Genomic DNA, 55,663 nt, shown 5'->3' on the forward strand with positions numbered 1-55,663 from the left:
GCCAGACCGCTTCATCGTCAATCCGATCCACCAAATGCCGGGACTGAACACCTAGCTTCATCGCTACCAGCTCATTGGTGCGACAGAGCCTGTTTGGGCAGCGCCCGGCGCATAGGCAGGCGCTTCGCGGCGGATTCGGCGCGCATATTGGCGCTCGCGCCCATGGCAGATGCAATAGCCCACGAACGCGGCAAGGAGCGGCGCCATGAGCAGCATCACGATGTGAGCGACCACCAGTCCCGGCTCCATTTCATATCTCCTCCGCCCCGCATTTGTGGCTCGCTAGTGTGAACTACGCCATTCCCGCCTTAGGCGGGCGCGTGCACCTCCTGGCCCGGCTGGGCGATCAGTCCGTTGCCAGATCTTACGGTTACCTTCACCGTCATATCGATCAGATCCTCCAGAGCTCCGGTGTAGCGGCCCTCAAGCGGTGGAATCTGCGCAATGTTCCGCGCCACCGCGACCGGCACCAGGTTCGCCTCGCCCATTCGGGCATTGGTAGGATCGAAGGCGATCCAGCCCGCGCAAGGGAGGTAAACCTCCGCCCAGGCGTGCGTCGCGCCATGCTGCAGCGCTTGCCCGTCGCCCGGCGCGGGGGGATCGTAGAGATAGCCGGACACCGCTCTCGCGCCGAAGCCAAGATGGCGCGCCGCTTCGATGAACAGCGTCGCGAGGTCACGGCAAGCGCCGGATGCACGGTCGAGCGTCTCCAAGGGTGATTGTGTGCCTTCCTCCCGCCGCTCGCCATAGGCAATCCCGGCGCGAGCCGCGCTGTTCAGATCCTGGAGCAGGGCGAGCGTGTCGGTCCGCTCCGCGGCGACGATTGCGCGCGCCCATGCCAGCAAGCGTCCCTCGGGATCGGGATGCTCGGGCACCAGCAATCCGCCCAGATCCACGCGCTCGTCATGAGAATAGGCGAAGGGATAATGGTGCGCGTGCGGAGCGATCGGGAACACCGGCCAGGCGGCCGCGTCCTGCTCGACCACCACCTGGCCGGTGACGGTCAGCATGTCGGCCATTTCGGAGAATCTGGCGGTCGCGATCAGGTTGCCGAACACATCCTGTGTCCATTCGACATCGGCAGGGGGCGAGCAGCTGAGCAACGTCCTGATCGGCTTGAGATCATGGCTGCCCCTCGGGCTCAGCATCACCCGGTGCGGGAGCAGCGTCACTGCCCGCGCATAGCGGTAGATCGTCTCATGACAGATAGTGAGCTGCATCGCCTTCGGTGCCTCCCGGGCAACCCGTCCGTTCCGCGCGCGACATGCGTACGGAGCCAAGCAGCATGAAAGGGAGATGTCGGTCCTTGAAGACCTCAACTCCGTCGCAAACGACGATAGCCTCCCGAATATGGGGAGGAAGCACGTGACCGGCAATGGCCGCCCGCCCTTTCCTTGTCAGCCGCGCTTCGTCGGCAGAGGAGCCAGGCCTCCCTTCAGCGACGGTGCGGAAGCGTTCGACTTGGGCGCTCCCGCTTTCTTGGGCTTACGGATTTCCCGATTGCTCTTGCGCTGTCCCTTGGCCATCGGCTCGCTCCTTCTTGGCGTTCGAGCCTGGCGGCCAACGCTCTGACCCGGATTGGAGCAGCGGTCTCGTCCTAGGCGGTGGCGAGCGCAGGCGCCACCATAATCGCTCGGTCAGTCAGTACACCCACGCACCGTTGCCGCGCCGGCACCGCCGCGCAACGCCGCGACCGCCGACGCGCAAGCACGCTCACTGGCATAGCCGCTGCTGACGGCGATCGGCTGTCCGGATGCCGAACAGAACCGCCACCGCCAGTCACCCCCGGAGAACAGGATCGAAGTGAGGCTGACGCGTTCGGCACGGTAAATCTCGAAATAGGGCTCGCTGACAGGCTGAGGGCGAAGCCGTCCTTCGCCAGCGTGTGCGGCGCCCTGCGAATGGCCGATGCGGAACAAGGCCGGGGTGATATCCAGGGGCAGTTTCTCGGCACCGCGGCGCGGCGGTTCGAATTCGCTAAATGCCATGCTGTCAGGCACGTGATTTCTCCCATCGAACAAGCGGGAGCAATCCGTTTCTCTCTGGCGTCGCGTGCTTGTGAAAGAATCTGCGACGATGTTGCACATATAGCAGAGCGCGGGGTGTCTGACCATGCTACAAAGCTGTCGAGCCGGGGCTCGCAAGGAGCAACCTCGTGTCGATCCGCACCACATCCGGCACAGCCACCTTCGCGGCCCCTTTCCGGCTGAAAGGCGTCAACGAAACCCTTCCCCCCGGCACCTACCAGGTCGAGACCGACGAGGAAGTCGTGGAGGGGAACGCGCGCACCGTCTTCCGGCGAGTCGCCACGCTCTTCTATGTCCCTACCGCGTCGGGCATGCGCGTCTGCACCGTCGACGCCGACGATCTCGCCGCTGCGCTTGCCGCCGATGGCCGGTAGTTCCGGAGGGCCACTTGCCAGAGGGCACGGCAAGGCCCACATCTGCAGTCATGGGCGCGCGATCGTAGCGAGCCTGTTCGCATTGCGGCGGCGCTGGCTTCCGGTTGTGAGAGCGACATGCCGTCGCGGCCCAGCAACCTGATCGGCCCCTATCCATGGCAGCCAAGGATATACGATTTTCGCGCGATGCGCGGGAAAGCATCGCGCGCGGCGTCAACCTGATCGCCGATACGGTTCGCGTCACGCTGGGGCCGAAGGGGCGCAACGTGTTGATCGACAAGGGCTATGGCGCACCGCGGATCACCAAGGACGGCGTCACCGTCGCCAAGGAAATAGATCTCAAGGACCGTTTCGCGAACCTGGGGGCGCAGATGCTTCGCGCTGTCGCCACGCGCACGCAGGACCATGCCGGCGATGGCACCACCACCGCGACGGTGCTCGCCCAGGCGATCGTGCGCGAGGGGATGAAGTCGATATCGGCCAACGTCAGCTCGATCGACCTCAAACGCGGCATCGATATCGCCGTCGCGCGCGTGATCGAGGAGTTGAAGGCCCGTTCCCGCCCCGTCTCGAACAATGGCGAAATCGCCCAGGTCGGCACCGTCTCCGCCAATGGCGATGCCGAGATTGGCAACATGATCGCCGCGGCGATGGACAAGGTGGGCAAGGAAGGCGTGATCTCGATCGAGGATGCGCGCGGCACCGAGTTCGAGCTCGAAATCGTCGAAGGAATGGAGTTCGACCGCGGCTATCTCAGCCCCTATTTCATCACCGATGCGGGCAAGATGACTGTCGATCTGCACGAGCCGTACATCCTGCTCCATGAGCAGAAGCTGTCGGACCTGCATGCGCTGCTTCCTGTGCTGGAGGCGGTCGCGCAGTCGGGCCGTCCACTCGTCATCATCGCGGAGGACGTGGAGAGCCAGGCGCTCGCTACGTTGGTGGCCAACAAGATGCGCGGTAGTCTGCAAGTCGCCGCGGTCAAGGCACCCGGTTTCGGCGATCATCGCAAGGCGATGCTCGAGGATATCGCAATCCTGACCGGCGGCACGCTGATCGCACCGGATCTCGGCATGAAGCTAAGCGGCGTTGCGCTGGAGATGCTCGGCACCGCCCGGCGGGTGACGATGGACCGGAACGATACCACGATCATCGGCGGGGCGGGCTATCCCGCGGTGATCGCCGGCCGCATCGCCGCACTCAAGCAGCAGATCGAGATCGGCACGAGCGAATATGACGAGGGAAAGCTCCAGGAACGGATGGCGAAGCTGGGCGGCGGCGTCGCGATCATTCGGGTCGGCGCCTTGACCGAAGTCGAGATGCGCGAGCGCAAGGATCGGCTTGACGACGCGCTTCACGCAACGCGCGCGGCAGTAGAGGAAGGCATATTGCCCGGCGGCGGTGTGGCCCTCCTATATGCGTCGCTGACCCTTGACGGCATGAAAGGCGCAAATGACGACCAGACGCGTGGCATCGACATTGTCCGCAGGGCTCTGACAGCACCGCTCCGCCAGATCGTAGAGAATGCCGGTCACGACGGCGGTGTGATCGCCGGTCGACTGACCGACGGCAACAACCGCGATGTCGGCTTCAACGCCGAGAACGGCGGCTACGAGGATATGGTGGCGGCGGGGATCATCGATCCGACGCTTGTCGTCCGATCCGCATTGCAGGACGCCGCCTCGGTCGCCGGATTATTGCTCACCACCGAAGTGGCGATTGTCGGGACCTCGGAAAGCTCACCAGCGACCCAGGAGATGGCACCAGCCGGCTTCTGATCGGCCGGCCACGAAAAAACCTTGGAAGCATTTGTGCCCATTGCTTCTATCTCCTGCCCAAGGGGCAGCAAGGCATATTCCGCGTCACCGTGCCGACCAGCTTGTCTTAGCCGAGCTGGTTTGAGGACGCGTTCAACGCACAGACCGCAGCGAAGACGTTTTCGCGAGGCGTATTGTGCCGAAGCCGACGAGATCGCCGCCACATATCGGGTTACTTGCGCGCCTTGCGGGCAGCATAGCGCGCATCGCGCTGTGCTTTTCGCTCGGCATCGCTTTTCGTCGGTGCGATCTTCGTCGCAGAGCGAGCAGTGCTCTCGGCTGCTTGCGCGCGCGCATCCGACAACGCCTGCCTTTCGATTGCGCGCTCCGCACACCGGCTGGCTTGCACGGCCTCACGCTTGAGCGCGGCGGCCTTGCGCTCGGCCAGCCAGGCCTCGCTGTGTGCGGGCTTTGCACGGAGCTGTTCCAGCGCCTTCTGCTTGGCGGTGCGGGAAAGCACGGCGCGCTCGTTGAAGTCGGGTGCTCGATAGGCTGTCATCTTGGACTTTCTGCAGCGGATGCCGAAAGGCGGATCCAGCGCACGCCGGCCCCGTCCCTTTCATTCAGGAGACTTGATCAGGCTGTCTGGAGATTTACGGCGGACGACTTGCCGCGCTGGTCGTTCTCGATCTCGTACGACAGGCGCTGGTTCGCATTCAGCGCCACCATGCCGGCGCGCTCGACGGTGCTGATATGGACGAAGCTGTCATTGCCGCCGCATTCTGGCGAGATGAAACCATAGCCCTTGTCGATATTGAAGAATTTCACGGTGCCAATGGGCATGGGATGTTCCTTTCGCGAACAAGGCATTGTCCGTGCGCAGCTGCGCACGAAGCGAGATAAGGAACGGGACGGCCCGGAAGCGTCGATTTCCGTCGCAGGCGACGATCGCCCCAAAATATGGGGTCCCACGCGCAATATTCAAGCTAGGATCGAAATCTCCCCGTATCGGCGAAGCCGCGATCGGGATTCTCGCTGAAGCCGCGATCCCTGTTGCTGGTCAGATCGAGCGCCATCGCGGCCTTCTTCGCGCCCTGCTGCCGGAGCGCCATCCGCTTGTCGCGCTTGTCTGCGACCAGCGCTTCCTTGCCCCAGGCCGCGGCAGCGGTCGCCGCAATATCTCGCGCATTGGGCAGGACCGCATTTGCGGCAAGGATGAGCTGGTGCGCCTGCTGTGCGCGGCACATGATAGCGGTGGGTTTCATGATATTATCCTTTCGCGACGAAAGTCGTCGATTGTCGGTGCGGCTGCTCGGCGCGGCCGGCGCACCATGTCCTGCCCTCGGCTTGCAGGTATTCGTGAAGTGACCGCGGTCCCAATGGCTGCGCGCCGGATCGGAGAGATGGGTTCCGAACAGTCGATGGAGGAGGTCAAGGACCGGCGGCGTGTCCATCGGCCGTCGCCCGCTTCGCGGCCGCGATCGCGTCCTTGAGCGTAGTGTAGCGATAGCCGTTCCAGTGAAAGTACGCCACGGGCACGCACGCGATGCCGTGGGCTGCCATCAATTCTTCGGTGTCGCTGTGGTCCTGCTCGAGGACACAGGCAGTTGTCGGATTCATGGGAAATCCCTTGTTGCGGCCGGGGGTCGAGTGAAGAAGATCAGTCGACACGCCGCTGGGCCCAATGAGTGCGCGTAACCGCACCGGTAAGGATCTTCGAGCCATAGGCCCGGGCCACTGCCGCCGCATCGTCTGCATTTACGAAGACCACCCGCGTCCCGCTGGGGACAAGCGGCTCGATCGCGCTGATTACCGCCTTGAGCTTGGCTGAAGTGGCGATGACGTGATCGACCGCCGCGTCGACATTGACGGCGCGCGTCACGATGATTTGCCGGAGCTGGATGTCGGACCGGCATCCCGCGAAAAGAGCGTGAGCTTCGGTCGGATGACCCTCGGGTCGGGTTCGGGCGAACGGATGAAAGGTGGGGGTGAAATCTGGTGCATACACGGCTCCACGCAGAGCGGGAGCACGGAACATCTCTCAGTCGCATCCATGCTCGTGGCAAAGTGGAGCGATGTGCATCATATGGGGTGCCGCGCGTATATTACGAGTGCTGCGAACGTGGCACCCACCAATTTGCAATATCTTCTGGGACGGCTGGACCTTCCTTGCCGCCAGTGCGTTCCTATCCCGACTGGCCGGATCATCGGCGACAAGGGAATTCTCATTGGCAATCAAGGACACGCGCAGCGCCGGCAATGGCGGCGAAACCCATCAGCGCGCCGAAGGCGATGCGCCCGTCCTGACCACGAACCACGGCGTTCCGATCAGCGACAACCAGAACAGCCTGAAAGCCGGCACGCGCGGCCCGACCCTGCTTGAGGATTTCGTCCTTCGCGAGAAAATCTTCCATTTCGACCATGAGCGCATCCCGGAGCGGATCGTGCATGCGCGCGGCTCGGGTGCCCATGGCGTTTTCGAGGCGACAGACGACATTTCCGATCTGTCGATGGCGGCGGTATTCAAAAAGGGCGAAAAGACTGAGGTCTTCGTCCGGTTCTCGACCGTCGCGGGCGGTGCTGGCTCCGTGGATACGCCGCGCGACGTGCGCGGCTTCGCGGTAAAATTCTACACGCGCGATGGCAATTGGGACCTGGTCGGCAACAACATCCCAGTCTTCTTCATCCAGGACGCCATCAAGTTCCCTGACCTCGTCCATGCCGTGAAGATGGAGGCCGATCGTGGCTATCCACAGGCTGGCAGCGCGCACGACACTTTCTGGGATTGGGCGAGCCTCATGCCCGAGACCACCCATATGCTGATGTGGGCGATGTCGGATCGCACCTTGCCGCGGTCGCTGCGAATGATGGAAGGCTTCGGCGTTCACACCTTCAAACTGGTCAATGCCAAGGGCAAGGCGAGTTTCGTCAAGTTCCACTGGAAGCCGCGCCTTGGGCTTCAGTCAACGATCTGGGACGAAGCGCTGAAGCTTCAGGCCGCCGACAATGACTATCATCGGCGCGACCTGTTCGAGGCGATCGACACCGGCGCCTTTCCGCAATGGGATCTCGGCATTCAGGTGTTCGACCAGGCCTTCGCCGACGCGCAGCCCTATGACGTGCTCGACGCCACCAAGCTCATCCCCGAAGACGATGTTCCCGTCCGCTTGATCGGCACGCTGACTCTCAACCGTAACGTCGACAATTTCTTCGCGGAGACAGAACAGGTCGCCTTCCTCCCCAGCAACATCGTGCCCGGCATCGATTTCTCGAACGATCCGCTGCTCCAAGGACGGCTGTTCAGCTATCTCGACACGCAGAAGTCGCGCCTCGGCACAACCAATTTCCACCAGATCCCGATCAACACGCCGCGTTGCCCATTCGGCAATTTCCAGCGCGACGGGATGATGCAGACGATGGTCCCGAAGGGCCGCGCGAACTACGAGCCCAACAGTCTGGCCGACCATGGCGAGGAGGGCGGCCCGCGCGAGAGCCCCATCGCCGGGTTCACCACGACCGACGCGAGGTCGGGCCCGGACGAGCAGGGGGAGAAGCTCCGTGTTCGCGCGGACACGTTCGCCGATCACTACAGCCACGCCCGACTCTTCTACCAATCTCAAACCGAGAGCGAACAGGCGCATATCGCTTCGTCGTTCGTGTTCGAGCTCTCAAAGGTCGGCCTGCTCGATCAGGTGCCGCCCCGGATGGTGGCGAACCTGCGAAATGTCGACGAGGATCTGGCGAGGCGAGTCGCCGACGGCCTTGGTATCGCGCTGCCTAAAAGGGCGCCGGCCGCCCGGGAACCGGTCGACATGGCGCCTTCGGACGCGCTGTCGATCCACAAGAACATGAAGACGACGCTCCAGGGCCGCGCAGTCGGCATCCTGATCGCGGATGGAACCGACGCTGCGGAACTGGCTGCGTTGGTGGCGGCGGTGGACAAGGCCAAGGGAAAGCCCGTGATTGTCGCACCCAAGGTCGGCGGCGCGAAACTGTCCAATGGATCGCAGCAAGTGGCTGATGGTCAGCTCGCCGGATCGCCGAGCCAGATTTTCGACGCGGTTGCGGTGGTCCTGTCCGAGTCGGGCTGCGCAGCGTTGCTGAAGGAAGCAGCCGCGGTCGAGTTCGTGATGAACGCGTTCGGGCACCTCAAGGCGATCGGCGCCAGCGCGGCCGCCAAGTCGCTCCTCGACAAGGCCGGCGTCGTGCCGGACGAAGGCGTGACAGACCTTGGCGGCGCTTTCATCAAGGCTGCCGCCCAGCGCTTCTACGCGCGGGAGCCTTCGCTGCGTACCCTCGCATGATCGCCGCCATGGGAAATTACAGTGGTTGATCCCTTCACCGCCTGGTCGCGTGTCGCCGCGGCCGGCTTCGAGATGCAATCGACCTGGTGGCGGGGCGTCGAGACACTCCAGGCGTCCAGCGCCGTGATCAGCGCGCGAAGCGCATTGATGTGCAATGGCGCGGACACGCCGGCGCAGATCGATCTCTCCGAATATGCGCGAATGGTTCCCGAGAAGGTCGAGGCGTTCGGACGGAGCGGCGGCGCAGTGATGCGGAGCGCCGTGGAGATGCAGACCGCCTGGATCGCCCAAATGCAACGGGTTGGTCTGATTATGTTTTCAGGGAGGACGCCAACCATCGCCGAGGCAGCTACCTTGGCAAGCCAGAGTACCGGCTATGCGCTGGGCGCAGTCACCGCCACCGCCCATCTATACAAGGCAGCCCTTGCACCCATTCATCGCGCCGCAGCCGGCAATGCACGGCGGCTCGGCAATGCGCGACGTGAATGAGCATCGAAATACAGACCCGGCTCGGACTATGGTTCAAACGCCCAGCCGATGCCCGGGTCCCATCGCAGGGCTTTATCGGAGAGCGCATCTGGCTCATCGATGTACAAGTGCGGCAAGAGAAGCGCCCTGGACGATCGGCCCTTTCGGAACCGCAACGCACTTCGTCGGCGTATGAACATGCCTTGGCTAGAAATGCAGGCCGCTGCCGAACCACCAGCACCAGGCAGTCGCCCGGTTGTAGCTTATGCTGATCTTCTCGCAGAAAGGGCGCTGTCCGAATACCGTCCGGCGTAACTCTGTTGTCACTTTCGCCTGCGGAACACTGTCGGGAATGCCGCCGAACGACCTCAAGACCGTCGTCCGTCGCTATTCGGCGCCTAATCCAATCTGAGCGGCGTTTTAACCCGGCAAATGCGCCAACCGGCCCGGTGGCTGCGGTGCCCATGACGAGGAGCATGCCGACGGCAGGGTCAGGTTATCGCGCCTAAGCCGCCGTAACGGAGTCGGGACTCGAACTTAGCGTCCAAGTAGGTCCAGCCCTTTTCCACGAATGCAGAGTAAAGGTGGCTACGGCGATCAAAAAGTCGATGATTTTTACTGTCAGATCAATCACTTAGCTGGACTGAGGTCAAGCTCTTCTGGCACCATTTCCCGTTCGCTGCGATCGAGACCCGCGCCCTGTGGGGTCATTCGGCCACGCCGGTGGTCTCAAAACTCAAATATCCCCAGAAACTTCTTCCGCTGCTTCTTCTCGGCCTGCGGACTGCGCTTGCCGTCTTCTGACTTGGCCGTGGTGCCACGGCCAACATCGTCGCGTGGTTCGCCCTTGGTGGTGCGTTGCGCCGCCGCGGTGGCGCCCGCGAGCACCGGGCCACAGGCCGTCGCCTTGGCGTCGCCGATATCGACGAAGGCCAGCACTGATGCCAGCGGGCTCGCTACGATGCCCAGGCCGAGCCCCGCGCCGGCGCGGCCGACGAGTTGGGGGCTGATCGCGTCGATGCCGGGCTTCGCGAAATAGCCCTGGATGCCGACCGGCGACTGGCCGGCGAACAGGCTGAATTTCTTCGAATCGGCGCGGAAGGCGAGATCGAGAGATTCGTTGCGGAAGCTGAAGCCGCCGCGGCCGAGCATCACATTCTTACGCGTGTCGATCAGGATCGGATCCGCCGCTGCGATGCCGTCGCGCACGCTGAAGGCGATCAGCCCGCAATTGATCTGCACCGGTTCCTTCAGCTTGCCTTCGAACATCTTGGTGATGAAGGTGCCGATATCGAGTTCCGAAAGCTGGATATTGCGCGTCCAGAAACTGCCCTTTGGCAGGATCACCGCGATGCGGCCGTTCGACGTCGCCAGCGACTGGCGGATCGAATCGCCCGATCCGCTCATCTGCACGCGCGCCTTGATCGTGCCGGTGGTGCCCGCCTGTTCGGCGCCGAAGCGCGCCAGCAGCAAGCCCATCGGCGTCGGCGACAGGCGGATATCATATTCGGTGAAGACCGGGCTGCGGCGCGCGTTAATCGCAATGTCCGAAGACAGATGCCCCTGCGCCACGTCGAAGGTGAGCGGCGAGAGCTTGAGCAGGCTGCGATCGAGATCGAGCGTCATTTCGATGTTCGAAACCGGGAAACTCTCCGCCCGGACGGCCGCGACCTTGTAATTCAGATGCGCGTCAAAACGCCTGATCGCCTCCACCCGAAGCGGCGCATCGGGCAGCAGCCGCGGCGTGCCGCCGACCTGTTCGATCGCGCCCGATCGGCCCTGCGCCTCCAGCTTTTGCGGATTATAGCCAATGAACGGGCCGATATCGACGATGTCGAGCGTGCGCGTCGCCAGGTCCGCATCCAGTTTCAGCCGGTCGCGCGGTATCGAAATCGTCAGCCGCCCCGCGATGTCGCTGTCGCCGAACATGCCGCGCAGCCGGGTGAAGCGCCATTCGCCGCCCGCCTTGGTCAGATCTGAATCGATCCGATAGGCGCGGGTGTCGGGCACCGCCACGCCCAGGAAATCGAACAGCAGGCTGATATTGGGGCCGCGCACGCCCATGCGCAGATCGGCGCCCTCGATCTCGGTCGCGCCGGGCAGCGTGCCCGAGACCGCAAGCCGCGTTTCGCCCGCCGCCGCCGCGAACTGCAACTGGTTGCGCCCGCCGATCACGGTCTCGTTGGGCGACAACAGGCTGCCCGAAAGCGTGAAGGGCCGATCGCGCATCGTGCCGGTGCCCGAGAAACGAATCGCATTGGCGAAGCGCGTATCGCGCGCCTGGACGGTGTCGATCCTGATATCGGCGCCGAGCTGGAGTAGCGGATCGCGATAGCGCACCGCCGTGCCCTGTACGATCGCGGCGCGGATCAGCGGCAGGTCGAGCGGCTTGGCCGGCTTGTCTGGATCGCCGAAGGTCCAGGTGTTGCGGCGCGAGCGCGCATCCCATTCAAGATCGATATTGCCATCCAGCAGCTGCAGCCAGTTGATCCGGCGTTTGTCGCCGAAGATCAAGGTCCAGGTCGCGATCCGCGTGTCGATCAGCTTCGCTTCGAAGAAATTGGGCCGGCTCGCCCATTCCGGGTTCGAGATCGTCATCCCTTCGGCCAGGAACTTGACGTTGAAGGGATTGAGATAGAGCTGGAAATCGCCGGCGATCTTCACCTCGCGCTGCGTCGCCGCGCTGACGGTGCGTTCGAACGTACCCTTTAGGAAACGGCCCTTGGTGACGAACAGGATCAGCCAGGCGAGCAGGATCAGGCCGATGATGGTGGCAAGCACCGAGAGCGTAGCGGCCGCAGCGGCGCTGCTGGGGTGGCGCGGCGGTTTCGGCGGGGCCGGGGGCGAATCGGCCGGGCCGCCGGCCTTGACGGGGATATCGGTGTCGGTCACGCGATCGAGGGTTACCGCACTGTCCATTCCCGATAAAACCCCTGCCGTTGCGCTGCGGTTCCGATTCATGCCGAGGCACGTGTGCCTCGGTATCAAGCCCGCGCGGCGCTTGAGCGTTCCAAGGTGCGGATGCGCCATGCCATTACGCCCGGTCTTGCCAGAGTGCGGACTCTTCGCTAATGCGCCCGCTTTCCGCGATTCAGAGGAACTGTCCGGCCAATAGGGCTGCCGAGGCCGTTCGTAGTCGTCGAAGTACAAGGAGACGAAAATGCCCAAACTGAAGACCAAGAGCGGGGTCAAGAAGCGTTTCAAGATCACCGCCACCGGCAAGGTGAAGTGCGGCGTGGCCGGCAAGCGCCACCGCCTTTCCAGCCACAATGCCAAATATATCCGCCAGAACCGCGGCACCGACGTGCTTTCGGACTCCGATTGGGGTCACGTGAAGCTCTGGGCGCCCTACGGCCTGAAATAAGGAGGACGGATAAATGGCACGCGTCAAACGTGGTACGACCACCAAAGCCAAGCATAAGAGGATTCTGGATCAGGCGAAGGGCTTTTACGGCCGTCGCAAGAACACGATCCGCATCGCTCGCCAGGCCGTCGAAAAGGCCGGCCAGTACGCCTATCGCGACCGCAAGGTTAACAAGCGCAACTTCCGCGCGCTCTGGATCCAGCGCATCAACGCTGCGGTCCGCGCCGAAGGCCTGACCTATTCGCAGTTCATGAACGGCGTGAAGCTGGCCGGCATCGAACTCGATCGCAAGGTGATGGCCGATCTCGCCATGAACGAAGCCGCGGCGTTTAGCGTCGTGATCGCTCAGGCAAAGGCGGCGCTTCCCCAGGCCGCCTGACCCGGCCTGGCGCGAGACGAATACAAGGGCGCGGGTGGCAATGCCATCCGCGCCCTTTGCTTTTGGGGCCGGGCTTCGTAAGGCGCGGCGGACATTTCAGAGCGGGAATCTTCGTGACCGATCTCAACACACTCCAGACCGAACTGCTCGCCGCGATCGCGGCCGCCGCGACGCCCGATGCGATCGAGGACGTGCGCGTCAAGGCGCTCGGCAAGCAGGGCGCGGTGACCGCGCTGCTCAAGTCGCTGGGCGCGATGAGCCCCGACGAGCGCCAGAGCGAAGGGCCGAAGATCCACGCGCTGCGCGAAACCGTCACCCAGGCGCTGGGCGATCGCAAGGCCGGACTCGAGCGCGCCGCGCTCGATGCGAAGCTGGCCGCCGAGACGCTGGACATGACGTTGCCGCCCACCGCCGCGGCGCAGGGCAGCGTCCACCCGGTCAGCCAGGTAATGGACGAGCTGGCGGAGATTTTCGCCGATCTCGGCTTCTCGGTCGCGACCGGTCCGGAGATCGAGGACGACTGGCACAATTTCACCGCGCTCAACATTCCGGAGACGCATCCAGCGCGCGCGATGCACGACACATTCTATTTCCCGGACAAGCGGGAGGGGCGGGACATGCTGTTGCGTACCCACACTTCGCCGGTCCAGATCCGCACGATGCTGTCGCAGGAACCGCCGATCCGCATCATCGCGCCGGGCCGCGTCTATCGTTCGGACAGCGACGCCACCCACACGCCGATGTTCCACCAGATCGAGGGGCTGGTGATCGATCGCGGCATCCATCTGGGTCACCTGAAATGGACGCTGGAGACTTTCCTCAAGGCGTTTTTCGAGCGCGACGACATCGTGCTCCGCCTGCGCCCCAGCTATTTCCCCTTCACCGAACCCTCGGTGGAGGTCGATGTCGGCTACACGATCGAGAAGGGCCGCCGCGTGCTCGGCGGATCGGCAGGCTGGATGGAGGTGCTGGGCAGCGGCATGGTCCATCCGCGCGTGATCGCGGCCTGCGGGCTCGATCCCGATGAATGGCAGGGCTTCGCCTTCGGCACCGGCATCGATCGGCTGGCGATGCTCAAATACGGCATGGACGATCTGCGCGCCTTTTTCGACGGCGACCTGCGCTGGCTGCGCCATTACGGCTTCTCCGCGCTCGACGTACCCACACTCAGCGGCGGAGTCGGCGCATGAAGTTCACCCTGTCCTGGCTTAAGGCGCATCTCGACACCCAGGCGTCGCTCGATGCGATCCTGGACACGCTCAACGCGATCGGCATCGAAGTCGAAGGCGTCGAGAATCCGGCCGAGAAGCTGGCGCCCTTCACCATCGCCCGGGTGCTGACCGCCGAACCCCATCCGCAGGCGGACAAGCTGCAGGTGCTTTCGGTCGACGCCGGCAACGGCCCGCTCCAGGTCGTCTGCGGCGCGCCCAATGCACGTGCGGGCCTGATCGGCGTGTTCGGGGCGCCCGGCGCCTATGTGCCCGGCAGCGATATCACCTTGAAGGTGGCGGCGATCCGCGGCGTCGAATCGAACGGCATGATGTGCTCGGTGCGCGAGCTCCAGCTCGGCGACGAGCATGACGGCATCATCGAACTGCCGGCCGACGCGCCGGTGGGTGCGAACTATGCCGCCTGGGCCGCGCTCGACGATCCGGTGATCGATGTCTCGATCACGCCCAACCGGCAGGATTGCATGGGCGTGCGCGGCATCGCGCGCGATCTGGCGGCGGCGGGCCTCGGCTCGCTGAAGCCGCTGAACGCCGAGCCGGTTTCGGGCGAAGGCGCCGGCCCCGACGTGCGCACCGACGATCCCGAGGGCTGCCCGGCCTTTTTCGGCCAGTCGGTCTCCGGCGTCACCAACGGCGCAAGCCCGGACTGGATGGCGAAGCGGCTGAAGGCGATCGGCCAGAAGCCGATCTCGGCTTTGGTCGACATCACCAATTATGTGATGATCGATCTCGGCCGGCCGCTGCACGTTTACGACCGCGCCAAGCTGAGCGGCGCGCTGGTCGCGCGCCGGGCAAAGGATGGGGAGAGCGTGCTGGCGCTGAACGGCCGCACCTATACGCTCGATCCGTCGATGACGGTGATCGCCGACGACGCGCATGTCCACGATATCGGCGGCATCATGGGCGGCGAGGATTCGGGCGTGCAGCCCGAGACCACCGACGTGCTGATCGAATGCGCCTATTTCACGCCCGAGCGGATCGCGATGACCGGGCAAAGGCTGGGCCTGACCAGCGACGCGCGCAGCCGTTTCGAACGCGGCGTCGATCCGGCGTTCCTGGAAGACGGCATCGCCATCGCGACCCGGCTGGTGACCGAGCTGTGCGGCGGCCGGCCAAGCACCGTCACCCGCGCCGGCACGGCGCCCACCGCGATGGCGACGCACGACTATGATCCGGCGATGACGGGCACGCTCGCCGGCGTCACGGTCGATGCCGACAGGCAGGCAACGATCCTCGAAAGCCTGGGCTTCACCGTCGTCAAAGGCACGCCCTGGCGGGTGACGGCGCCGACCTGGCGTCGTGACGTCATCGGCGCCGCCGATCTCGTCGAAGAGGTGGTCCGCATCGTCGGGCTCGATCATGTGCCCTCCACCCCGCTGCCGCGCGCGCCCGGCGTGGCGAAGCCGACGGCGACCGCCGAACAGCTCGTCGAGCGTCGTGCGCGGCGCACTGCGGCGGCGCGCGGGCTGAACGAAGCGGTGACGTGGAGCTTCCTGTCGGAGAAGGACGCGGCGGCGTTCGGCGGCGGCGCCTGGACGCTTGCCAACCCGATCTCCGAAGACATGAAGGTGATGCGCCCCTCGCTGCTGCCCGGCCTGCTCGCCGCCGCCGCGCGCAACCAGGCGCGCGGCGCGGAGTCGATCCGGCTGTTCGAGATCGGCCGGCGCTATTTCGCCGATGGCGAACGGCTGACCCTGGGCTTCGTGCTGGCCGGCGACAAGGCGCCACGCAACTGGCAGGCGGGCAAGGCCGCCGGCTTCGACGCGTTCGATGCCAAGGCCGAAGCGCTGGCGCTGCTCGCCGCGGCGGGCGCCCCGGTCGACAATCTCCAGAGCTTCGGCGAAGCCGGCGATCATTATCATCCCGGCCAGTCGGCGACGCTCAGGCTCGGCCCCAAGACGGTGCTTGCCGCCTATGGCACGCTGCATCCGCTGACCGCGAAGGCGTTCGACCTGAACGGGACCGTCGTCGCCGGGGAGATCTTACTCGACGCGATCCCGGCCAGGCGCGCCTCCGGCCATATGCGGTCGTCCTTCGCGCCGCCGGCCTTGCAGCCGGTGACGCGCGACTTCGCCTTCCTGGTGCCCGCCGACATGCCGGCGGACTCGCTGGTCCGCGCGGTGAAGGGCGCGGACAAGCAGGCGATCGTCGCCGCGCGGCTGTTCGACGTGTTCAGCGGCCAAGGCGTCGAAACCGGCTATAAGTCGCTCGCGGTCGAGGTGGTACTCCAGCCCGGCGAGAAGAGCTTCACCGACGAAGAACTGAAGGCGATCGCGGACCGTGTCGTCGCGGCTGCCGCCAAGCAGGGCGCGGTGCTCAGAGGGTAGAGGAAAAAACTATGCGTACGGCGTTCATCACTGGGGCGACATCGGGTTTCGGCGAAGCGGCGGCGCGCGCCTTCGTGAAGGCGGGCTGGCGCGTCGTCGGCACCGGCCGGCGCGCGGACCGGCTGGAGCAACTGGCGGCCGAACTGGGCAGCAATTTCCACGGCGCGGTCTTCGACGTTCGCGACGAAGCCGCGCGCGACGCGGCACTCGACGCGCTGCCCGAAGGGTTCGGCGAGATCGACCTGCTGGTGAACAATGCCGGGCTGGCGCTGGGCACCGAGCCCGCCCAGGCGGCCTCGCTCACCAACTGGAAGACGATGATCGATACCAATGTGACCGCGCTGGCGTCGATCACCCACCGGATGCTGCCCAGCCTGATCGCCCGGCGCGGCGCGATCATCAACATCTCGTCGGTGGCAGCCAGCTACCCCTATGCCGGCGGCAACGTCTATGGCGGCACCAAGGCGTTTGTCCGCCAGTTCAGCCTGAACCTGCGTTCGGACCTGGCGGGCACCGGCGTGCGCGTCACCTCGATCGAGCCGGGCATGGCGGAAACCGAATTCACGCTGATCCGCACCGGCAGTCAGCAGGCGTCCGACACGCTCTATTCGGGTGCTGGACCGATGACCGGCGGCGATATCGCCGAAACATTGCTTTGGGTGGCGGAACTGCCGCCGCACCTGAATATCAACACGATCGAACTGATGCCCGTGAACCAGAGCTTCGCGGGCTTCGCCGTCCACCGCGAAGGCTGATCCCACCGATGAACCGACCCGACCGCCGCACCTTCGCGATCATTTCGCACCCCGATGCGGGCAAGACCACGCTGACCGAAAAGCTGCTGCTGTTCGGCGGTGCCATCCATCTGGCCGGCGAGGTGAAGGCGCGCGGCGCGAACCGGCGTGCGCGGTCGGACTGGATGAAGATCGAGCAGCAGCGCGGCATCTCCGTCACATCCTCCGTCATGACCTTCGAGCGCGAGGGCATCACCTTCAACCTGCTCGACACGCCAGGCCACGAGGATTTCTCCGAGGACACCTATCGCACGCTGACCGCGGTCGATTCGGCGGTGATGGTGATCGACGCGGCCAAGGGCATCGAAGCGCAGACGCGCAAGCTGTTCGAAGTGTGCCGGCTGCGTTCGGTGCCGATCATCACCTTCGTCAACAAGGTCGACCGCGAGGGCCGCGATCCGTTCGCGCTGCTCGACGAGATCGCCGACATGCTCGCGCTCGACGTGACGCCGATGAGCTGGCCGGTCGGCATGGGCGGCCTGTTCGAAGGGATTTACGACCTCAATGCCAACCGGCTGATGCAGCCGAGCGGCGACAGCAAGGCTTTCGAAGGCAAGGCCGCGAGCTTTTCCGGGCTCGACGATCCGAAGCTTGCCGATAGCTTGTCCGCGCAGGGGCTCGAACGACTGCGCGAGGAAGCCGAGCTGGCGATGGGCGGTTATGGCGAATTCGATCCCGAAGCCTATCGCCATGGCGACCTGACCCCGGTCTATTTCGGATCGGCGCTGAAGGAATTCGGCGTCGGCGAACTGATCGACGCGCTGGCGCGCTTCGCGCCGCCGCCCCGGCCGCAGCCCGCCGAACCGGCCCCGGTTTCACCCGATCATTCGGGCGTCACCGGCTTCGTGTTCAAGGTGCAGGCGAACATGGATCCGCAACATCGCGACCGCATCGCCTTCATGCGGCTCTGCTCGGGCAAGTTTCGCCGGGGCATGAAGCTGACCCCGTCGGGATCGGGCAAGCCGATCGCGGTGCACAGCCCGATCATGTTCTTCGCGCAGGACCGCGAGCTTGCCGAGGAAGCCTGGCCGGGCGACATCATCGGCATTCCCAATCACGGCACCTTGCGCGTCGGCGACACGCTGACCGAGGGCGAGACGATCCGCTTCACCGGCCTGCCCAATTTCGCGCCGGAGATCCTGCGCCGCGTCGCGCTGGTCGATCCCACCAAGACGAAGCAGCTGCGCAAGGCGCTGGACGATCTTTCCGAGGAAGGCGTGATCCAGGTCTTCTATCCCGAGATCGGATCGAACTGGGTGGTCGGCGTCGTCGGCCAGCTCCAGCTCGAAGTGCTGCTGAGCCGGCTGGAGGCCGAATATAAGGTGGCGGCGCGGCTGGAGCCCTCGCCCTGGGATACGGCCCGGTGGATTTCGGGCGACGATGCGGCGATCAAGGCATTCGCATCGATCAACTCCTCGCAACTCGCGCGCGATCGCGATGGCGCGCTGGTGTTCATGGCCAAGAGCGCCTGGGAAGTCGGCTATGTGCAGGAGCGGAATCCGGAGATCCGGTTCAGCACGACCAAGGAGCGTTGATCTTCAATCCTCTCCACGCGAAGCGTGGGGAGGATTTCTAATCCACCCAGTCCGCACGCAGCGGCTTGGCCGCCAGCGCCATGAGCAGCGCCGCGAGCAGATAGCAGATCAGCCCGATCAGCATGGCGACGCGCAACGCATCGGCCCCATAGCCGTCGGCAAGCGCATCGGAGAGTGCGCCGAGCGCGAAAGTGCCGCCACCGATGCCCACCAGATTGTTGATCAGCAGGAAGCTGGCCGATGCGGTCGCACGCATCTCCGCCGGCACCAGATGCTGGACCGCGGTGATCACGGGCCCCAGCCAGACATAGGCCAGCGCCTGGGGAATGAGGAACAGCGCGAAGGCGAGCGCCACCGAACTGGAGAGAATGCCGGCAGCGAAGAGCGGGACCGCAAGCAGGAAGGCGAGCGCAGGAATGCTGGCGAAGCGCCCGCGATCGCGCGCGCCCAGGCGGTCCCCGATCATGCCGCCGCCGAGCACGCCGGCGATGCCGCCGAGCAGCAGCACGCCGCCATAGAATTGCGAGGTCTGGACGAGATCGAGCCCGAAGCTGCGCTGGAGCAATTGGGGAAACCAGAAGGCGAAGCCGTAGCCCAGCATCGAGCTGGACGCGGCGCCGAGCGCGAGCAGCCAGAAACTGCGCTTGCGCGCGAGCATCGGGAAGACCGCCTTGAGCGGAGTCGTCTGGGACGACTTTGGCGCGCGGGCGGGCTCTCGGACGATCAGCCGGAACAAGGGTGCGATGAACACGCCCGCCAATCCCACGGCGATAAAGGCCGCGCGCCAGTCTACTCTGGCGGCGATATAACCGCCGAACATGACGCCGAGCGCGGCGCCGAGCGGGATGCCCAGTGAATAGACGGCAAGCGCGCGAGCGCGCTCGCGCGGCGGGAAATAGTCGGCGATCAAGGCGTAGGACGGCGCGACCCCGCCCGCCTCGCCCACGCCGACGCCGAGCCGGGCCAGGAAGAGCTGCCAGAAGCTGGTGGCCATGCCGCATAGCGCGGTGAAGCCGCTCCATAGCGCGAGCGATCCGGTGATCACCCAGGTGCGGCTGGTGCGATCGGCCAGCAGGGCGAGCGGCACCGCCAGTGTCGAATAAAGCGCGGCGAAGGCGATGCCGCCGAGCAGCCCGAGCTGCGTGTCGCTGAGGCCAAGCTCCGCCTTGATCGGCCCGGCGAGGATGCCCAGGATCTGCCGGTCGACGAAATTGAAGGTGTAGACGAGCAGCAGCATCGCCAGCACGGCGAAGCGATAGCGCGAAACGCCCTCTCCCCCTTGCGGGGAAGAGGGCAGGGAGGCCGGCATGGGGGCGGGAGAGGAAGCGCTGGAGTCCTTGTCGGTCACGTCACGCTTTCCCTTCCCCGACTCTCCCCGCCGGCAGGGGGAGAGGCTGACCTGATCATCTTCCGGATCTTAGAACTTCAGGCCGAGCGTGGCGAACACCTGACGCGGATTGCCATAGAAAGCGGTGAGCACGCCTTCCTTGCCCAGTGTCGAGACATTGCCGTTCATATAGTTGTAGCCCGAGGTGATGTAGCGCTTGTCCGTCAGGTTCTTGCCGTGGACGCCGATCGAATAGCGATCGTCGTCCGACGTCCAGACGAGGCTGGCATCCCACAGCGCGTAGCCGGGCTGGTCGAGCGCCGGGATCGGCACCTCGAACTGATGGGTCAGGCTGCGATAGGACAGGGTGGTCGAAGCGTTGACCATGCCGCCCATCGCGGGAATGCCGGCCGCGAGCGTGCCCGACGCCGTCCATTTCGGCGTGTTCTGGAAGGTCCGCTGCTTGGCGACGTCGACGCCCGTGGGGCCGATGAAGCGCTTATACTGCGCATCGATATAGCCGAGCGCGCCGTTGAAGGAGAAACGCGATCCGGCACCGGCGAAATCGCGTGCGAGCACGGCGTTCGCTTCGAGTTCGAGGCCCTTGATCGTCGCCTTGGCGGCGTTGGTGGTGATGCCGCAGAAGCCGGGCAGGCCGCCGACGAGACAGCCGACCGAACCGGGGATCTGCACATCCTTATAGTTCGAATAGAAGCCCGCGAGGCTCAGTGTCAGGCGGCGATCGAACAGCGAGCCCTTATAGCCCACTTCATAGGTGTCGACCTTCTCCGGATCGAAGGAGAGGAAATTGTAGATGTCCTGGTAAGTCCGGCCCGCTGCGGGGTTGCTGATCGGCGCCGAGGTGCCCGAACCGCGCGGATCGAAGCCACCGCCCTTGAAGCCCTTCGAATAGGAAGCATAGACCATGTTGTCGTCGTCGGGCTTGAAGCTCAAGGACGCGCGCGGCGTGAATTCCTTGAAGGTGCGCTCGCCACGGAAGTCGGTCGCCACCGCGATCGCGACGGGTGCGAGCGTGCCGCCGAATTCGGGGGAGAGCCCCGTGATCCGGTTCGCCTTGTAGACAAAGGCGTTGCGCTTGTCGTTGGTGAAGCGCCCGCCGACCGACAGGCTGAGCTGGTCGGTGAAATCGAAGGTGAAATCGCCGAAGACCGACCAGGTGTCGGTCCGCACGTCGCCGGCGGTGTAGCCGTTGAGGCCGGGCAGGCCGAGCGGTGCACCGGTCAGGCCGAGCAGCACGTCGAACGAGGTCGAGGCGCGGGCATCGAGATAATAGAAGCCGACCAGACCATTCAGCCGCTCGCTCTCGTACAGCACCTGGAATTCCTGGCTGATCTGTTCGTTGCGATAGACGGCGGGCACATCGACATCGACCGAAGGCAGCGCGTCGAAATCGATCGGCGTGAAGCTGCGATCCTTGCGCCAGGCGCTGATCGAACGCAGCGTGAAGGCGTCGCTCAGCTCGGCGGTGATGTTCATCGCGAGACCATAGGCCTCGATATCCTGCTTCGGCTTGTTGAGCCCGGCGCGGGTGTCATAGACATTGTCGAGCACCGGCGCCCCCGAGACGAGGCCCGGGATCAACCGGTGGCCGTTGCGCGGATCGGACTTGTCACGGGTATAATCGCCCGAGATACGGATGAGCACCGGCGCGCCGTTGCCGCCGAACTCGACGGTGCCGCGCCCGGCCCACACGTCCTTGTTGTAATTCTCGAGCCCCGGAATGTTGAGATTGTCGCCGAAACCACCGCGCGACAGCCGCGCGACCGAACCGCCGATGCGGATCATGTCGCTGATCGGCGTGCTGGCCGTGACGACCAGATCGGCCTGGTTATAGGTGCCATAGGTGGCGCGGATCTTGAGCTGGGTTTCGTCGGGCAGCGCGCGCGTCACATATTTGACCGCGCCGCCGATGGTGTTGCGGCCGTAGAGCGTGCCCTGGGGACCACGCAGCACCTCGATCCGCTCGACATCATAGATATCGAGCACGGCGGCCTGGGGACGGTTGAGATAGACATCGTCCAGATAGACGCCGATGCCCGCCTCGAAACCGGGAACCGGATCCTGCTGGCCGACACCGCGGATGAAGGCGGTGAGCGTCGAATTGGTGCCGCGCGAATTTTCGAGCGTGGTGTTGGGGGTGACGTTCGAGATTTCGGTGATGTCGATCGCGCCCGCGCGTTCGAGTTGCGCCCCCGAAAAGGCGGTAACCGCGATCGGCACGTCGAGCAGGCTTTCCTCGCGGCGGCGCGCGGTGACGACGATATCGCCGCTATCGTCCTCGGCCGTGGCTTCAGGGGCGGAGGCTTCTTGCGAGAATGCAGGCTGCGCCGAAAGTGCTGCGATGGCGACACCCAGGCTGAACAGGGTGCGGGCGGACAGGTTGATTCGGGACATGGCTTTCACTCCTCCCCATGACAATTGGCTCGACCTCTGGTGGGTTGTGCCGGTTCGAAACGAGCCTATACTGAAACCTGAACCAAGTTTCAACTTGGGTTGAAGACGGGAGGAATAAAATGTCGGGCGAGCGTAGCGCGGAAGACACAGTCGGGACTTCGCCGACCAGCGAAGCGAAGACGCCGCGCACCGAGCGCGGGCGCAGGACGCTGCGCGCGATCCTGGACGCGGCGGCCACCGAGTTCGGCGAAAAGGGGTTTCACGAAGGCTCGATCAGCGGCATCACCAGCCGCGCCGGCGTCGCGCTGGGCAGCTTCTACACCTATTTCGATTCGAAGGATGAAGTGTTCCGCGCGCTGGTGCGTGACATGAGCGCGCAGGTGCGCGACCATGTCGGTCCGCGCGTCCAGGCGGCGACCGACGAGATCGACGCCGAACGGATCGGCCTCGAATCCTTCCTGACCTTCGTGCGCGAGCACAAGGAGATCTACCGGATCATCGACGAATCGGAATTCGTCGATCCCGACAGCTATCGCCAGCATTATGCGAGTTCGGTCGAGCGCATCGCCAGACGCCTGCAGGCGGGCGCCGAACGCGGCGAGGTTCGCGCAGATGTCGGCGAGGTCCATGCCTGGGCGGTGATGGGCATGAACGTGTTCCTCGGCCTGCGCTACGGCGTCTGGGACGAGGATGTCAGCCCCGAAGAGGTCGCGGCGACCGCGAACGAGATCCTGCGCAAGGGCCTGGCGCCCTCCTAATTCCTCGGGGGACCATGCCGTCAGGCATGGTGGAGGGGTAAGCCGCAGAGCGGCGACTGCGTCGCCCAACCCCACCACCGTCCTTCGGACGGTCCCCCTCCTCTTCAGGAAGGATCTGAGGAGAACGTCACGCCTTCACCGCCAGGCTCGTCAGCACGGCTTCCGCCGCCAGCCGCCCGGTCTGCGCACCGCCGTTCATATAGCCGGGGAAGGCATCGGACAGATGCTCGCCCGCGAAGACGATCGGACCGGCGGGCGCGGGCGGCGTCACCACGCCTTCCTCCTCCAGCCAGAAATGACCGGCGAAGCGCTTCAACTGGCCCGGCGCGAAGCTGGAATAGCCGCCGCGCGCGAAGGGATCCTTCGCCCAGGCCGTGCGCCGCATCGTGCGCGCGGCAAGCCCTGGCACCGCCGGCGCGATCGCCGCTTCGGCGCGGCGCAACACCTCGTCGACCTCGCCCGCCAGCAGCGCATCGACCTGATCGCCGCCGAAGAACCAGGTGAGCACGCCAGCCTCGCCCGGCTGGCCCGAACTTGCATCCCAGAATTCGGAGAACACTCCCGGTCCCTTGGTATCGACCGCCCAGGCCGCACCCGCCGGACCGGTCTGCGCTTCCCAGCTTCGTCTGGCGTAGCCGGCGTTGATCTTCTCGTTGCGGCCACAATCGATCTCGGCGACCAGCGATCGCCAGCTCTCCGGCAACAGGTCGCCATAATCGATCGTGCGCATCAGCGGCGCGGGCACCGTGATGACGACCCGGTCGGCCTCGTCGGTGACGCCGTTGGCGAAGCGCAATCTGACGCGCCCGCCGACACGCTCGACGGCGGTCAGCGCATGGCCCGTCGCGATCCGTGGCAGCAGTGGATCCGACAAGGCGCGAACGACGCTCGATGAACCGCCCCTCAGGATATAGCGCTCGTCGCTCGTCGAGATCAGTTCCGCCTGCGCACCATCGACGACGGGTAGGTTGAACAGCAGTTCGATCGCCGAGGCCTGTTGCGGTTCCGCACCGAATTCGGTGCGGATCGTCGCCTCGATCAAGGCGCGGACATGCGGAGTCAGCATGTCGCGATGACCGTCGAGATACTGCGAGACCGAGAGCTTGTCGAAGACCGGCGCCATGACGTCATAATTGCCGTCCAACGCGGCGGCGTCCTTCGAGATCTGGCCGGCGATCGCGCGCAGATCGCGCACCAGCACGGCATCGTCGATCATCTTTCCGTCGACGACGTAGCGGCTGTGCGCATGCATCGGCTTGCGATCGATCAGCGCGATGCCGAAGCGTTCGGCCAGCTTCAGCATATCGTCGTGATCGGTGTTGATCAGGTTGGCGCCGTCCTCGATATCCAGGCCGGGTTCCGGCGCGTTGTTGGCGGTGAACACGCGGCCGCCCAAACGCCCCCGCGCTTCATAAAGCTTTGCGTCGATGCCGTTGGCGACAAGCTTGTCGAGCGCGCAAAGCCCGGCAAGGCCCCCGCCGATGACGACGACACGCATCGCTTCGCGCGCGCGTACCGGCTGCGGCCAGCCGATCAGCGGCACGGCGCTCGCCGCAGCAAGCGCCGCGAGCGCGCGCCTTCGCGTGATGCCTTCAGGCGTACGGGTCGGCGCGGGTGCGCCCATATCTTCCAGATTGGCGCGGCGCGCTTCGCCCAGCAGCCGCCACAATGGTCCCGAACCGCGCATTCCCGCTCTCCCCCTTCGGACGAGACGGCCTTAGCATGGTTGCGCGGCGCGCGCGATTGCGCCATGCGCTCGCGCATGATCGCACCGCAACCCAAGCCCTGGATCCTCGGGATCGCCCCCTATGTGCCCGGCCGCTCGACGAGCGACGACGGACGCAAGCTGGTCAAACTCTCCTCGAACGAAAATCCGCTCGGCACCAGCGCCAGCGCGATCGCAGCGTTCGAAGCGGAGCAGAGCAGCCTGTCGCGCTACCCCGATGCGGACGCGACCGCGCTGCGCGACGCGATCGCCGCGCATCACGGCATCGATCCGGCACGCGTGATCCACGGCACCGGATCCGACGAGATCCTGCACCTGGCCGCCGGCGCCTATGCGGGCGTGGGCGACGAGGTGCTCTACGTCCGCTACGGCTTCTCGGTCTACGATATCGCGGCGCGACGCGTCGGCGCGGTACCGGTGGTGGCACCCGACCGCGACTATGCGACCGATGTCGACGCGCTGCTGGCAGCGGTGACCGAGCGGACGCGCGTCGTGTTCGTCGCCAATCCCAACAATCCGACGGGCACCTATACCCCGCGCGACGAGATCGCGCGGCTGCACGCGGGCCTGCCGGGCGATGTGCTGCTGGTGATCGACCAGGCCTATGCCGAATATCTCGCCGACGACGAACGCGACGGCGCCTTCGAACTGGCGCGGACCGCGCCCAATGTGCTGGTCACGCGCACCTTCTCAAAGATCTACGGCCTGGCGGCCGGGCGGATCGGCTGGGGATATGGCGCCGCCGAAGTCATCGACGCGATGAACCGCATCCGCGCACCGTTCAACATCACCACCGCGAGCCAGCAAGCAGCGATCGCGGCACTGGCCGACACCGATTTCGTCGCGCACAGCCGCGCGCACAATGCCGAATGGCTGGCCTGGTTCAACGCGCAGATCGCCGCACTCGGCAATGCCGGGCTGCGCGCCGTGCCGTCGCGCGCCAATTTCGTGCTGGTGCTGTTCGAAGGGCAACTGACCGCCGAACGGGCCTATGAAGGGCTGATGGAGCGCGGCTTCATCGTCCGCTGGCTGCCGGGCCAGGGCCTGCCGCACGGGCTGCGCATCACCATCGGCAGCGAGGAAGAGACGCGCGGCGTGGTCGACGCCCTGCGTGCGCTGGCGGAGGCCGCCGGCTGATGCTGCCCTTCGCCCGCGTCACCGTCATCGGGCTGGGGCTGATCGGCTCGTCGATCCTGCGCGCGGTGCGCAGCCATATGCCGACGGTGCGGTTGACCGGCCATGATGCCGATCCGGCGGTGCGCGAGACCGTGCGCCGCCTCGACCTGTGCGACGACGTCACCGACACGCCGGGCGCCGCCGTGATCGATGCCGATCTGGTGATCCTGTGCGTACCGGTGGGCGCGATCGGCGCAGCGGCGGAATCCTTCGCGGCCGACCTGCCGGCAGACGCGATCGTCACGGATGTCGGCGGATCCAAGGCGAGCGTCGCCGAGGCGCTGCGCGCGGCACTGCCCGGCGCGACGATCGTGCCCGGCCACCCCGTCGCCGGCACCGAGCATAGCGGGCCGGAGGCGGGCTTCGCCACGCTGTTCCACGGACGCTGGTGCATCCTGACGCCCGAGGACGACACGCCCGAAGGCGCGACGGAACGCGTTCGCGCCTTCTGGGAGAAGCTCGGCTCCAATGTCGAGATCATGAACCCGAAGCATCACGATCTGGTGCTGGCGGTGACGAGCCATGTGCCGCACCTGATCGCCTATTCGATCGTCGGCACCGCCTCCGACCTCGAGAACGTCACCCAGGGCGAGGTCATCAAATATTCGGCGGGCGGTTTCCGCGACTTCACGCGTATCGCAGCGTCCGACCCGACGATGTGGCGCGATGTCTTCCTCAACAATCGCGAAGCGGTGCTCGAGATCCTCCAGCGCCTGACCGAGGATGTCACTGCGCTGCAGCGCGCGATCCGCTGGGGCGATGGCGACACTTTGTTCGATCTTTTTGCCCGCACCCGCGCGATCCGCCGCTCGATCATCGAGCAGGGCCAGGACGACGAACGCCCCGATTTCGGGCGCAGCCACGAATAACACGCCTTTGCCGGTCAGGGGTTCAGCGCGTTGATCTCCGCATGGACCAGCGCCTCGGCGGCGTCGCGGTCCAGCCCCGGCTCGATGACGTCACCGAAGCGGAAGGTGATGATCCCCGGCCGTTTCAGGAAGCTGCGGCGCGGCCACAGCCGGCCGCTGTCGAGCGCCACCGGCACCACCGGCAAACCGATATGGCGATAGAGCCCTGCAAAACCGGCGCGCAGCGGCGCCCGCTCGCCATGCGGCACCCGCGTCCCTTCGGGAAACAGGATGAGCGAGCGGCCCCGCGCGGCCGCCGCGCGCGATGCCGTGACGAGCGAGCGCAACGCCTTGGCGCCGCCCGCGCGATCGATGGCGATGGCGCCGTGGCGCGTCGCGACGCCGCCCCAGAAGGGAATGTCGATCAATTCCTTCTTCATCAACACCGCCGGCTCGCCGATCAGCAGCAGGACCTCCAGCGTCTCGTACATCGATTCATGCTTGATCGCGTAGAGCACGGGCCGGTCGGGGATCACGCCCTCCACCCGCGTATGAATGCCCAGGATCCGTTCGGCGCAGCGACGATGGAAACGCGCCCAGAGCCAGGCCGCGCGGCGCGCGCCCGCCTCCGAGCGGCTGAAGACCGCCGCACGCAGCACATAATAGACGCTGCCGATATAGAAGACGAACGCGAACAGCATCGAGCGCATGAACAGCATCGTCAGAGCCCGACCAGCGCGCCGAGCCGGCTCAGCAGATATTTGTGATATTCCTTGAACAGCATCGAGAATCCCGCGCGGCTCTTCACCGCGTCACTGATGATTTCCACGTCCGGCCCCAGCGCGCGTTCAAGCTCATAGCGCGCGCGCCGCATATGCCAATCGGTGGTGACGAACCGGACGGTGCGATAGCGACGCGCATCGATCCAGCGCGCCGTCTCCAGCGCGTTCGAACGCGTATCGACCGCTTCCCGGCCAAGGTCGACGCAGCAATCGAACAGCGAAGCCGGCACCTTCTGCGCCAGCGCCAGTTCATGCGGCCGCACGTCGCGATTGACGCCCGATATCAACATGCGACGCGCCCGGCCGGCCTGGAGCAGCGCCAGTCCACGCTCGATACGGCCTGGCGCACCGGTCAGCACGACGATCGCATCGGTCGCGCCGTCAGGAGCCGGCTGCGGCAGGGTGACGACGAACATCGCGAAGCCCAATGCCCAGAGCAACGGCACGATCGAGAAGATGCGCCGGATCACAGCATGCGCCGCAAGGTACGCAGCACGGTGATCCGCGCCGCCAGCATCGCGAGGATCGCGCCGACAAGCGGAAGCGCGAGAATCAATGCCCAGGCCCGCAAGCCCAGCGTCACGGCGCCCAGCAGATCGGAGCCGATCTCGCTCACCCTCGCACCGAGCAGCATCAGCACCGCGACCGCCGATGTCAGCCCGACAAGGCCGCCGAACAGCGCATCGAGCGCGATCCGGCGCTGGAACAGCCAGGCGATCTGCGTGTCGGTCGATCCCATCAGGTGAAGCACGTCGATGGTGAAGCGATGCGTGTTGAGCGCGGCGCGCGCGGCGAGCACCACCGCCGCCGCCGTCGCCGCCGCCATCAGGAGAACCAGTGCGATCGCCAGCCAGCGCAGCGAGTCGATCAAGCCGGTCAGCGGCGCCAGCCAGCGGGCATGGCGATCGATCCGCGCCTTGGGCGCGGCGGCGCGCACGGCGGCCGCGACATCCTCCATCGCGCGCGCGCCGCCGTCGGAGAGCACGACGTCGATCAGCGCCGGCACCGGCAGTTCGTCGCCGGCAAGTCCGCCTGCGCCCAGATAGGGTTCGAGCAGCGCCGCCATCTCGGCCTGGCTAAGCCTGTCAACCGTGCGGACCACCGAAAGCCGCTCGAGCGCGGACGCGACGGCGACTGCCTGACGATCGCGGACCACCGGATCGGCCTCGACGATCTGCACGGTCAGCTTGCCCGCCAGATCGTCGCCCAACGCACGCGCCGCCGCACCGAGCCCGAGCCCGGCGGCGGCGGCCAGCACGGTCAGGAACATCATGATCGCGATCACCCAGGGCATCGGCCCCGCCAGCCGCCCTTCGGGCAGCAGCCGCCGATCCGCCGCCGAGGGCGTCCAGCCGAAGCTCATTCGGATCCGCCCATCTCGCTGCGGCGCGGCGGATAGCGAAGCGCGCCGGTGGGATCGGACAGACGCCCGCGATCGATCCGCATCATGTTCGCATGCGGAATGCGACTGAGCAGATGGATGTCGTGGGTGGCGACGACGATGGTGGTGCCGAGCTTGTTGAGCCCGTCGAACAGGTGCAGGAGCCGCGCCGCCATGTCGGGATCGACGTTGCCGGTGGGCTCGTCCGCGACGAGGATCTCGGGCCGGCCGATCACCGCGCGCGCGATCGCGACGCGCTGCTGCTCTCCGCCCGACAATGTCGCCGGACGCGCGCTTGCGCGATCCTTCAACCCGACCCAGGCGAGCATCTCGTTGACCGGGGTCTCGATCTCGCGCTCCTCATAGCCGCCGATCCGCAGCGGCAGGGCGACATTGTCGTATGCGGAAAGATGCGGGACGAGCCGGAAATCCTGAAAGACGACGCCGATCCGCCGACGCAGCGCGGGCAGCCGCGCGCGCGGCATGGTGACAGCATCCTCACCGAACAGCCGGATCAGGCCACGGCTGGGTCGCTGCGAGAGATAAAGCAGCTTGAGCAGCGAGGTCTTGCCGGCGCCCGACGGGCCAGTGAGAAAATAGAAGCTGCCGGTATTGAGCGTGAAGCTGACATCGGACAGCGTCTCCGCGCCCGTGCCGTAGCGCAGACCGACATTCTCGAACTGCACGATGCTCGCCATCGCGACCCGAAACGCTCCCTCAAACCCTGCCGTTCGTCCCCGAAACCCGCCATCGCACAGCCGCATCGCCCGCGTAAAGGAGATGTTGACCCCGCAACGGCCCAAGATGCTTGCAACATCGTCGCACAGCGTGTTTACACTGGCAGGCTTATTGCGTGCCTTATCAAGATCTAGACGGACACAGCCACATCGCATGATCCTGACATGCCCAGAGTGCAGGACGAGATATCTGGTCCCGGACAGCGCGATCGGACCGGTCGGCCGAACGGTGCGCTGCGCATCGTGCAAGCATAGCTGGTTCCAGCAACCCGCGCCGCTCGATCTCGAAAGTCCCGCGCCGCCGGCGATACCGGCCGCCGAGCCGGCGCCGCGAGAGCCCGAACCGATCCCCGCGGCGACGCTACCCCAGGCGCCGCCGCTGCCGGAGATCGAGCGCACCGCGCCGACCGCCGCGGATACGATTCCCGCCGCGACGGAGACCGAAGCGGTCGATTACGATGCCTTCGCGCACGAGCCTCCGTTCCGCCCGCGTCGCAATCCGCTGCGCCGATGGACGCTCGCCGCCGCCGCGGCGGCGGTGCTGATGATCGGCGGGATCGGCGCGATCCAGTATTTCGGCACGCCCGGCATCGCCGCCTGGCTCGGCTTCGGCACTGCCGAGGCGGACGTGCCGCTGCTGCTGGAGTTCCCGACCAAGCCAGAACGGCGCGAACAGCCGAGCGGCAACGAGCTCTTCACGGTTTCGGGCCGCATCGTGAACCCGACCGATACGCCGCAGATGGTGCCCGATATCCTGGCGGAATTGCGCGACGCATCCGGGCGGGTCGTCTATGGCTGGCGCATCGTCCCCCCTGTCCGGCGCCTGCCACCCAAGGGCACGGCGGAGTTCGACAGCGCGGAAATGGACGTGCCCAAGAGCGCGCAGAAGCTGACGGTGAGCTTCGCGGGAAGCGGTGCGAAATAAAGCTTCGCAGCCTCTTCCCAAGCACGATCGGCTTTGCTAGAGGCCGCGCCTTACCAGCGCCGGCCACCCCTTCGGGGTTCATCCGGTGGGCAGGACTGTGCGGTCGTGGCGGAATTGGTAGACGCGCAACGTTGAGGTCGTTGTGGGCGAAAGCCCGTGGAAGTTCGAGTCTTCTCGACCGCACCATCACCTGAAATCTCAAACACCCCGCATGGGCCGAAACGCTTTCGGCCCATGGCGCGTTGCGCTATGAAACCGATTGAATGCGCCCATGGGGAAAGAGCGCGGTCTCTAGGAAGAAGGCTGCCTGCTTGACCGCTTATCTCAACGCCATCGGCACCGCCGTTCCCGATCATGATATCCATGCCGCCTTTATCGGCTGGGCCGAAGCACGATTGCCGCGACGCGAGCGCGCCCTGTTTAGTCGCATGGCCGGACGAGCCGGCATCGCGCACCGCTGGTCGGTGCTGCCACAGGCGCCCGGCGGCGGGTCGCCGGTCGAGCCGGGCGGTTTCTATGCCGGGGACCCACTGCCGCCGACCTCCGCACGCATGGCACTTTATGCGGAGGCTGCGCCCGCGCTGGCGGAAAGAGCGGTCGCGGCGCTGGGCGACGCTTTCGTGGCCGACAGGATCACACACCTCGTGGTAGCGAGCTGCACCGGCTTCACCGCACCAGGCGTCGACCAGATACTGGCAACGCGGCTCGGTCTGTCACCGAATATCGAACGGCTGCTGATCGGCTTCATGGGCTGTTATGCCGCCGTCACCGCCCTACGCGCGGCGCGGCACATCGTTCGTTCCGAACCCGACGCCCGTGTGCTCGTCGTCACGGTCGAGCTCTGCTCGCTCCATCTGAGACCGATGGACGAGATCGAACCGCTTCTCGCGGGCCTGCTGTTCGGCGATGGCGCGGCAGCGGCGATCGTCAGCGCCGAACCGAAGGGCCTGACGCTGGGATCGGGTTTTTCGACGACGCTGGCGGAAGCCGAATCGCTGATAACCTGGACGATCGGCGACCAGGGCTTCGCGATGACGCTGTCGGGCGAAGTGCCTGGGCGGATCGCGATCGCGCTTGCCGACGAAACGACGCGCATGCGCTTGGCCGGCGGCGGCAAGCCGGAGGAGATCGCGCATTGGGCGGTCCATGCCGGCGGCCGATCGATCCTCGACGCCGTCGCGCACGGCCTGGCGCTCGACGACATGGCGCTGTCCGATTCGCGTGACGTGCTCCACGCATATGGCAACATGTCGTCGGCGACGCTGATGTTCGTGCTTGCCCGCATCTTGCGGCGCGGCGTCTCCGGTCTGGGCGTCGCGCTCGCGTTCGGCCCCGGACTCGCCGCCGAGGGGTTCGCCTTCGGACGCGTGGCATGAGAGACCTGTCCGTCCGCGCCCTGGAAGAGGAGCGGATGGACGATCCGGCGCTTGCCCCGGAAACCTATGAAGCGGTGATGCGCGATCTGGCGCGCGTCAATCGCGTGACCATGGCGCGCCGCCCCACGCTGAGCTTCCTCGATCGCGCACTTTGCGGGCGGCGCAAATTCCGCCTGCTGGATGTCGGTTTCGGCGATGGCGACATGCTGCGCGCGATCGCCGGCTGGGCGAACCGGCGCGGAATCACCGCCGATCTGGTCGGTGTCGATCTCAACCCCAGCAGCGCGCCAGCCGCACGGGCGCACACCCCGCCCGATCTGACGATCGACTGGCGCACGGGCGACTATGCGGCGTTCGCCGGCGAGGGCTTCGACCTCGTGATCTCGAGTCTTGTCGCGCATCACATGACGCACGCCCAGCTCGTCGCCTTTCTGCGTTTCATGGAGAGCGAGGCGCGGATCGGATGGTTCGTCAACGACCTGCACCGCCATCGCTTCGCCTATGCCGGTTTCCCGCTGCTCGCCGGGATCATGCTCTGGCATCCGATCGTCCGCCACGACGGCACGCTTTCGATCGCGCGATCCTATCGCCCCGCCGAATGGCCACCGATCTTGGCCGAAGCGGGGATCGGGAACGGCGCGACACGGATCCACCGCGCCTTCCCCTTCCGGCTATGCGTCGAACGGCTGCGCTGATCGCGGGCGGCGGCCCGGCGGGCGCCGCAACCGCTATCGCAATGGCGCATGCCGGCCATCCGGCACTGCTGATCGAGCGCCATCGCGAGACCGGCGACGCATTGTGCGGCGGTTTCCTGAGCTGGCGCACGCGGGACGCGCTGGATCGGCTGGGCATCGACCGCGCCGCGCTCGGCGGCCATGCGATCGCCCGCGTCCGCATCTTCGCGAATGGGCGAATGGGCGAAGCGCGATTGCCTGGCGAAGCGATCGGAGTATCGCGCCGACGGCTCGACGGCATGCTGCTGGCGCGCGCCGAAGCAATGGGCAGCGCGGTCGAACGCGGTATCGCCATCCGATCGGCTGCGCCGGGGTCGGTCGAACTCGCGGACGGCGCAACGATCGCGTGCGAGGCGCTGTTCCTGGCGACCGGCAAGCATGACTGCCGTGGCCTTGCGCGACCCAAGCCGCAGGGCGACCCCGCGCTCGGGCTTCGCCGCAGGATCGCGCCTTCGCTGGGGCTCGGGCGGTTGGTGGGCGATGCGATCGAGCTTCACCTGTTCCGGGGTGGCTATGCCGGCCTGCTGCTGCAGGAGGATGGCAGCGCCAATCTCTGCATGGCGGTGCGCAAGTCTCGACTTGCCGACGCCGGCGGCGATCCGGAGAAATTGTTGACGTCACTGGCCGCCGAATCACCAGCCCTTGCGGATCGTCTGGCCTATGCCGACGGCCCCGCCGCTTGCGATGCGATCGGATCGGTGCCCTATGGCTGGCGCGCGCGTGAAACCGAACCAGGCATCTTCCGGCTGGGCGACCAGGCTGCCGTCATCCCTTCGCTTGCCGGGGAGGGAATTGGCATCGCGCTCGCCAGCGGCATGATGGCGGCGTCGCACTGGCTGGGCGCGGGCGCTGCGAGCGCTGCGGATTTCCAGGCGGATCTGGCCGCAAGGACGGCACGACCGGTGCGCATCGCCGGGCTGGTCGCCGCCGCCGCCGACACCCGAATCGGTCGCCGAACCGGTCCCGGAGCCATCACCGCCATGCCGGGCCTGGCCGGCCTGCTCGCACGCGTGACGCGGATCGCCGCCACACCCTTGACCGCGCGCGCGGACGGCACCAGATGATGGGCATGGAAAAGCTGGACCTTCCCGAGAGCGAATGGCGCAAGCGCCTGACGCCCGAGCAATATCATGTGCTCCGCGAAGCGGGGACGGAGCGGGCCTTTACCGGCATCTACAACGACAACAAGGCGCCCGGCACCTATCGCTGCGCCGGCTGTGGCGCTGAGCTGTTCCGATCCGACGAAAAATATGATTCGGGATCGGGCTGGCCGAGCTTCATCGCCCCGGCAAGCACCGACGCGGTCGTCGAACATACCGATATCAGCCATGGCATGCGCCGCGTCGAGGTGCGCTGCGCCAAGTGCGATGGCCATCTGGGCCATGTCTTTCCCGACGGCCCGGCCGAGAACGGGCTGCGATATTGCATGAACAGCGCCGCGCTCAGTTTCGAAGGGCGCGAAAAGCGCTGAACCGGGCGACGGCGCGGTTCGTGTGTGGCGCCCGCGCGCTTTTTCGGTGCAGGAACGATGCAGTCGCTTGGCACCGCGCCCAACTCCGCGTAAATCGCTGACGATCGATGGCCGCATCCCGCAAATCCCCCCGCAAGACGCCGCGCACCTGGCGCAGCACGGTCATCAGGATTTTCAAGATCCTGCTGCTGGCCGGGCTCGCCGGATTGATCGCGCTGGCGGTCGCCGTGGGCATCGCCATGTCGAGCATCCCGAGCTTCGGCGAATTGCAGCGCGATCCCAACGGCCAGATGATCCAGGTGCGCGCCGCCGACGGATCGATCATCGCATCGCTCGGCCCGAGCTATGGCGAATGGCTGCGCTATGACGAGATCCCCAGGACCATGGTCGACGCGATGGTCTCGGTCGAGGACCGGCGCTTCCGCGCGCATCCCGGCGTCGATCCGATCGGCCTGGCGCGATCGGCCTATGTCCGCATCCAGCGCGGCCGCTGGGTGCAGGGCGGATCGACGATCACGCAGCAGCTTGCGCGCAACATCTTCCTGACCAATGCGCGCACCTTCGGCCGGAAGGCGCGCGAGATGATCCTGGCGCTCGCGATGGAGCGCAAGTTCAGCAAGGATCAGATCCTCGAGCTCTATTTGAACAAGGTCTATTTCGGCGGCGGCGCCTATGGCATCGACGCCGCGAGCCGCCGCTTCTTCGGCCATGACGCGAAACGTCTGTCGCTCGGCGAAGCCGCCGTGATCGCAGGCCTTGTGAAGGCGCCGTCGCGCTATTCGCCGACCGCCGACGCGCAGGCCGCGATCGACCGCGCCACCGTCGTGCTCGAAGTGATGCAGGATGCCGGCACGATCACCGCCGCCCAGGCCGCCGCGGTCGATACCAAGGCGATCAAGCTGGCGCGCGAACCGCAGCAGGACAGCGTCCGTTATTTCACCGACTGGGCACTGCCCCAGCTCGAAATGCTGATCGACGAGACCGAACGGCCGATCGACGTGTGGACGACGATCGATCCGGGCATGCAGCGCGCCGCCACCGCCGCCATCGTCGCCAATGCGCCCGCCGGCACACAGGGCGCGCTGGTTTCGCTCGATCGCGACGGCGCCGTGCGCGCGATGGTCGGTGGCAAGGATTATGTCTCCTCGATCTACAACCGCGCGACGCAGGCGACGCGCCAGCCCGGATCAGCGTTCAAGCTGTTCGTCTATCTGGCGGCGCTGGAGAACGGCTACACCCCGGAGACGATGGTCACGGACGAACCGATCTCGATCAACGGCTGGAGCCCGCGCAACAGTTCGGGCCGGAATTCGGGCGAGATCTCGCTGCGCACCGCCTTCACCTATTCGATCAACACCGTCGCGGCGAAGATCGGCCAGGAAGTGGGTTTCTCGACGGTGGCGGACATGGCACGCCGCTTCGGCATCACCACCCCGCTCAACACCCATCCCTCGATGGTGCTCGGCACCGCCGACGTCCGGCTGCTCGACATGACGCGCGCCTATGCGGCGGTCGCGCATGGCGGCATCGCGGTCACGCCCTATGGCATCACCAAGGTGACGACCGAGAATGGCGAGATCCTCTATCAGCACCGCAGCGACGAATCGCGCGTGCTGGTGGCGCCCTGGGTCGCGGCGCAGATGACCGACCTGTTGCAGACCGCGGTCAGCGCGGGCACCGGCCGCGCCGCGCAGATCGGTCGCCCGGTCGCCGGCAAGACCGGCACGACCAGCTCGAACAAGGACGGCTGGTTCATGGGCTTTTCGAGTGGACTGACCACCGGTGTGTGGATGGGGCGTGACGATGCCAAGCGCGTCGGCGGGCTGCAGGGCGGCACCGCCCCGGCGCGCGCCTTCGCCGCCTTCATGACCAAGGCGGTGGCGAACCGGCCGATCGAGAAGTTCGAGACCGACGTCACCCTGCCCGAGGAGCAGCTCGAGCCCGACGAAGACGCCTATTATGGCGAGCCCGACAATGGCACGACCATGTATGTCGATGACAATGGCAACCCGGTCTACGCGCCCGACGCGCCGCCGGCCGATCCGGGCACGGAAGGCCGCGATGTCGAGGCGCCACCGACGCTCGACCAGCAATGGCTCGACAATGTCCTGGGGCGTCCGCAGCCCCAGCGGCCACGCCGCCCCGAAGATGCACGCACGCCGGCTCCGGTGCCCGCCAACCGCCGTTCGTCCTGAAGAGCGCGCAGCCCCGCGCCTCTATTCCCGCCCGACCCAGTGCAGCGCGCTGCCATGCGCGCGCAGCCATGCGCGGGCTTCGTTGGGATCGCCGCCGTAGAGTTTCGCCGCCAGCGCATGGAAGGCCGGGCTGTGATCCATATGGATACGATGCGCGACCTCGTGCGCCACGGTCGATCGGCGCACGAACACCGGCGCCATGATCAGCCGCCAGCTATAGCGGATATCGCCGTTGACGGCGCAGCTTCCCCAGCGCGCGCGCGGATCACCGACGCCGATGCGCCCGATGCTGACGCCCGCGACCGCCGCGATCTCCAGCGTCTCGCGCTCCAGCGTCTCGCGCGCGCGGCGCTTCGCCCAGGCGACGACACGTGACGTCACGGCGTCAAGCGGCCCGCCGAACACCAGCCGGCCGGGTTCGTGACGTACGGTGCGGGGGCGATCGACGGACCAGTCGACCAGCAGATCCTCGCCCTCGAACGGAAAGACTCCGCCCGGCACGATCGGGCTGGGCTGCGGCAGTTTCGCCAGCGCCTGCTCGACCCAGGACCATTGCGCGTCGGCCCAGCTCAGCGCGGGCTTCAAGCTCGCGCGCCATGGCAGCGACAGCGTGACGGCACCGTTGCGCGGATCGACGCTCAGCCGCATCCGCCGCGCCTGGCGACTGCGGCGGACGATCAGCGCCAGCTCCTGTCCGGGCGGGCCGAATACCGCTTCAGAGAGTGCGATCGACAATATGATGCTCCAGATCGCCCACCTCGGTTTCCGAAACCGTCCAGCCGCGCACCGAAATGCCAGCGGCATGGACCGATTCGGGATCGCCGCTCACCAGCGGATGCCAGTCGGCCAGCGGCTTGCCTTCGTCGATCAGGCGATAGGCGCAGGTTTCGGGCAACCAGTCGATCTCGCGCAGCAGGCGCGGCGTCAGCCGCACGCATTCGGGCACATGGATGCGGCGATGGCGATAATCGGTACAGCGTCCGCTGCGGCGATCGAGCAGCTTGCACGCGACATTGGTCGGATGAAGCTCGCCGGTCTCCTCGTCCTCCAGCTTGTGGATGCAGCATTTGCCGCATCCGTCGCACAGGCTTTCCCACTGATCGCGGCTCATCGACGCGAGCGGCGTGGTCTCCCAGAAACGGTCGACTATTTCACCCATTGCGCAAGCACGGCCTCGATCGCTTCCGGCGTTCCGTTCTGCGGCACCAGCGCAATCGGCGCACCATCCGGCCCCATCAGATACGAGACATCCGAATGATCCATCAGATAGTCCTTGGCGCCCGGTTCGCCCGCCTTGCGGTAATAGACGCCATAGCCCTTGGCGACGGCCGCGATCTGATCGGGCGTACCCGTCAGGCCGATCAGCCTGGGATGGAAATTGCCGACGAACTGCTTGAGCACGGCGGGCGTGTCACGCTCCGGATCGACCGAGATGAAGATCGGCTGGATCTTTCCGGCCGCCGCGGGATCCGCCTTTTCGAGCAGGCGATAGCCCTGCATCAGCCGCTGCGTGCTCACCGGGCAGACATCGGGGCAGAAGGTATAGCCGAAATAGATCAGCCGATATTTGCCCTTGAGATCGCTGTCCTTCACCACCTTGCCGTCCTGATCGGTTAACGCGAAGCTGGCGCCGATCGCGGCGCCGGCCAGGGGCGGCTCGACGGCCCCCGACGCCTGGCGATCGCAGCCGGTCAGCGAAAGAAAGGCTGCGACAGGCAGCAGGGTGAGGGCGAAGCGCGCGATTTCGTTCATGGCGGTGCCAGCCATGCTTTGCTAAGGCGTCAAGCGCAAGACGTCAGGGAAGGTCGAATGAGCGATTTCATCAAGCGGACGGCACACGCCGGACTGGCCGCGATGGCGGCGGCGGCGATGCTGCTGCCGGGCGTGGCCACGGCGCAGTTCCAGTCGCCCGCCTATCAGTTCCTGAAGGCGGTTCGCGACGCCGACGGCGCCAAGGCGACCGAGATGCTCAACGAACCCGGCAATACCGTGATCGACAGCCGCGACCTTTCGACGGGCCAGGCCGCGCTGCATATCGTCGTGGCGCGCCGTGACCTGAGTTGGCTGGGCTTCATGCTTGCGCGCAACCCGCGCGTCGACGTGAAGGACAAGCAGGGCAATACCCCGCTGATGATCGCTGCGCAGCTCGGCTTCGCCGAAGGTGCCGCCGCATTGATCCAGCGCCGCGCGCGCGTCGACGAAGCCAATAACCAGGGTGAGACGCCGCTGATCCGCGCGGTGCAGTTGCGCGACATCCGCATGGTCCGCCTGCTGCTCGATGCCGGCGCCAATGCCGACAAGGCCGATACGCTCGCGGGCATGTCGGCGCGCGACTATGCCAAGCGCGACGCGCGCGGCAGCGCGGTGCTTCGGGCGATCGAGGACGCGAAAAAGCCCAAGGCCGCGACGGTCGGCCCGAAATAAGCCGCGCTTAGCGTCCCTCTGGCCTGAGCGGACGCGCCAGCAGCGCCGACACGATCGTGTCGGCCGAAGCACTGCCATCGAGCAAGGCGCACACCGCATCGACCACCGGCATGTCCACGCCGATCGCGCGTGCCGCTTCCTGCAACACCGGCGCGGTGAAGGCTCCCTCCGCGATCGTACGGCGATCGGCCATCAATTCGGCAGCGCCGCGCCCTTCGCCGAGCCCCTTGCCAAGCGAGAAATTACGCGACTGGGTGGAGGAGCAGGTGAGCACCAGATCGCCCAGCCCCGAAAGGCCTGACAGCGTTTCGACGCGGGCGCCCTTGGCGAGACCGAAGCGCGTCATCTCCGCGAAGCCGCGCGCGATCAACGCCGAACGCGCGTTGAGGCCAAGGCCACGGCCCTCGACCACGCCGCAGGCGATGGCGAGGACATTCTTCACAGCGCCGCCGATCTCCGAACCGATGACGTCGGTCGATGCATAAGGCCTGAAATTGGGGCGGGCGAGCCGCGCGGCGAGCGACGCGCCCAGCGCTTCATCGGCGCAGGCGAGCGTCACCGCCGTGGGCAGCCCCTTCGCCACCTCATGCGCGAAGGTGGGGCCTGAAATCACCGCGATCGAGGCATCGGGCTGCACCTCTTCCGCCACTTCGGATACGAGCTTGCGGCTGCCCGCCTCGATCCCCTTTGCGCACAGCACCAGTGGCACCCCGGACGCGTCGATTCCGCTCAGGATCTTGCGGACATGCTGTGCCGGCGTCACCACCAGCAACGCCTCGCATCCCTCCAGCTCGGCGAGGCGCGTTGTCGCCCGGATCGCCGGCGACAGCGGCACGCCCGCGAGATAGACGGGATTTTCGCGCGCGGTGTTCATCGCTTCAACGACATCGGGTTCGAGCGCCCATAGCAGCACCGGATCCCCGCCCGCCGCCGCGACCTGCGCCAGGGCGGTTCCCCAGGCTCCACCGCCGATAACCCCGATCTTCATGCCGTACCCCTCATGCCTTCACGCCCGCGCCGCGCACCTTTTCCGCATCGGGATCAAGCGGCCAGCGTGGCCGCGCGGCGATATCGAGCGGATCGGTCAAGTTCATGGCGAATCGTTCCGCGCCCGCCCAGGCAATCATCGCGGCATTGTCGGTGCACAGCCAGAGCGGCGGCGCGGAGAAGGGCAAGCCATTGGTGGCCGCGAGCGTCTGAAGCGCCTCGCGGATGGCGCGATTGGCGGCGACGCCGCCGGCCACGACCAAAGCGGTCGCATCGGGCGCGCGGGCGATGGCGCGCCGCGTACGATCGACCAGGCAATCGACCACCGCCTGCTGAAAGCTCGCCGCGATATCCTCAGGCGCATGGATGCCGGCGTCACGTGCACGCAACACCGCGCTCTTGAGACCAGCGAAGGAGAAATGCGGTTCCGCGCTGCCGACAAGCGGCCGGGGCAGTGGCACCGCCCTGGGATCGCCTGATGCAGCGGCGCGCTCGACCGCCGGCCCGCCGGGAAAGCCCAGGCCGAGCAGCTTCGCGGTCTTGTCGAACGCCTCCCCCGCCGCATCGTCGATGGTGGTCGCGAAACGGCGATAGCGGCCGACGCCCTCGACAAGCAGAAGCTGGCAATGGCCGCCTGAGACGAGCAGCAACAGATAAGGGAAACGAAGATCAGGATCGGCGAGGCGCGGCGACAACGCATGGCCCTCCAGATGATTGACCGCCACCAACGGCTTTTCCGCCGCCATCGCCAGCGCCTTGGCGGTGACCAACCCCACCATCACCCCGCCGATCAGCCCCGGTCCGGCAGTGGCGGCGACCGCATCGATATCAGCCAGCCCAAGCCCGGCCTCGTCGAGCGCGGCGGCGATCAGCGGCTCCAGCGCCTCGACATGCGCGCGCGCGGCTATCTCCGGAACGACGCCGCCGAACGGGCGATGCGCGGCTTCCTGACCGGCCAGCCTGTGCGACAGGATGCGCCGGTCATCCGTGACCAGCGCCGCCGCCGTTTCGTCGCAGCTCGATTCGATGCCGAGAATGATCGTCATTACTCTTCCATCTAGTCGGCGTCGCGGCTAGCACAAGCGCCGCCATGCCCATCCCCGCTTCGCCCTTCAAGCTCGGCACCCGTGGATCGCCGCTCGCGCTCGTCCAGGCCAATATGGTTCGCGCCGCGCTGATGGCTGCGCATGGCTGGGACGATGGCGCGATCGAGATCGTCACAGTCAAGACCACCGGAGATCTGGTTCAGGATCGCGCGCTGTCCGAACTGGGCGGCAAGGCGCTGTGGACCAAGGAGCTCGATCGCGCGCTGGACGAACGGTCCATCGACTTCGCGGTCCATTCGATGAAGGATGTGGAGACGGTGCGGCCCGAAGCGATCGCGATCGCCGCGATGCTGCCGCGCGCCGATGTCCGCGACCGGCTGATCGGAGCGGACAGCGTCGCGGCGCTGCCCCAGGGCGCCCGCATCGGCACCAGTTCACCCCGGCGCGGCGCGCAATTGCTGCGAGCGCGGTCGGACCTGGAAATCGTGCTGTTCCGCGGCAATGTCGATACCCGGCTCGGCAAGCTCGCGCGCGGCGAAGCAGAGGCGACGCTGCTGGCGGCGGCGGGACTCGAACGGCTGAACCGGCCCGATGTCGGCACGCCCATTCCGGTCGAGACGATGCTGCCGGCGCCGTCGCAGGGCGCGGTCGGGATCGAATGCCTGGCCGAACGCGACGATATCCATGCGCTGATCGCGGCGATCGATCATGCACCGACCAGCCAGTGCGTTCGCGCCGAGCGCGCGCTGCTGGAACGGCTGGGCGCTGATTGCCGCGCGCCGGTCGCGGCGCTCGCGCAGTTCGATGGCGCCGATATCCACCTGCGCGCGGAGATCATCGCGATGGACGGCAGCCTGAACGAAGCCGGCGAGATCCGGATCGCGCCGGGCGATCATGCACCGGTGAAAGCGCTGGCCGAAACCCTGCTCGATCGCGCTGCCCCGCCGCTGCGCGCCTTGTTCGCGGGATGAGCCGGCCACTGCTGATCCTGCGGCCCGAGCCGGGCGCGAGCCGCACCGTGCGCGCCGCCGCCACGCTCCGGCTCGATGCCATGGCGGTGCCGTTGTTCGCGGTCGAGCCACTGCATTGGTTCCCGCCCGATCCGGTGCGCTTCGACGCGGTGATGTTCACCAGCGCCAATGCCGTGCGCGCGGCCGGCAATGGCCTTGCTCGCTATGGCGCCCTGCCCGTCTATGCCGTCGGCACCGCCACGGCGGAGGCCGCGCGCCAATCCGGCTTCTCGCATGTCCGGGAGGGACCGGGCGACGCCGCCGGGCTGACCGCCATGCTCGAGGGCGACGGCGTGCTGCGCGTGCTTCATTTCTGTGGCGCGCATCGGCGTGAATCGGCGGCGCCGGGGCTGATGATCGAACGCACCACCGTTTACGAATCCGCGACGATCGACCGACCGGAGGGGCTGGACGACGCGCTGGAACAGGCGCCGCTCGCACTGCTTCATTCACCGCGCGCGGCGGAGCGTTTCGCAGCGCTGGTCGATGCGCTGGGCCGGTCGCGGGCCGCCATCCCCGTTGCCGCCATCAGCCCAGCGGCGGTCGCCGCGGCAGGGCCGGGCTGGGCGCGGACCGAAGCGGCGGCGACGCCCGACGATGCGGCGTTGCTGGCGCTCGCCGCGCGCTTGTGCGAGAGATAGCCAGAGCATCGAGGGATTGGTTGGGCATGGCGAGCGAATATGAGCCGATCGAGACGGCGCCACGGGCGGCAAAGCCGCTGCGGACGCTGTTGATCGTCGCGCTCGCCGCTTTCCTGCTCGGGCTGATCGCCATGGGCGTCATCATCCGCAAATGGGGCGGAGGCATGGGCTATTTCGGCCGCGAATCCGCCGTGGCGGACGAGCGGGCGGCGCTGGGGCCGATGGCGCCGGTGCCCGCGCTCGGCCAGCAGGTCCAGCCGCTCCCCGCCAGCCCGGCGACGCTTGACGATCTGACCATGCGCGTCCGCGATCTGGAACAGCGGCTGGCGCAGATCAGCGTCAGCGCGCGTGCCGCATCGGGCAACGCATCGCGCGCCGAGGGATTGCTCGTCGCCTTCGCCGCGCGCCGCGCACTCGATCGCGGCGTCGCGCTCGGCTATATCGAGGCGCAGTTGCGCGCGCGCTTCGGCGAGGCGCAGCCGCGCGCCGTCGCCATGGTGATCGCCGCCGCACGGCAGCCCGTGACGCTCGAGGAATTGCAGATCGCACTCAACGATCTGGGCCCGCAGCTCGCCAGCGCCGGATCGACGCCGGGCTGGTGGGATGGGTTGAAGCGCGAAATGTCCGGCCTGATCGTCGTCCGCCGCACCGGCACGCCGTCGCCGCTCCCCACCGAACGCCTGCAGCGCGCCAAGCGCCGGCTGGAAGGTGGGCAGGTCGATGCCGCGTTGGCCGAGGTCGCACGTATGCCAGGCCGCGACAAGGCCGCGAACTGGATGGCGAATGCGCGCCGCTATATCGAGGCGCGGCGCGCGCTCGACATCATCGAGACCGCCGCGATCCTCGACCGGCCCGATGATGCGCTGCCGCCGACCGATGTGCCGGCGGTCGCGGCGCCAGCGCCTGAACAGAAGCCGGCGCCAAGGGCCAGTTGATCCTGCCAATCGTTCTTGTTTGACGATTGTAAAATAGTCACGCAGGATGTCTGCCGAGGGAGGGTTCCCATGGCCGACAGCATCTTCACCATCGCGACACGCGCGGGCCTGATCGCGCTTGCCCTGAGCATGGCCGTTCCGGCGCATGCCGATACCAGCTATGTCCGCGCCGGGCGGCTGATCGACACGGAAAAGGGCATTGTCCTCACCGACCGGCTGATCCGTATCGAAGACGGCCGGATCGTGTCCGTCACGCCCTATGCGCCGCCGCCCGAAGGGGCTGCCGTCACCGATTGGTCGGCCTTCACGGTGCTGCCGGGCCTGATCGACATGCACACGCATCTCGCCGACTGGGGCCAGACCAACAATATCGCCGAACCACTAATGCACAGCCCGCAGGAAATGGCGTTTGTCGGCCTGCGCAACGCGCGCGCAACGCTGAATGCGGGCTTCACCGCCGTCCATGACGTCGGCTGCTTCCGCGCGTTCAGCGATGTCGAACTGCGCAATGCGATCAACCGCGGCGATATCGACGGCCCCCGGATGAGCGTGGTCGGGGCCTATATCACCGTGCCCGGCGGCGGTGGCGAGGTGACGGGCTTCGCGCCCGACGTGACGGTGCCAGCGGACATGCGCGCCGGCGTCGTCACCGACGCCAACGACGTGCGACTGAAGGTGAACAGCCTGTTCCAGCGCGGCGTCGATTCGATCAAGCTGATCGCGACCGGCGCCGTGCTCGCCGAAGGCACCGAGCCCGGACAGCTCGAACTGAGTCCCGAAGAAATGCGCGCGGCGGTCGACGCGGCAGCGGCGCGCGGCGGCTGGGTGACCGCGCACGCGCATGGCGCGGCGGGCATCAAGGCGGCGATCAATGCCGGCGTGCGCGCGATCGAACACGCCTCGCTGATCGACGACGAGGGTATCGCGCTGGCAAAGGCCAAGGGCGTCTTCCTCGACATGGACATCTATAATGGCGATTACATAGAGGAGGTCGGCACCAAGGAGGGCTGGCCCGAAGGCTATCTGCGCAAGAATCGTGAGACCACCGACGCCCAGCGCGAAGGATTCCGCAAGGCGGTGCGCGCGGGCGCGAAGATTACCTTCGGCACCGATGCCGGCGTCTATCCGCACGGCCAGAACGCCCGCCAGTTCAGATATATGGTCCGCTACGGCATGACGCCGATGCAGGCGATCCAGTCCGCGACGATCGTCGCCGCCGATGCGCTGCGCTGGACGAAGGATGTCGGCACGATCGCACCGGGCCGTTATGCCGACATGGTCGCGGTCAGGGCCGATCCGATCGCCGACATCGCCGTGCTCGAAAAGCTCGATCATGTGATGAAGGGCGGAAAGCTCATTCGCTGACGGCCACCGCAAGGCCGCTTGACATGCACCTAAGCAGAAAACACTGTCCTGATCGGGATTGAGACGCCGATCGCCGAACGCTGCGTCGGGCCGTTTCCGAAATAGGGGGCGATATGCGACGTACGATGATCGGGCTGGCGATGCTGATGTCGGCTTTTGCTGTGGAAGCATCGTCGCAGCCGCCCGCGAACATCCCGCCAGGGCTCGAATCCTTCATCGGCTACAGCTTCCCCAGCGATCTCACCGCAGCAGGCGATGCCGATCGCATCGCCTGGATCGAGACCGCGAAGGGTGTGCGCAATATCTGGCTGGCATCCGGCCCCGATTTCAAGGCGCGCAAGGTGACCAGCGCCACCGAGGATGACGGCCAGCAACTGACCGGCCTGGTCCTTTCCGGCGACGGCACGCGTCTGGCGTGGACGCGCGGCGGCGAGCATCACGGCAATTACCGCGCGGCCGGCAACCTGCAGCCCAACCCGGCCTCATCGACCGAACAGCAGCATATGTGGGTCTGGTCCGCCGCCACCGCCGGCGGCGCGCCCGTCAAGATCGCGGAGGGTGATGCGCCCGCGCTCTCGGCGGCCGGCAAGCTCGCCTATATCAAGGACGACCAGGCCTGGAGCGCGGATCCGACGGGCAAGGGCAAGCCGGAGAAATTGTTCTTCGATCGCGGCCGTGTGACCGACCTGACATGGTCGCCCGACGGCACGCGCCTGGCCTTCGTCTCGCGCCGCGACGGCGATCACAGTTTCATCGGCATTTATGAGGGGCCGGACAAGCCGATCCGCTGGATGGCTCCATCCACCGCATGGGACGAGAACCCGGTCTGGTCGCCCGACGGCAAGCGCATCGCCTTCAGCCGGCGCACGAACAATGGCGGCGCGCCGCGTCCATTCCTCAAGGAATCACCGCAGCCCTGGTCGCTCTGGGTCGCCGATACCACGACCGGGGAGGGCCAGGTGGCCTGGCGCAGCGCCAAGACGCTGGAGGGATCCTATCCCGGCCGCGTCCCCGACGGGCTGTTCCTGAATTGGGCGGCGGGCGATCGCCTGACCTTCCGCGCCGAACTCCATGGCTGGGCCCATCTCTATTCGGTGCCCGCGTCGGGCGGCGAAGCGACGCATCTGACCCCGGGCAGTTTCATGGTCGAGCATGTCGCGCTGAGCCGCGACGGCAAGTCGCTGCTCTACAGCGCCAATACCGGCGCATCGGCGGACGATGACGAGCGCCGCCATGTCTATCGCGTACCCGTCGACCGCGCCGCGCCTGTCGCGATCACCGCCGGCACGGGCCTGGAATGGACGCCGGTATCGGCGGGGGCCAATGGCATCGCGATGATCGCGGCGACCACGGCGACACCGCCGCGCGTCCACCTTGCGGGCGCGGGCAATGGCGGCCTCGGCCGCGCGCTCGACGCCGGCAATCCCGATTTCCCGTCGGCGCAGCTCGTCGTGCCGCGCCACGTCACCTTCAAGGCGGCGGACGGGACGGTGATCCACGGTCAGTTGTTCGCCGGACGCGGCGGCGCAACGAAGAAGCCCGCGATGATCTATATCCATGGCGGTCCTTCGCGGCAGATGCTGCTCGGTTGGAATTATTCGGGCTATTATTCGCATTCCTACGCGATGAACCAGTATCTGGCCTCGCGCGGGTTTGTCGTGCTCGCGGTCAATTACCGGCTCGGCATCGGCTATGGACGCGCGTTCCAGAACGCCGCGCGCGGCGGCCTCGCCGGCTCGTCCGAATATCAGGATATCGTCGCGGCCGGGCGTTTCCTCCAGGCGCAGCCCGAAGTCGATGGCGATCGGCTGGGGCTGTGGGGCGGATCCTATGGCGGCCTGCTGACTGCCCTGGGCCTCGCGCGCAACAGCGACATGTTCAAGGCCGGCGTGGACCTGCACGGCGTGCATGATTGGTCTCGCCGCTCGACGCGCTTCGCCGAGCCCCAGGGCTATGAAAAGGGTGAATGGCCGGACATGGCGAAGATCGCGTTCGAAAGCTCGCCGGTCGCCGCCATGAAGACATGGCGTTCGCCCGTGCTGCTGATCCATGGCGACGACGACCGCAACGTGCCGTTCGACCAGACGATCGACCTTGCCCGCCGGCTCGACGCCGAAGATATTCCCTATGAGGAACTGGTGCTGCCCAACGAGCTTCATGACTTCCAGCGCTATGATAGCTGGCGCAAGTCGGACAGCGCGACGGTGCGTTTCCTGGAAGCGAAGCTGAAGCCCTGAGGGGGAGCTCCACAGGTCGTCAAATCGCGGATTGACTTATTTTCCGATCAGGACAATCCTGATCCCATTGGGGTTGTTCTGGCGCAAAGAGCGGAAAACCGCGCGCCGATGCCAGTTCCCGGCGACCGATGATGCGGGAAATCGCGCCGAATCGGGGCCGGATGCCCCGTCCTTGCGAGGGGGATGCACGTGAAATTCAGATCATCGATGCTTGTCGCGCTGGCCGGCCTGGCCGCGCTCGGCGGAAGCCAGGCGCTGCTCAGCCAGACCGGTCCGATCCCGGCCACCACGCCGGCCAGCGCCGCGCCAGCCACGCAGACAGCCGCCGTCGACGCGCTGCGGCCAACGCCCAAGCTGGCGCCGGGCCAGCCGATTCCGGTGGCCGAACTCGAGGCGCTGGTCGACGGCGTCGTCCGCCAGGGCATGAACGATCTGCATATCGCCGGCGTCACCGTTTCGATCGTCCAGAACGACAAGCCCGTATTGCTCAAGGGCTATGGCATCTCCGGCATCAATCCCATGCGCACCGTCGATCCGCGTAAGACCCTGTTCCGCATCGGTTCGGTCTCCAAGACGATGACCTGGATCCTGATCATGCGGGAGGTGGAGAAAGGCACGATCAAGCTGACCGATCCGGTCAACAAGTATCTGCCGCCCAAATCGCAGATCCCCGATCAGGGCTTCAAGAATCCGATCCGCATCGTCGACCTGATGGCGCACGCACCGGGCATGGAGGATAGCGCACTTGGCCATCTCATCCTCGACAAGGCGGAGCGACTGACCCCGCCGGCCGACTATATCCGCCTGCACCGGCCCAACCGCGTTCGCGAGGCGGGCACGCTTTCCACCTATTCCAACTATGGCGTGGCGGTGGCCGGCCAGATCCTCGCGCGGCTCAACAAGGTGGATTTCGAGACGCTCGCCGATCGCGACGTGTTCGCCCCCGCAGGCATGTCCCGTAGCACCTTCCGTGAGCCGATGAAGCCGCGCGCCGGCTTTGCCGCTCCGATGCCGGCGGCGCTCGCCGGCGATGTGTCGGACGGCTTCCGCTGGGGCGGCAATCGCTTCAAGTCGATGGGACCGGACTTTATCGGCAGCGTCGCCTCCGCCGGATCGATCGCGACCACCGCCGAGGATATGGCCCGCTACATGCGGCTGCTGCTGCGCGATGGTTCGATCGACGGCACCACCGTCTACGGCCCCGTCGCGGCCAAGGCGTTCCGGACACCGATCATGAAGGTGCCCGCGGGCGTCAACGGTTGGGCGCACGGCTTCGGCATTTCCACCCAGCCCGGCGGCTTCACCGGCTATGGCCATGGCGGCGGCACCAGCGCCTTCCTCACCCAGATGATGGTGATCCCTGAGCTCGACCTTGGCGTGTTCATCAGCACTAACACGGTTGGCGGCAGCGCATTGTCGAGCAAGCTGCCAGGCGCGATCATCGAGCGCTTCTATGCGCAGACGCCACCAATCCAGCGTGCCGGCAATCCCGCCTTCCTGAAATCCGCCGGCAATTACGAAGGCACCTATGTCGCGACGCGCCGGTCCTATTCGGGGCTGGAGAAGTTCCTGGGCGTGCTGGGCGGTACCGCGAAGGTATCGAGTTCACCCGACGGCTATCTGGTGACGTCGGGCGCGCTCGGCAGCCAGAGCTGGGCGCCCGGAGATTCGCCGACCCAGTTCCGCGCGATGGACGGCGAAGGCTATCTGAACTTCGTGCTCGACGAAAACGGCAAGGCGATCCGCATCTACACACCGTCGGGCGCCAACGCATTCGAGCGCGCATCCGGCCTGTTCGATCTCGGCCTGCTCGGCTGGGTTGCCGGGCTGGCGGCGCTCACCGCCTTCGGCCTGTGGGCGGCATTCCTGGCGCGGCGCGGCACGACCTATCAGGGATCGACGCTGCGCCTGTCGCATTATGGATTGCTGGGCGCAGGTGCCTTGTGGCTGGTGGGCGTAATCGCGATCGCGATGTGGCTGCCATCGGTCATGGCCAATGGTCCGTCGCTCCACTACTGGCCGCCGACGCCGCTTGTCGTGGCATCGACCGCGGCCCTTGTCGCCACCATGGCCACGATCGCTTCCGTGCTGCTGCTGGGCCTCGGCTTGCGCAATGGCCCCAGGCCGGGCAGCTTCACGCTGGTGCGCCATGTCGCGGTCGTGCTGCTGTTCCTGGCGCTCTCCGTGATGGTCGGTATCCGGGGCGGCCTGCTGCCCTGGGCGTAATCGACGAAACATGGGCCGGCGGCGGCAACCGCCGGCCTATTTCATCACGGCATCGCGCGCGGCGGTCGCCATCATGTCGTCCTCGTCCGACGCCGCCCCGCTGACGCCGATCGCGGCGACCACCTTGCCGTTCCGCGTCACCGGCACGCCACCGGCGATCGCGATCACGCCCGGCGCGGACAGGACAGAGGCCTTGCCGCCATCCACCTGCTGTTCGAGCAGCTTTGTCGGCACGCCGATAGCGGCGGCGGTCATCGCCTTGCCTTCGGCGAGTTGCAGGCTCACGAACGAGGCATCGTCCATGCGCTGCGACAGGATGATGCGGCCTTCGCGATTGACGACCACCACCGAGACGCTGCGCCCCTTTTCGACCGCCAGATCGACCAGCGTGCCGGCGATCCGCCGCGCCTCGTCGAGCCGGAACGCGGCATCTGCCCGCGTCCCGGTTTCGGCGCCGGCGCTGCCCACGCCGAGGGACAACAATGCCAGGGCGGCAAACCGCCGTCCGCGCGGATCGGCAAGTATCATCATGGTCTCCCGAATCGTCATCAGTGCATCTTCTTGGGCGCCGCCGGCGCCTGCTTCGGGATCGGCCGCGCGACAAAGGCGTGGATATCCCTGGCGTCCTGTTCGCTGAGCACGTCGGCGAACGAAGCCATGCCGGCTTCGGCGAACATGCCTTCGCGCACGATCTGCTGGAAAGCGGCATGAACCTCCGCCGGCATCTTCCAGAGATTGGGATAGCCGCCAAGCGTGTCCGGCCCGCCATGGCAGCGCCCGCAATTGGCCTCGTACAGCTTCGCGCCGCGCGTCGCCTGTGCATCTGTGCCGCGATACTGGGCGGGCGCGGGCACGAACGGCATCGCGGTGCGCAGCGGCGGTAGCCTAGGCTGCGATCCGCCCAGCTTGAACACGATCAGCCGTTCGGCATTCTCGCGCTTCAGGGCGACGGCGCCCGGTGTGTAGGCGACGTTGAGCGCGCCGCCGAAGCCCGCAGCCACCGCGACATATTGTTCGCCGTCGATCTCATAGGCCATCGGCGCAGCCATGATGCCGGTGCCGATATCGATACGGTGCAACACCTTGCCAGTCTTCGCGTCGTAAATCGTGAGATAGCCGTCGGCCGAACCCTGCATCACCAGCCCGCCGCTCGTCGTCATCGCGCCGCCGCTCCAGAAGGGCATCACCTTCGAACTCCAGACCAGCTTCTGCGTCACCGGATCCCAGGCCTTGAGTACCTGTTCGAATTTCGGCTTGGGCTGCCCGGCGAACGTCGCCGGTCGATCGCCCTCGCCGAATCCGGAAAAGGCGGGGAAGGCGGCGATCGATCCCTGCATCGGGCTATAGGGACGATAGGGCTCGTCATTCATCTGGAAGGTCATCGGCGCTTCGAGAACGGGGATGTAAACCAGCCCCGTCTGCTCATTATACGCCATGGGCGGCCAGTTATGCCCGCCCGCCTCGCTCGGCCAGACCAGCTTGGTCTCCTTGCTATAGTCCGATTGCGCGGTGATCACCGGACGCCCGGTCTTCAGGTCGACGCGGTCCGCCCAGGTGACGGTGGTGAACTTCTCCGCCGACAGCAATTCGCCGGTCACGCGATCGAGCACGTAGAAGAAACCGTTCTTCGGCGCCTGCATGATCACCTTGCGGACGCGGTCGCCGATCCTGATGTCCGCCAGGATCATGTTCTGCGTGGCAGTATAATCCCAGCTATCCTGCGGCGTGGTCTGGTAATGCCATTTCTTGCGGCCGGTATCGGCGTCGAGCGCGACGATCGACGACAGATACAGATTGTCGCCACCCGCCGGGCTGCGCGACCACAGGGGATGCGGCATGCCGTTGCCGGTGCCGATATAGACGATGTTGGTATCAGGGTCGTAGACGATCGAATCCCAGGCGGTGCCGCCGCCGCCCAGGTCCCAGCGCGACTTGGGATCCCAGGTCTTGCGCGCCTCGGTCACTTCGGGATGTTCGTCAGGCCCCTTGGCGGGATCGCCCGGCACGATGAAGAAGCGCCAGGCCAACTTGCCGGTCTTCCTGTCGAAGCCGCTGGCATAGCCGCGCACGCCCATCTCACCGCCGCCGTTTCCGATGACGACGGTATTGCCCGCGACGCGGGGGGCTCCGGTGATCGCATAGCTGCGGCTGCGGTCGGTGATCGTATCGACCTTCCACAGCTCCTTGCCGGTCTTCGCATCGACCGCCGCCAGATAACCGTCGAGCGTCGCGACATAGACCACACCCTCGGCCACCGCGACGCCGCGATTGACGACATCGCAACAGGTGCGCCGCGCGAACTGGCCATCGACCTCGGGATCATATTGCCAGAGCAGCTTGCCCGTCTTCGCATCGAGCGCATAGACCACGCTCCACGGGCCGCTGGTGTACATCACGCCATCGACCACCACCGGCGTCGCCTCGACACCGCGATGCGTGCGGCCACGCACCACGAAATCGCTGAACTCCCAGGCGACGCCCAATTTGAGCGCGTTCGACGCGTCGATCCGCGACGTCGGATAATAATAGGCGGTTTCACGCGCCCAGGCGGCATTTCCACCCTCGGCCGTTCGCGTCCAGCACCCGCTCAGCAAGAGCAAAGCGGCCATTGCCGGCAATATGCCGCGCGCCCGGCGCGCCATGACGAGACAATGCGAGATCATGTCGTTTCCCCTCTGCCCCTAGAAGCGCTGCCGCAATTCGACACCTACGGTGCGCGGCCGGAGCGTCGTCGACCGATCGCCGCCGATGCTGAAATCGGTATCGAGCAGCGGGCGGGCATCGAGCAGATTATTGGCATAAAGCCGTATCTCGGTCGCGTCGCGCGAGATCGATGCGAAGGCATTCACGACGCTATAGCCTTGGCGAATCTCCGCGCCATTGGGCACGGTGCCGGTGACGCCATCGGCATAGCGCACCGATTGCAGCCGTTCGAACTGCCGCCGGGCCTTGCTCTGATATTGATATTCGCCGCGCATCTGAAAACGCCAGTCGCCACCCAGGTCCGTGCCGTAGCTGGCATAGGCGCTGGCCATCCATTTCGGCACCGCCTGCACCTCGTCACCGTCACGCGCGGGCGTGCCGAGCGCGGCGGTGGTGATCTTCGCATCGGTATAGGTGCCGGTGCCACCGATCTGGAAAGCGGGGGTGATATTGATCCGGCCCTCCGCCTCCAGCCCCTTGATCTCCGCGCTACCGGCATTGCCGGTGAAGGCGAAGCCGCAACTGCTGAGATCGATCTGCTGCTGAATCTTTTTCCAGCTTGTGTAGAAGAGCGAGCCGTTGAACATGACGCGGTTGCCGCCGAACATGTTCTTGGTGCCGATCTCGTAGCTCCACAGATTGTCGGACGAGAAGGAATCGGGCGCGGCCGTCAGGCCCAGCCGCGTCAGATCGGCCGCGCACAGCACCGGATTGACCTGGAACCGGTTCGGACCGCCGGGCCGGAAACCCTTCGCGGCGGACGCGTAGAGCAGATTGTCGGGCGTCAGCTTGTAGGAAAGGCCGAATTTCGGGTTCACACCCTTTTCGGTGCTGCGCCGCCCGTCGACCTGCGTAAGCCCACCATTGAACGGGCCGTCGCCGAGAATGTCGACCACCTGCTCGATCTTGAACATCCGGACACCGGCGGTGACGTCGAGATTATCGAGGATGGCATAAGTCGCTTCGCCGAATGCGGCATATTGCCGGGTCTTGGTGAAGGTATCGCCGAAATAGCCGATCTCGGTGCCGATGATCGGCGTGGCCCCCGGCGTCGTGACCGTCTGGACCAGACGATCGTCCTGATTCGAATAATAAAGGCCGGCGATCCATTTCAGCCGCGCGCCTGGGCCGCCATTGGACGCGAGCCGCAATTCCTGGCTGAACGTCGTCGTCTCGCTGTCGGAAACATTGCGGCTGGTCAGCGGGAACAGCGGCGCGACCAGGCCACCGATGAAATAGCTGTAATCGCGGACCCAGTTCAGATCGCGATCGAAATAGGCGGTCAGCGAGGTCAGCCGGACACCGCCGAGATCCTTGTCGATGTTCAGGCTGTAGATGCCCGCCTTGTCGTCGGTCGGCTGCGCGATCCGGAAGGACGAGGTGAGTGCGCGCGCGCCGAGGAAGAACTGGCCCGGATTCCGTAGCTTATAATCCTGGAAAAAGACCGCTGGACGGATCGACCAGCTCGGATCGGGCTGCCATTCCAGCGACAGACGCGCCGCATAGGTGTCCGAGGCATTCTGATTGGACCTGTCGCGCGTACTGAGCGTCGGCTGGAAGGCCGGCGTGTAGACCGGAGACGGCGAACTGGAGATGTTCGCGTTCCGGATCGACCCGGGCCCGTTGTCGATATAGCCGCCATCGTGACGATAGAAAACGCCGGCGCGCAGCGCCAGGCGATCCTCGACCAGCGGCGCGTTGATCACCAGTTCGCCATTATAGGACGGGCCGCCATGCGCCGTTATGGCCGCGCCCGCAGCTACGCTCGCGCCGAAGTCGCGGAGATTGGGCTTCGCGCTGACATATTTGATCGCGCCGCCCATCGAGCTGCCGCCGTACAGTGTGCCCTGCGGGCCCTTCAGCACCTCCAGCCGCTCCATGTCGAAGAACACCGGATCGAAGGCGCCGCTGAAGCTGGTCGCGACCGTGACCAGCGAGATATCGTCGAGATAGACGCCGACGGTCGGCGACGACGCCACCGTGCTCACGCCGCGGATATTGTAATTGCCCAGGCCGCGCTCGGTGCCGGAGAAGGAGAAACCGGGGATGCTGCGCAGCACATCCTTGACGTCGACGGCACCACGATCGCGAAGCTGGTCACCCGACAGTGCATTCACCGAGATCGGCACGTCCTGAAGCCGCTCATTGGTCTTGCGCGCGGTGACGACGATCTCGCCATCGGCGGCGGCATCCGGTTCGTCTTGCGCGAGGGCCGCCGACGCGGACAGCGCGATCGACGATACGCTCAACGCCAGCAGCGCGTGACGCAGAATGGAATGGTTGAAAACGGTGCGATTCATATGGCCCCCCTTTGGACTCGCCCGCCAGCCTGTTGGCTTTTGGTGGCGCGGGCGGCGGATAATCTGCGGGGGAAAGGCTGGTGGTGCTTATCCGTTGCCCCGAACTTCCTTTGCGAAATCGGATAGTTCGCCATTCGAGGGACGAGTGCGACGCAGGATAGGGACGGCCACGCTATTGCTGCACCCCGAAACTTCGGTTTAGGCTGTCGCCCTGACCGGGAAACGAACAGGATTTCTCCTATTCCATCATAACGGAAGCCGCCGCTTGGACATCAGCCAGACCATCACCTTCGAGGAGCCGGACCCGACGCTGAGCGCGATGGTCGAACCGAGCCGTATCTCGACAGGCGCCGCCGGACAGATCGGCCTGCAAGGCCGGACCACGCTGATCAGGGCGGATACGTCCAGCGAAAACGGCTGGTCGCGTGGCGCGACGATCCGCCCCGGTTTCTCGATCGTGCTGACCGATGTCAGCCACCTGGCCCATGAACGTTACGACTTCCTCAGCCACGACCATCTGAAGCTCCATTGCAAGCTCGACGGCAGCAGCCTGATCCATGACGATGCCGAACATTCGTCGGTGGTGGAATCGGGACGGCTGTCCTTCCTCGTCCAGCCGATGCACACGGTGAAGCATGAGGTGGTGAAGCCCGATACGCGCACGCGCGCGGTCACCATGGTGTGCAGTCGGGATTTCCTGCGCGGGCTTATTCCGGACGGAGAGGATCTGCCGGGCATTCTGCTCGACTATCTGCGCGGCCCCGTCACCCAGTTCTGCCACCGCGATGCACCGCTGCCGCTGCCGATGCGCGCCATCGTGGAAGACATGTTGCAGCTCCAGTCCGATCGGCTGGCGGACCTGATGCTGGAGGCCAAGGCCCTCGAACTGCTCTATTTGTCGTTGCGCCAATTGTCAGGGGACGGTGCCGCCGGCCCGGTCAGGGCCAAAAGCCGGCAGAAGGTTTTGGAGTTGTGCGAAATCCTCCAGAGCGGCGAGGGCGCCGCATTGAGCATCGCGCAGCTTTGCCGGCAACTCGCCTGGAACGAGACGCAGATGATGGAGAGCTTCAAGCAGGTCACGGGCATGACCATCTCGAACTATCGCCAGCGCGCGCGGATGGACGAGGCGCTGCGGCAGTTGCGCATGACCGACCGCTCAGTGACCGAAATCGCGTTCGATGCGGGATATGAGCATTCGAGCAATTTCGCGACCGCGTTCAAGCGCACCTTCGGATTCTCGCCGAAAATGGCGCGCGCGCAGCTCAATTGAGCATGACAGCGCGGCTGGGCGTTCCCATGGCGATCTGTATCTGCGTCTTGGAGAACGCTGGAGCGGGCGAAGGGACCGCACCATCCCCAGCTACGGGACCATCCTGCGAC

General features: G+C 66.1%; 52 protein-coding genes and 1 tRNA gene. 28 read left to right on the top strand and 25 right to left on the bottom strand.

All coding sequences use genetic code 11. The features are described from left to right. Positions 1–63 precede the first annotated feature (63 nt). The 4 genes from ACODTA_RS27025 to ACODTA_RS27040 all read right to left on the bottom strand — a co-directional run bounded on the left by ACODTA_RS27025 (position 64) and on the right by ACODTA_RS27040 (position 2,000). A complete protein-coding gene (locus ACODTA_RS27025; protein WP_489070336.1) occupies positions 64–249 on the bottom strand; it encodes a hypothetical protein in 186 nt (61 codons plus the stop codon). A gap of 59 nt (positions 250–308) precedes the next feature. Beyond that, positions 309–1,220, bottom strand: a complete 912-nt coding sequence (locus ACODTA_RS27030; protein WP_489070338.1) for a transglutaminase family protein — start codon at positions 1,218–1,220, stop codon at positions 309–311. A 177-nt stretch (positions 1,221–1,397) separates the two neighbouring features. Then, a complete protein-coding gene (locus ACODTA_RS27035; protein ID WP_489070340.1) occupies positions 1,398–1,526 on the bottom strand; it encodes a hypothetical protein in 129 nt (42 codons plus the stop codon). Positions 1,527–1,637: 111 nt separating this feature from the next. Beyond that, complete coding sequence (locus tag ACODTA_RS27040; RefSeq protein ID WP_489070342.1) at positions 1,638–2,000, bottom strand: YegP family protein; 363 nt, start codon at positions 1,998–2,000, stop codon at positions 1,638–1,640. 155 nt (positions 2,001–2,155) lie between these two features. Between ACODTA_RS27040 and ACODTA_RS27045 the strand changes: the two genes are divergently transcribed. Both ACODTA_RS27045 and groL read left to right on the top strand, forming a co-directional pair. Further along, positions 2,156–2,401: a hypothetical protein gene (locus ACODTA_RS27045; RefSeq protein WP_489070344.1), complete on the top strand. Its 246-nt coding sequence runs from the start codon at positions 2,156–2,158 to the stop codon at positions 2,399–2,401. Positions 2,402–2,556: 155 nt separating this feature from the next. After that, positions 2,557–4,179 (top strand): chaperonin GroEL, encoded by a 1,623-nt coding sequence (gene groL, locus ACODTA_RS27050; protein ID WP_489070346.1) that lies wholly within the window; start codon positions 2,557–2,559, stop codon positions 4,177–4,179. A gap of 211 nt (positions 4,180–4,390) precedes the next feature. Here groL and ACODTA_RS27055 read toward each other — a convergent pair whose 3' ends face one another. The 5 genes from ACODTA_RS27055 to ACODTA_RS27075 form a co-directional block, all read right to left on the bottom strand. After that, a complete protein-coding gene (locus ACODTA_RS27055) occupies positions 4,391–4,717 on the bottom strand; it encodes a DUF6481 family protein (protein WP_489070348.1) in 327 nt (108 codons plus the stop codon). A 77-nt stretch (positions 4,718–4,794) separates the two neighbouring features. Next, positions 4,795–5,001: a cold-shock protein gene (locus ACODTA_RS27060; RefSeq protein ID WP_489070350.1), complete on the bottom strand. Its 207-nt coding sequence runs from the start codon at positions 4,999–5,001 to the stop codon at positions 4,795–4,797. A 143-nt stretch (positions 5,002–5,144) separates the two neighbouring features. Beyond that, complete coding sequence (locus ACODTA_RS27065) at positions 5,145–5,423, bottom strand: hypothetical protein (RefSeq protein WP_489070352.1); 279 nt, start codon at positions 5,421–5,423, stop codon at positions 5,145–5,147. A 166-nt stretch (positions 5,424–5,589) separates the two neighbouring features. Then, entirely contained in the window at positions 5,590–5,778 is a 189-nt protein-coding gene (locus ACODTA_RS27070; protein ID WP_489070354.1) for a hypothetical protein, read from the bottom strand. Positions 5,779–5,818: 40 nt separating this feature from the next. Then, a complete protein-coding gene (locus tag ACODTA_RS27075; protein WP_489070356.1) occupies positions 5,819–6,040 on the bottom strand; it encodes a hypothetical protein in 222 nt (73 codons plus the stop codon). Positions 6,041–6,386: 346 nt separating this feature from the next. Between ACODTA_RS27075 and ACODTA_RS27080 the strand changes: the two genes are divergently transcribed. Together ACODTA_RS27080 and ACODTA_RS27085 are read left to right on the top strand one after the other, a co-directional pair. Then, a complete protein-coding gene (locus ACODTA_RS27080; protein WP_489070358.1) occupies positions 6,387–8,462 on the top strand; it encodes a catalase in 2,076 nt (691 codons plus the stop codon). A gap of 21 nt (positions 8,463–8,483) precedes the next feature. Then, on the top strand, positions 8,484–8,951 hold the full coding sequence (locus ACODTA_RS27085; protein ID WP_489070360.1) for a hypothetical protein: 468 nt from the start codon (positions 8,484–8,486) through the stop codon (positions 8,949–8,951). Positions 8,952–9,659: 708 nt separating this feature from the next. Here the strand turns inward: ACODTA_RS27085 and ACODTA_RS27090 are convergent. Further along, complete coding sequence (locus tag ACODTA_RS27090) at positions 9,660–11,849, bottom strand: AsmA family protein (protein WP_489070362.1); 2,190 nt, start codon at positions 11,847–11,849, stop codon at positions 9,660–9,662. 241 nt (positions 11,850–12,090) lie between these two features. Between ACODTA_RS27090 and rpmI the strand changes: the two genes are divergently transcribed. The 6 genes from rpmI to ACODTA_RS27120 all read left to right on the top strand — a co-directional run bounded on the left by rpmI (position 12,091) and on the right by ACODTA_RS27120 (position 18,558). Next, positions 12,091–12,294, top strand: coding sequence for a 50S ribosomal protein L35 (rpmI, locus tag ACODTA_RS27095; RefSeq protein WP_489070364.1), 204 nt, complete (start codon positions 12,091–12,093; stop codon positions 12,292–12,294). Positions 12,295–12,307: 13 nt separating this feature from the next. Next, the gene (gene rplT / locus ACODTA_RS27100) at positions 12,308–12,673 is read left to right on the top strand and encodes a 50S ribosomal protein L20 (protein WP_489070366.1); all 366 of its coding nucleotides are present in this window, start codon (positions 12,308–12,310) and stop codon (positions 12,671–12,673) included. Between the two features lie 113 nt (positions 12,674–12,786). After that, positions 12,787–13,863: a phenylalanine--tRNA ligase subunit alpha gene (gene pheS, locus ACODTA_RS27105; RefSeq protein ID WP_489070368.1), complete on the top strand. Its 1,077-nt coding sequence runs from the start codon at positions 12,787–12,789 to the stop codon at positions 13,861–13,863. Then, the gene (gene pheT, locus ACODTA_RS27110) at positions 13,860–16,229 is read left to right on the top strand and encodes a phenylalanine--tRNA ligase subunit beta (RefSeq protein ID WP_489070370.1); all 2,370 of its coding nucleotides are present in this window, start codon (positions 13,860–13,862) and stop codon (positions 16,227–16,229) included. The genes pheS and pheT overlap by 4 nt, the downstream gene beginning before the upstream one ends. Positions 16,230–16,240: 11 nt before the next feature. Then, on the top strand, positions 16,241–16,984 hold the full coding sequence (locus tag ACODTA_RS27115; protein WP_489070372.1) for an SDR family NAD(P)-dependent oxidoreductase: 744 nt from the start codon (positions 16,241–16,243) through the stop codon (positions 16,982–16,984). Between the two features lie 8 nt (positions 16,985–16,992). Continuing rightward, entirely contained in the window at positions 16,993–18,558 is a 1,566-nt protein-coding gene (locus tag ACODTA_RS27120) for a peptide chain release factor 3 (RefSeq protein ID WP_489070374.1), read from the top strand. A 37-nt stretch (positions 18,559–18,595) separates the two neighbouring features. Here the strand turns inward: ACODTA_RS27120 and ACODTA_RS27125 are convergent, their stop codons facing one another. Both ACODTA_RS27125 and ACODTA_RS27130 read right to left on the bottom strand, forming a co-directional pair. After that, positions 18,596–19,795, bottom strand: a complete 1,200-nt coding sequence (locus ACODTA_RS27125) for a spinster family MFS transporter (protein WP_489070437.1) — start codon at positions 19,793–19,795, stop codon at positions 18,596–18,598. A 180-nt stretch (positions 19,796–19,975) separates the two neighbouring features. Further along, on the bottom strand, positions 19,976–22,300 hold the full coding sequence (locus ACODTA_RS27130; RefSeq protein ID WP_489070376.1) for a TonB-dependent receptor: 2,325 nt from the start codon (positions 22,298–22,300) through the stop codon (positions 19,976–19,978). A 119-nt stretch (positions 22,301–22,419) separates the two neighbouring features. Between ACODTA_RS27130 and ACODTA_RS27135 the strand changes: the two genes are divergently transcribed. Continuing rightward, positions 22,420–23,058, top strand: a complete 639-nt coding sequence (locus ACODTA_RS27135) for a TetR/AcrR family transcriptional regulator (RefSeq protein WP_489070378.1) — start codon at positions 22,420–22,422, stop codon at positions 23,056–23,058. Between the two features lie 127 nt (positions 23,059–23,185). Here the strand turns inward: ACODTA_RS27135 and ACODTA_RS27140 are convergent, their stop codons facing one another. Beyond that, positions 23,186–24,745 (bottom strand): flavin monoamine oxidase family protein, encoded by a 1,560-nt coding sequence (locus ACODTA_RS27140; RefSeq protein ID WP_489070380.1) that lies wholly within the window; start codon positions 24,743–24,745, stop codon positions 23,186–23,188. Between the two features lie 75 nt (positions 24,746–24,820). Here ACODTA_RS27140 and hisC point away from each other — a divergent pair, with 75 nt between their 5' ends. Beyond that, positions 24,821–25,921 (top strand): histidinol-phosphate transaminase, encoded by a 1,101-nt coding sequence (hisC, locus tag ACODTA_RS27145; protein WP_489070382.1) that lies wholly within the window; start codon positions 24,821–24,823, stop codon positions 25,919–25,921. Continuing rightward, entirely contained in the window at positions 25,921–26,829 is a 909-nt protein-coding gene (locus ACODTA_RS27150) for a prephenate/arogenate dehydrogenase family protein (protein WP_489070384.1), read from the top strand. The genes hisC and ACODTA_RS27150 overlap by 1 nt, the downstream gene beginning before the upstream one ends. 14 nt (positions 26,830–26,843) lie before the next feature. Here ACODTA_RS27150 and ACODTA_RS27155 read toward each other — a convergent pair whose 3' ends face one another. From ACODTA_RS27155 to ftsE, 4 genes are read right to left on the bottom strand one after another with little or no spacing between them, the layout of a single operon-like run. Then, on the bottom strand, positions 26,844–27,527 hold the full coding sequence (locus ACODTA_RS27155) for a lysophospholipid acyltransferase family protein (protein ID WP_489070386.1): 684 nt from the start codon (positions 27,525–27,527) through the stop codon (positions 26,844–26,846). 2 nt (positions 27,528–27,529) lie between these two features. Then, positions 27,530–28,060: a YdcF family protein gene (locus ACODTA_RS27160; RefSeq protein ID WP_489070388.1), complete on the bottom strand. Its 531-nt coding sequence runs from the start codon at positions 28,058–28,060 to the stop codon at positions 27,530–27,532. Continuing rightward, the gene (locus ACODTA_RS27165; RefSeq protein ID WP_489070390.1) at positions 28,057–28,953 is read right to left on the bottom strand and encodes a cell division protein FtsX; all 897 of its coding nucleotides are present in this window, start codon (positions 28,951–28,953) and stop codon (positions 28,057–28,059) included. Before ACODTA_RS27165 ends, ACODTA_RS27160 begins: the two co-directional genes overlap by 4 nt. Beyond that, positions 28,950–29,669, bottom strand: coding sequence for a cell division ATP-binding protein FtsE (ftsE, locus tag ACODTA_RS27170; protein WP_222991714.1), 720 nt, complete (start codon positions 29,667–29,669; stop codon positions 28,950–28,952). The genes ACODTA_RS27165 and ftsE overlap by 4 nt, the downstream gene beginning before the upstream one ends. Before the next feature lie 193 nt (positions 29,670–29,862). Between ftsE and ACODTA_RS27175 the strand changes: the two genes are divergently transcribed. The 7 genes from ACODTA_RS27175 (at position 29,863) to ACODTA_RS27205 (ending at position 36,409) form a co-directional block, all read left to right on the top strand. Beyond that, entirely contained in the window at positions 29,863–30,633 is a 771-nt protein-coding gene (locus ACODTA_RS27175; RefSeq protein WP_489070393.1) for an MJ0042-type zinc finger domain-containing protein, read from the top strand. A 99-nt stretch (positions 30,634–30,732) separates the two neighbouring features. Continuing rightward, positions 30,733–30,819 (top strand) — tRNA-Leu (locus ACODTA_RS27180). A 77-nt stretch (positions 30,820–30,896) separates the two neighbouring features. After that, positions 30,897–32,009 (top strand): type III polyketide synthase, encoded by a 1,113-nt coding sequence (locus ACODTA_RS27185; RefSeq protein ID WP_489070395.1) that lies wholly within the window; start codon positions 30,897–30,899, stop codon positions 32,007–32,009. Continuing rightward, on the top strand, positions 32,006–32,704 hold the full coding sequence (locus tag ACODTA_RS27190; protein ID WP_489070397.1) for a methyltransferase domain-containing protein: 699 nt from the start codon (positions 32,006–32,008) through the stop codon (positions 32,702–32,704). Before ACODTA_RS27185 ends, ACODTA_RS27190 begins: the two co-directional genes overlap by 4 nt. Further along, a complete protein-coding gene (locus ACODTA_RS27195) occupies positions 32,683–33,807 on the top strand; it encodes an NAD(P)/FAD-dependent oxidoreductase (RefSeq protein ID WP_489070399.1) in 1,125 nt (374 codons plus the stop codon). Before ACODTA_RS27190 ends, ACODTA_RS27195 begins: the two co-directional genes overlap by 22 nt. Before the next feature lie 5 nt (positions 33,808–33,812). Next, a complete protein-coding gene (gene msrB, locus ACODTA_RS27200) occupies positions 33,813–34,214 on the top strand; it encodes a peptide-methionine (R)-S-oxide reductase MsrB (protein WP_489070401.1) in 402 nt (133 codons plus the stop codon). A 107-nt stretch (positions 34,215–34,321) separates the two neighbouring features. Then, positions 34,322–36,409, top strand: a complete 2,088-nt coding sequence (locus tag ACODTA_RS27205) for a transglycosylase domain-containing protein (RefSeq protein WP_489070403.1) — start codon at positions 34,322–34,324, stop codon at positions 36,407–36,409. Positions 36,410–36,430: 21 nt separating this feature from the next. On the opposite strand, the gene ACODTA_RS27210 is transcribed toward ACODTA_RS27205, so the two are convergent. From ACODTA_RS27210 to ACODTA_RS27220, 3 genes are read right to left on the bottom strand one after another with little or no spacing between them, the layout of a single operon-like run. Beyond that, positions 36,431–37,144 (bottom strand): M48 family metallopeptidase, encoded by a 714-nt coding sequence (locus ACODTA_RS27210; protein WP_489070405.1) that lies wholly within the window; start codon positions 37,142–37,144, stop codon positions 36,431–36,433. Continuing rightward, positions 37,125–37,568: a YcgN family cysteine cluster protein gene (locus ACODTA_RS27215; protein ID WP_489070407.1), complete on the bottom strand. Its 444-nt coding sequence runs from the start codon at positions 37,566–37,568 to the stop codon at positions 37,125–37,127. The genes ACODTA_RS27210 and ACODTA_RS27215 overlap by 20 nt, the downstream gene beginning before the upstream one ends. Next, on the bottom strand, positions 37,556–38,176 hold the full coding sequence (locus ACODTA_RS27220; protein ID WP_489070409.1) for an SCO family protein: 621 nt from the start codon (positions 38,174–38,176) through the stop codon (positions 37,556–37,558). The genes ACODTA_RS27215 and ACODTA_RS27220 overlap by 13 nt, the downstream gene beginning before the upstream one ends. Positions 38,177–38,218: 42 nt before the next feature. Here ACODTA_RS27220 and ACODTA_RS27225 point away from each other — a divergent pair, with 42 nt between their 5' ends. Next, complete coding sequence (locus tag ACODTA_RS27225) at positions 38,219–38,833, top strand: ankyrin repeat domain-containing protein (RefSeq protein WP_489070411.1); 615 nt, start codon at positions 38,219–38,221, stop codon at positions 38,831–38,833. Between the two features lie 7 nt (positions 38,834–38,840). Here the strand turns inward: ACODTA_RS27225 and ACODTA_RS27230 are convergent, their stop codons facing one another. Next, positions 38,841–39,821, bottom strand: coding sequence for an NAD(P)H-dependent glycerol-3-phosphate dehydrogenase (locus ACODTA_RS27230; RefSeq protein WP_489070413.1), 981 nt, complete (start codon positions 39,819–39,821; stop codon positions 38,841–38,843). A 10-nt stretch (positions 39,822–39,831) separates the two neighbouring features. Then, a complete protein-coding gene (gene tsaD / locus ACODTA_RS27235; protein ID WP_489070415.1) occupies positions 39,832–40,866 on the bottom strand; it encodes a tRNA (adenosine(37)-N6)-threonylcarbamoyltransferase complex transferase subunit TsaD in 1,035 nt (344 codons plus the stop codon). Positions 40,867–40,910: 44 nt separating this feature from the next. Between tsaD and hemC the strand changes: the two genes are divergently transcribed. The 6 genes from hemC to ACODTA_RS27265 all read left to right on the top strand — a co-directional run bounded on the left by hemC (position 40,911) and on the right by ACODTA_RS27265 (position 49,280). Beyond that, positions 40,911–41,837, top strand: a complete 927-nt coding sequence (gene hemC / locus ACODTA_RS27240; protein WP_489070417.1) for a hydroxymethylbilane synthase — start codon at positions 40,911–40,913, stop codon at positions 41,835–41,837. Beyond that, on the top strand, positions 41,834–42,517 hold the full coding sequence (locus ACODTA_RS27245; RefSeq protein WP_489070419.1) for a uroporphyrinogen-III synthase: 684 nt from the start codon (positions 41,834–41,836) through the stop codon (positions 42,515–42,517). The genes hemC and ACODTA_RS27245 overlap by 4 nt, the downstream gene beginning before the upstream one ends. A 26-nt stretch (positions 42,518–42,543) precedes the next feature. Next, positions 42,544–43,452 carry a hypothetical protein gene (locus ACODTA_RS27250; protein WP_489070421.1) on the top strand — a complete coding sequence of 303 codons (909 nt, stop codon included), beginning with the start codon at positions 42,544–42,546 and terminating at the stop codon, positions 43,450–43,452. 69 nt (positions 43,453–43,521) lie between these two features. Then, positions 43,522–44,817 (top strand): Xaa-Pro dipeptidase, encoded by a 1,296-nt coding sequence (locus tag ACODTA_RS27255; protein WP_489070423.1) that lies wholly within the window; start codon positions 43,522–43,524, stop codon positions 44,815–44,817. A 113-nt stretch (positions 44,818–44,930) separates the two neighbouring features. Next, entirely contained in the window at positions 44,931–47,054 is a 2,124-nt protein-coding gene (locus tag ACODTA_RS27260; protein WP_489070425.1) for a S9 family peptidase, read from the top strand. A 189-nt stretch (positions 47,055–47,243) separates the two neighbouring features. Next, positions 47,244–49,280 carry a serine hydrolase domain-containing protein gene (locus ACODTA_RS27265; protein ID WP_489070427.1) on the top strand — a complete coding sequence of 679 codons (2,037 nt, stop codon included), beginning with the start codon at positions 47,244–47,246 and terminating at the stop codon, positions 49,278–49,280. 36 nt (positions 49,281–49,316) lie between these two features. Here the strand turns inward: ACODTA_RS27265 and ACODTA_RS27270 are convergent, their stop codons facing one another. The 3 genes from ACODTA_RS27270 to ACODTA_RS27280 are packed head-to-tail and all read right to left on the bottom strand — an operon-like array spanning position 49,317 to position 54,283. Further along, entirely contained in the window at positions 49,317–49,829 is a 513-nt protein-coding gene (locus ACODTA_RS27270; RefSeq protein ID WP_489070429.1) for a GlcG/HbpS family heme-binding protein, read from the bottom strand. Then, complete coding sequence (locus ACODTA_RS27275) at positions 49,829–51,943, bottom strand: PQQ-dependent dehydrogenase, methanol/ethanol family (protein ID WP_489070431.1); 2,115 nt, start codon at positions 51,941–51,943, stop codon at positions 49,829–49,831. Before ACODTA_RS27275 ends, ACODTA_RS27270 begins: the two co-directional genes overlap by 1 nt. A gap of 18 nt (positions 51,944–51,961) precedes the next feature. Next, positions 51,962–54,283, bottom strand: coding sequence for a TonB-dependent receptor (locus tag ACODTA_RS27280; RefSeq protein ID WP_489070433.1), 2,322 nt, complete (start codon positions 54,281–54,283; stop codon positions 51,962–51,964). Between the two features lie 265 nt (positions 54,284–54,548). On the opposite strand from ACODTA_RS27280, the gene ACODTA_RS27285 reads away from it, so the two are divergent. Then, a complete protein-coding gene (locus tag ACODTA_RS27285) occupies positions 54,549–55,553 on the top strand; it encodes a helix-turn-helix transcriptional regulator (RefSeq protein WP_489070435.1) in 1,005 nt (334 codons plus the stop codon). Positions 55,554–55,663: the final 110 nt, after the last annotated feature.

This window comes from Sphingomonas sp. FG14 (genome assembly GCF_057809675.1).

Coding starts and splice junctions, on each gene's coding strand:
- ACODTA_RS27150 (WP_489070384.1), top strand. CDS start 25,921: ATGCTGCCCTTCGCCCGCGTCACCGTCATCGGGCTGGGGCTGATCGGC.
- ACODTA_RS27260 (WP_489070425.1), top strand. CDS start 44,931: ATGCGACGTACGATGATCGGGCTGGCGATGCTGATGTCGGCTTTTGCT.
- groL (WP_489070346.1), top strand. CDS start 2,557: ATGGCAGCCAAGGATATACGATTTTCGCGCGATGCGCGGGAAAGCATC.
- ACODTA_RS27140 (WP_489070380.1), bottom strand. CDS start 24,745: ATGCGCGGTTCGGGACCATTGTGGCGGCTGCTGGGCGAAGCGCGCCGC.
- ACODTA_RS27115 (WP_489070372.1), top strand. CDS start 16,241: ATGCGTACGGCGTTCATCACTGGGGCGACATCGGGTTTCGGCGAAGCG.
- rplT (WP_489070366.1), top strand. CDS start 12,308: ATGGCACGCGTCAAACGTGGTACGACCACCAAAGCCAAGCATAAGAGG.
- ftsE (WP_222991714.1), bottom strand. CDS start 29,669: ATGGCGAGCATCGTGCAGTTCGAGAATGTCGGTCTGCGCTACGGCACG.
- ACODTA_RS27245 (WP_489070419.1), top strand. CDS start 41,834: ATGAGCCGGCCACTGCTGATCCTGCGGCCCGAGCCGGGCGCGAGCCGC.
- ACODTA_RS27185 (WP_489070395.1), top strand. CDS start 30,897: ATGCGCCCATGGGGAAAGAGCGCGGTCTCTAGGAAGAAGGCTGCCTGC.
- ACODTA_RS27250 (WP_489070421.1), top strand. CDS start 42,544: ATGGCGAGCGAATATGAGCCGATCGAGACGGCGCCACGGGCGGCAAAG.
- ACODTA_RS27220 (WP_489070409.1), bottom strand. CDS start 38,176: ATGGCTGGCACCGCCATGAACGAAATCGCGCGCTTCGCCCTCACCCTG.
- ACODTA_RS27225 (WP_489070411.1), top strand. CDS start 38,219: ATGAGCGATTTCATCAAGCGGACGGCACACGCCGGACTGGCCGCGATG.
- ACODTA_RS27195 (WP_489070399.1), top strand. CDS start 32,683: ATGCGTCGAACGGCTGCGCTGATCGCGGGCGGCGGCCCGGCGGGCGCC.
- ACODTA_RS27215 (WP_489070407.1), bottom strand. CDS start 37,568: ATGGGTGAAATAGTCGACCGTTTCTGGGAGACCACGCCGCTCGCGTCG.
- ACODTA_RS27205 (WP_489070403.1), top strand. CDS start 34,322: ATGGCCGCATCCCGCAAATCCCCCCGCAAGACGCCGCGCACCTGGCGC.
- rpmI (WP_489070364.1), top strand. CDS start 12,091: ATGCCCAAACTGAAGACCAAGAGCGGGGTCAAGAAGCGTTTCAAGATC.
- msrB (WP_489070401.1), top strand. CDS start 33,813: ATGGAAAAGCTGGACCTTCCCGAGAGCGAATGGCGCAAGCGCCTGACG.
- ACODTA_RS27280 (WP_489070433.1), bottom strand. CDS start 54,283: ATGAATCGCACCGTTTTCAACCATTCCATTCTGCGTCACGCGCTGCTG.
- ACODTA_RS27065 (WP_489070352.1), bottom strand. CDS start 5,423: ATGAAACCCACCGCTATCATGTGCCGCGCACAGCAGGCGCACCAGCTC.
- ACODTA_RS27270 (WP_489070429.1), bottom strand. CDS start 49,829: ATGACGATTCGGGAGACCATGATGATACTTGCCGATCCGCGCGGACGG.
- ACODTA_RS27135 (WP_489070378.1), top strand. CDS start 22,420: ATGTCGGGCGAGCGTAGCGCGGAAGACACAGTCGGGACTTCGCCGACC.
- tsaD (WP_489070415.1), bottom strand. CDS start 40,866: ATGACGATCATTCTCGGCATCGAATCGAGCTGCGACGAAACGGCGGCG.
- ACODTA_RS27165 (WP_489070390.1), bottom strand. CDS start 28,953: ATGAGCTTCGGCTGGACGCCCTCGGCGGCGGATCGGCGGCTGCTGCCC.
- ACODTA_RS27255 (WP_489070423.1), top strand. CDS start 43,522: ATGGCCGACAGCATCTTCACCATCGCGACACGCGCGGGCCTGATCGCG.
- hisC (WP_489070382.1), top strand. CDS start 24,821: ATGATCGCACCGCAACCCAAGCCCTGGATCCTCGGGATCGCCCCCTAT.
- ACODTA_RS27230 (WP_489070413.1), bottom strand. CDS start 39,821: ATGAAGATCGGGGTTATCGGCGGTGGAGCCTGGGGAACCGCCCTGGCG.
- ACODTA_RS27125 (WP_489070437.1), bottom strand. CDS start 19,795: ATGCTGCTGCTCGTCTACACCTTCAATTTCGTCGACCGGCAGATCCTG.
- ACODTA_RS27120 (WP_489070374.1), top strand. CDS start 16,993: ATGAACCGACCCGACCGCCGCACCTTCGCGATCATTTCGCACCCCGAT.
- ACODTA_RS27025 (WP_489070336.1), bottom strand. CDS start 249: ATGGAGCCGGGACTGGTGGTCGCTCACATCGTGATGCTGCTCATGGCG.
- ACODTA_RS27155 (WP_489070386.1), bottom strand. CDS start 27,527: ATGCTGTTCATGCGCTCGATGCTGTTCGCGTTCGTCTTCTATATCGGC.
- pheT (WP_489070370.1), top strand. CDS start 13,860: ATGAAGTTCACCCTGTCCTGGCTTAAGGCGCATCTCGACACCCAGGCG.
- ACODTA_RS27130 (WP_489070376.1), bottom strand. CDS start 22,300: ATGTCCCGAATCAACCTGTCCGCCCGCACCCTGTTCAGCCTGGGTGTC.
- ACODTA_RS27175 (WP_489070393.1), top strand. CDS start 29,863: ATGATCCTGACATGCCCAGAGTGCAGGACGAGATATCTGGTCCCGGAC.
- ACODTA_RS27055 (WP_489070348.1), bottom strand. CDS start 4,717: ATGACAGCCTATCGAGCACCCGACTTCAACGAGCGCGCCGTGCTTTCC.
- ACODTA_RS27030 (WP_489070338.1), bottom strand. CDS start 1,220: ATGCAGCTCACTATCTGTCATGAGACGATCTACCGCTATGCGCGGGCA.
- ACODTA_RS27070 (WP_489070354.1), bottom strand. CDS start 5,778: ATGAATCCGACAACTGCCTGTGTCCTCGAGCAGGACCACAGCGACACC.
- ACODTA_RS27090 (WP_489070362.1), bottom strand. CDS start 11,849: ATGGACAGTGCGGTAACCCTCGATCGCGTGACCGACACCGATATCCCC.
- ACODTA_RS27275 (WP_489070431.1), bottom strand. CDS start 51,943: ATGATCTCGCATTGTCTCGTCATGGCGCGCCGGGCGCGCGGCATATTG.
- ACODTA_RS27190 (WP_489070397.1), top strand. CDS start 32,006: ATGAGAGACCTGTCCGTCCGCGCCCTGGAAGAGGAGCGGATGGACGAT.
- ACODTA_RS27035 (WP_489070340.1), bottom strand. CDS start 1,526: ATGGCCAAGGGACAGCGCAAGAGCAATCGGGAAATCCGTAAGCCCAAG.
- ACODTA_RS27060 (WP_489070350.1), bottom strand. CDS start 5,001: ATGCCCATTGGCACCGTGAAATTCTTCAATATCGACAAGGGCTATGGT.
- hemC (WP_489070417.1), top strand. CDS start 40,911: ATGCCCATCCCCGCTTCGCCCTTCAAGCTCGGCACCCGTGGATCGCCG.